39 protein-coding genes, 2 rRNA genes and 2 pseudogenes (2 of these 43 only partly in view) are annotated in these 57,671 nt (G+C 69.1%); 27 read left to right on the top strand and 16 right to left on the bottom strand.

The window, feature by feature from the left end; all coding sequences use genetic code 11:
* The 4 genes and pseudogenes from NKJ47_RS01705 to NKJ47_RS20750 form a co-directional block, all read left to right on the top strand.
* Positions 1-409, top strand: the 3' portion of a protein-coding gene (locus tag NKJ47_RS01705) for a class I SAM-dependent methyltransferase (protein ID WP_254459851.1). The gene continues 386 nt to the left of window position 1, outside the view; 409 of the gene's 795 nt are visible here — the last part of the coding sequence; its start codon lies beyond the left edge, outside the window; its stop codon occupies positions 407-409.
* Positions 410-434: 25 nt separating this feature from the next.
* Positions 435-1,745 (top strand): ABC transporter permease, encoded by a 1,311-nt coding sequence (locus NKJ47_RS01700; protein WP_254459850.1) that lies wholly within the window; start codon positions 435-437, stop codon positions 1,743-1,745.
* A complete protein-coding gene (locus NKJ47_RS01695) occupies positions 1,742-2,989 on the top strand; it encodes an ABC transporter permease (protein WP_254459849.1) in 1,248 nt (415 codons plus the stop codon). Before NKJ47_RS01700 ends, NKJ47_RS01695 begins: the two co-directional genes overlap by 4 nt.
* A gap of 226 nt (positions 2,990-3,215) precedes the next feature.
* Positions 3,216-4,214, top strand: a pseudogene (locus NKJ47_RS20750) (M3 family metallopeptidase); the annotation flags it as partial.
* Positions 4,215-5,100: 886 nt separating this feature from the next.
* Here NKJ47_RS20750 and NKJ47_RS01685 read toward each other — a convergent pair.
* Both NKJ47_RS01685 and NKJ47_RS01680 read right to left on the bottom strand, forming a co-directional pair.
* The gene (locus tag NKJ47_RS01685; protein WP_254461301.1) at positions 5,101-6,015 is read right to left on the bottom strand and encodes an AEC family transporter; all 915 of its coding nucleotides are present in this window, start codon (positions 6,013-6,015) and stop codon (positions 5,101-5,103) included.
* A gap of 323 nt (positions 6,016-6,338) precedes the next feature.
* Positions 6,339-6,950: a tetratricopeptide repeat protein gene (locus tag NKJ47_RS01680; RefSeq protein ID WP_254461300.1), complete on the bottom strand. Its 612-nt coding sequence runs from the start codon at positions 6,948-6,950 to the stop codon at positions 6,339-6,341.
* Between the two features lie 192 nt (positions 6,951-7,142).
* Here NKJ47_RS01680 and NKJ47_RS01675 point away from each other — a divergent pair, with 192 nt between their 5' ends.
* Positions 7,143-10,865, top strand: a complete 3,723-nt coding sequence (locus NKJ47_RS01675) for an indolepyruvate ferredoxin oxidoreductase family protein (protein ID WP_254459848.1) — start codon at positions 7,143-7,145, stop codon at positions 10,863-10,865.
* Between the two features lie 410 nt (positions 10,866-11,275).
* On the opposite strand, the gene NKJ47_RS01670 is transcribed toward NKJ47_RS01675, so the two are convergent.
* From NKJ47_RS01670 to NKJ47_RS01650, 5 genes are all read right to left on the bottom strand, one after another.
* Positions 11,276-12,058 carry a hypothetical protein gene (locus NKJ47_RS01670; RefSeq protein WP_254459847.1) on the bottom strand — a complete coding sequence of 261 codons (783 nt, stop codon included), beginning with the start codon at positions 12,056-12,058 and terminating at the stop codon, positions 11,276-11,278.
* A 507-nt stretch (positions 12,059-12,565) separates the two neighbouring features.
* Entirely contained in the window at positions 12,566-13,168 is a 603-nt protein-coding gene (locus NKJ47_RS01665) for a DUF938 domain-containing protein (RefSeq protein WP_254459846.1), read from the bottom strand.
* A gap of 70 nt (positions 13,169-13,238) precedes the next feature.
* A complete protein-coding gene (locus tag NKJ47_RS01660; RefSeq protein WP_254459845.1) occupies positions 13,239-14,066 on the bottom strand; it encodes an NYN domain-containing protein in 828 nt (275 codons plus the stop codon).
* A gap of 101 nt (positions 14,067-14,167) precedes the next feature.
* Complete coding sequence (locus NKJ47_RS01655) at positions 14,168-14,983, bottom strand: EcsC family protein (RefSeq protein WP_254459844.1); 816 nt, start codon at positions 14,981-14,983, stop codon at positions 14,168-14,170.
* 110 nt (positions 14,984-15,093) lie between these two features.
* The gene (locus tag NKJ47_RS01650) at positions 15,094-16,494 is read right to left on the bottom strand and encodes an MFS transporter (RefSeq protein ID WP_254459843.1); all 1,401 of its coding nucleotides are present in this window, start codon (positions 16,492-16,494) and stop codon (positions 15,094-15,096) included.
* 517 nt (positions 16,495-17,011) lie between these two features.
* On the opposite strand from NKJ47_RS01650, the gene NKJ47_RS01645 reads away from it, so the two are divergent.
* The 6 genes from NKJ47_RS01645 to NKJ47_RS01620 all read left to right on the top strand — a co-directional run bounded on the left by NKJ47_RS01645 (position 17,012) and on the right by NKJ47_RS01620 (position 22,528).
* Positions 17,012-18,835 carry a family 43 glycosylhydrolase gene (locus NKJ47_RS01645; protein WP_254459842.1) on the top strand — a complete coding sequence of 608 codons (1,824 nt, stop codon included), beginning with the start codon at positions 17,012-17,014 and terminating at the stop codon, positions 18,833-18,835.
* 97 nt (positions 18,836-18,932) lie between these two features.
* Positions 18,933-19,490 carry a lysozyme inhibitor LprI family protein gene (locus NKJ47_RS01640; RefSeq protein ID WP_254459841.1) on the top strand — a complete coding sequence of 186 codons (558 nt, stop codon included), beginning with the start codon at positions 18,933-18,935 and terminating at the stop codon, positions 19,488-19,490.
* Positions 19,491-19,738: 248 nt separating this feature from the next.
* Positions 19,739-20,356, top strand: a complete 618-nt coding sequence (locus tag NKJ47_RS01635) for a lysozyme inhibitor LprI family protein (protein ID WP_254459840.1) — start codon at positions 19,739-19,741, stop codon at positions 20,354-20,356.
* 30 nt (positions 20,357-20,386) lie between these two features.
* Positions 20,387-20,779 carry an XAC2610-related protein gene (locus NKJ47_RS01630; RefSeq protein WP_254459839.1) on the top strand — a complete coding sequence of 131 codons (393 nt, stop codon included), beginning with the start codon at positions 20,387-20,389 and terminating at the stop codon, positions 20,777-20,779.
* A 52-nt stretch (positions 20,780-20,831) separates the two neighbouring features.
* Entirely contained in the window at positions 20,832-21,365 is a 534-nt protein-coding gene (locus tag NKJ47_RS01625) for a hypothetical protein (protein ID WP_254459838.1), read from the top strand.
* Positions 21,308-22,528: a peptidoglycan-binding domain-containing protein gene (locus NKJ47_RS01620; RefSeq protein WP_254459837.1), complete on the top strand. Its 1,221-nt coding sequence runs from the start codon at positions 21,308-21,310 to the stop codon at positions 22,526-22,528. Before NKJ47_RS01625 ends, NKJ47_RS01620 begins: the two co-directional genes overlap by 58 nt.
* Before the next feature lie 306 nt (positions 22,529-22,834).
* On the opposite strand, the gene NKJ47_RS01615 is transcribed toward NKJ47_RS01620, so the two are convergent.
* Together NKJ47_RS01615 and trhA are read right to left on the bottom strand one after the other, a co-directional pair.
* Entirely contained in the window at positions 22,835-23,347 is a 513-nt protein-coding gene (locus NKJ47_RS01615) for a hypothetical protein (RefSeq protein ID WP_254459836.1), read from the bottom strand.
* A 64-nt stretch (positions 23,348-23,411) separates the two neighbouring features.
* Positions 23,412-24,074 carry a PAQR family membrane homeostasis protein TrhA gene (gene trhA / locus NKJ47_RS01610; protein ID WP_254459835.1) on the bottom strand — a complete coding sequence of 221 codons (663 nt, stop codon included), beginning with the start codon at positions 24,072-24,074 and terminating at the stop codon, positions 23,412-23,414.
* A 277-nt stretch (positions 24,075-24,351) separates the two neighbouring features.
* Here trhA and NKJ47_RS01605 point away from each other — a divergent pair, with 277 nt between their 5' ends.
* From NKJ47_RS01605 to NKJ47_RS01590, 4 genes are all read left to right on the top strand, one after another.
* Complete coding sequence (locus NKJ47_RS01605) at positions 24,352-24,687, top strand: hypothetical protein (protein WP_254459834.1); 336 nt, start codon at positions 24,352-24,354, stop codon at positions 24,685-24,687.
* A gap of 2 nt (positions 24,688-24,689) precedes the next feature.
* On the top strand, positions 24,690-25,550 hold the full coding sequence (locus tag NKJ47_RS01600; protein WP_254459833.1) for a DUF6973 domain-containing protein: 861 nt from the start codon (positions 24,690-24,692) through the stop codon (positions 25,548-25,550).
* Between the two features lie 205 nt (positions 25,551-25,755).
* Entirely contained in the window at positions 25,756-28,269 is a 2,514-nt protein-coding gene (locus NKJ47_RS01595) for a DEAD/DEAH box helicase (RefSeq protein ID WP_254459832.1), read from the top strand.
* Positions 28,266-29,372, top strand: a complete 1,107-nt coding sequence (locus NKJ47_RS01590) for a ribonuclease H-like domain-containing protein (RefSeq protein WP_254459831.1) — start codon at positions 28,266-28,268, stop codon at positions 29,370-29,372. Before NKJ47_RS01595 ends, NKJ47_RS01590 begins: the two co-directional genes overlap by 4 nt.
* Positions 29,373-30,204: 832 nt before the next feature.
* Here the strand turns inward: NKJ47_RS01590 and NKJ47_RS20795 are convergent.
* Together NKJ47_RS20795 and NKJ47_RS01580 are read right to left on the bottom strand one after the other, a co-directional pair.
* A pseudogene (locus NKJ47_RS20795) lies at positions 30,205-31,491 on the bottom strand (M56 family metallopeptidase); the annotation flags it as partial.
* 3 nt (positions 31,492-31,494) lie between these two features.
* Positions 31,495-31,881, bottom strand: coding sequence for a BlaI/MecI/CopY family transcriptional regulator (locus NKJ47_RS01580; RefSeq protein WP_254459829.1), 387 nt, complete (start codon positions 31,879-31,881; stop codon positions 31,495-31,497).
* Between the two features lie 624 nt (positions 31,882-32,505).
* On the opposite strand from NKJ47_RS01580, the gene NKJ47_RS01575 reads away from it, so the two are divergent.
* The 3 genes from NKJ47_RS01575 to ligD all read left to right on the top strand — a co-directional run bounded on the left by NKJ47_RS01575 (position 32,506) and on the right by ligD (position 37,891).
* Entirely contained in the window at positions 32,506-34,884 is a 2,379-nt protein-coding gene (locus tag NKJ47_RS01575) for a TonB-dependent receptor (protein WP_254459828.1), read from the top strand.
* A 192-nt stretch (positions 34,885-35,076) separates the two neighbouring features.
* Complete coding sequence (locus NKJ47_RS01570) at positions 35,077-35,253, top strand: DUF3606 domain-containing protein (protein WP_160964736.1); 177 nt, start codon at positions 35,077-35,079, stop codon at positions 35,251-35,253.
* Between the two features lie 7 nt (positions 35,254-35,260).
* Positions 35,261-37,891: a DNA ligase D gene (ligD, locus tag NKJ47_RS01565; RefSeq protein ID WP_254459827.1), complete on the top strand. Its 2,631-nt coding sequence runs from the start codon at positions 35,261-35,263 to the stop codon at positions 37,889-37,891.
* A gap of 73 nt (positions 37,892-37,964) precedes the next feature.
* Here the strand turns inward: ligD and NKJ47_RS01560 are convergent, their stop codons facing one another.
* Both NKJ47_RS01560 and NKJ47_RS01555 read right to left on the bottom strand, forming a co-directional pair.
* On the bottom strand, positions 37,965-38,996 hold the full coding sequence (locus NKJ47_RS01560; protein WP_254459826.1) for an SDR family oxidoreductase: 1,032 nt from the start codon (positions 38,994-38,996) through the stop codon (positions 37,965-37,967).
* Between the two features lie 84 nt (positions 38,997-39,080).
* Entirely contained in the window at positions 39,081-39,314 is a 234-nt protein-coding gene (locus tag NKJ47_RS01555) for a hypothetical protein (RefSeq protein WP_254459825.1), read from the bottom strand.
* A 139-nt stretch (positions 39,315-39,453) separates the two neighbouring features.
* Between NKJ47_RS01555 and NKJ47_RS01550 the strand changes: the two genes are divergently transcribed.
* Positions 39,454-39,810: a hypothetical protein gene (locus tag NKJ47_RS01550; protein ID WP_254459824.1), complete on the top strand. Its 357-nt coding sequence runs from the start codon at positions 39,454-39,456 to the stop codon at positions 39,808-39,810.
* A gap of 27 nt (positions 39,811-39,837) precedes the next feature.
* Here NKJ47_RS01550 and NKJ47_RS01545 read toward each other — a convergent pair whose 3' ends face one another.
* On the bottom strand, positions 39,838-41,061 hold the full coding sequence (locus tag NKJ47_RS01545) for a DNA topoisomerase IB (protein ID WP_254459823.1): 1,224 nt from the start codon (positions 41,059-41,061) through the stop codon (positions 39,838-39,840).
* A 531-nt stretch (positions 41,062-41,592) separates the two neighbouring features.
* Here NKJ47_RS01545 and NKJ47_RS01540 point away from each other — a divergent pair.
* The 8 genes from NKJ47_RS01540 to NKJ47_RS01505 all read left to right on the top strand — a co-directional run bounded on the left by NKJ47_RS01540 (position 41,593) and on the right by NKJ47_RS01505 (position 54,547).
* On the top strand, positions 41,593-41,988 hold the full coding sequence (locus NKJ47_RS01540; protein WP_254459822.1) for an I78 family peptidase inhibitor: 396 nt from the start codon (positions 41,593-41,595) through the stop codon (positions 41,986-41,988).
* A 192-nt stretch (positions 41,989-42,180) separates the two neighbouring features.
* Positions 42,181-46,638 (top strand): glutamate synthase large subunit, encoded by a 4,458-nt coding sequence (gene gltB / locus NKJ47_RS01535; RefSeq protein WP_254459821.1) that lies wholly within the window; start codon positions 42,181-42,183, stop codon positions 46,636-46,638.
* Between the two features lie 124 nt (positions 46,639-46,762).
* Complete coding sequence (locus NKJ47_RS01530; protein WP_254459820.1) at positions 46,763-48,253, top strand: FAD-dependent oxidoreductase; 1,491 nt, start codon at positions 46,763-46,765, stop codon at positions 48,251-48,253.
* Positions 48,254-48,578: 325 nt separating this feature from the next.
* Positions 48,579-49,634, top strand: coding sequence for a glycoside hydrolase family 5 protein (locus NKJ47_RS01525; RefSeq protein ID WP_254459819.1), 1,056 nt, complete (start codon positions 48,579-48,581; stop codon positions 49,632-49,634).
* Between the two features lie 274 nt (positions 49,635-49,908).
* Complete coding sequence (locus NKJ47_RS01520) at positions 49,909-50,961, top strand: glycoside hydrolase family 5 protein (protein WP_254459818.1); 1,053 nt, start codon at positions 49,909-49,911, stop codon at positions 50,959-50,961.
* A gap of 189 nt (positions 50,962-51,150) precedes the next feature.
* Positions 51,151-52,206, top strand: a complete 1,056-nt coding sequence (locus NKJ47_RS01515; protein WP_254459817.1) for a glycoside hydrolase family 5 protein — start codon at positions 51,151-51,153, stop codon at positions 52,204-52,206.
* 107 nt (positions 52,207-52,313) lie between these two features.
* Positions 52,314-53,189 (top strand): methylglyoxal synthase, encoded by an 876-nt coding sequence (locus NKJ47_RS01510; protein WP_254459816.1) that lies wholly within the window; start codon positions 52,314-52,316, stop codon positions 53,187-53,189.
* On the top strand, positions 53,120-54,547 hold the full coding sequence (locus NKJ47_RS01505) for an alginate lyase family protein (protein ID WP_254459815.1): 1,428 nt from the start codon (positions 53,120-53,122) through the stop codon (positions 54,545-54,547). Before NKJ47_RS01510 ends, NKJ47_RS01505 begins: the two co-directional genes overlap by 70 nt.
* A 441-nt stretch (positions 54,548-54,988) precedes the next feature.
* Here NKJ47_RS01505 and rrf read toward each other — a convergent pair.
* Positions 54,989-55,103 (bottom strand): 5S ribosomal RNA (rrf, locus tag NKJ47_RS01500).
* A 155-nt stretch (positions 55,104-55,258) separates the two neighbouring features.
* Positions 55,259-57,671 (bottom strand): 23S ribosomal RNA (locus NKJ47_RS01495) (it continues 467 nt past the right edge of the window).

The raw sequence follows: 57,671 nt of genomic DNA, 5'->3' as shown, positions 1-57,671 counted from the left end.
GGACATCCAGTTTCAGGAGGTCGCTCGAGACAAGGCCTTTCTGCAAGGCGTCGACCTGTTGTTCTCGGATTTCAATCATGCGCCCGAGAGCATCCAGAAACTGCTCGGGGCATTCCTGCCATCGATGGCTCCTACCTCATCCATCTTCATCGATAGCGCGTCGACCCACCGCCTGAGCTATCTCGCCCTGGAGCGCATCGTTGCGGACCTGAATCGAAACAAGCTGCCTGTCGGCCTCACCGAGCACCTCAGCGACGAACAGTTCTCGACACTGGCGCGGCGTGTGCAAGGGTCGCACTTCCGCCTGATGCACTTGGTGGAGACGCATAGCCGGGCCCAGAATAGCACCGCATGGCTACGCATTGAACCAGTCGACATCGTCCCCACCAATGCGACATTCTTCCACTGAAGGGACAGTCAGAGACGAGTTCGGCATGTATCTGTACTACCTGCGACTGGCGCGGCGCAATGTCCTGAAAACCAGAGGCATGAGTGCAGCGCTTGTCCTGGCGCTGGCCCTGGGGGTCGGCGCAAGTATGGCGATGATCACGGTTGTCCGGGTCATGACCTGGGACCCTCTTCCCGGACGCAACGAACACCTCTTTCACCCCTATCTCGACCCCTTGCCTGTTTCCTATCAGACAAAGCCGTCGCTGGACCCGCGGATCGCGCTGACCTGGACAGATGCGCAGGAACTGTTGCGCCGAGGCCCGGCGAAGGCACAAGTTGCGCTCGCATCGGGGCATCTGCTGGTCAATCCCCAGCAAGGGGTAGCGGCGCCCTTCTTCGTCGACGGACAGTACGCGACCCCGAATCTCTTCTCGATGTTCGGCTTGACGGTCCTGGAAGGACGCACCTGGACGGAAGAGGAAGAGCAGGAACGGGCCCGCGTCGTGGTGATCAGCGAGTCACTCAGAGACAGGATGGCAGTTGCAGGCACGCTGATCGGACGCCAGATCCTGCTCGGCGGGCAAGCCTTTCGCGTGATCGGCACCGTGGCCAACTGGACACCGCGTCCGCGATTCCATACGGACCTTCAGCGCGACGCCTTCAAAGGCCAGGACGACTTCTTCATTCCGCTGCGTACGGCAATCGACCTGCGCTTGAAGATCGGCAACGACATGTTCTCCTGGGCGTCTACCGCCAGTGCCAACAAGATGGAGGATTCACGAACTGCATGGCTGCAATTCTGGATCCAGGCGCAGACCCCACAGGAACGGGACGACTATCTTCGGTTCCTCGAAAACTACGTCCAGGAACAGATTCGTTCGGGCCGTTTTGAACGCCATCATCACCCCCGTTTGCAACGACTTCATGACTTCCTGGTCGAGCGCAAGATCATTCCGGACGAGATCAAGCTGCAGCTCGGCCTGTCGATTGCCTTCCTGTTCGTCTGCCTTATCAACATCTGCGCCTTGCTGTTTTCGCGCTTCATCAGAAGAACGCATGAAGTCGCTGTGCGGCGTGCGCTTGGCGCCAGGCGCAGGGACATCGTCATCCAGCTCTATACCGAGGCCTTGGTCATCGGTGCTTTCGGCGGCCTGATCGGCCTGTTGATCGCCAATGCCGGGCTCTACCTGATCCGGCTGCAACCGGAGGACTACGCAAATCTCGCGGTGATGGACTGGCCCATGGTGGCCTTGACCATGCTGCTTGCCTGTGCGGCGAGTCTGGTTGCGGCCACCTTGCCAGCGCTGCGTGCCGCCTCTACCCGAATCGTCATGCAGGTCAAGGCAGCAGAATGAGTGCCTCTCAACTACCGATTATCCTCCGCAGCTTGCTCAGACATCGCCTGCTGGTCGCCATCGTGCTGCTTCAGGTCGTGATCACCACCGCGGCAGTGACGAACATCGTATTCCTACTGACGCGCCGTGTGCAGACGCTGACTTACCAGACCGGCCTGGAGGAAAGCGGCTTGGCGGTGATTGAAACCGACTTCGTCGGCGATGCGGCCACGCACGTCAGCGCATCGGTGCGCGCAGATCTTGAGGCGCTCCGGCAGATCCCCGGAGTGAGCGCAGTGGCCGCGACCGACTCGCTGCCCCTTAGCCAGAACAACTGGACGGTCGGAGTCACCAACAAGGTCCCGGATCAGAACAATCTCGCAGGCCTCATCGAGGCGGAACCCACCATCTACGGGGTATCCCACAATGCGCTCGGCGTACTTGGACTGCGTCTTGTCGGCGGCTCGGATTTCTCCCCGGGAGCCTATGTCCCGATGGCGGCCGACAATGATTACGCCGGTCTCTACGCGGCCGGCGAGGCCATCATCTCCGACGCGCTGGCAAAGAAGTTGTTTCCCTCCGAAAGTGCTGTGGGCAAGACATTCTACGTCGACGGCAAGCATGCACTGCATGTCGTCGGCGTCGTTCAACACCTCTCGAGACCGCTGCTCCGTACAGATGCCGACAACGACCTGAGCATGCTGCTCCCATTGGTGCCCGATGGCCATCGCGTGATCTACGCCATCCGGGCCGATCCGACCAGACTTCAGGCTGTGCTCAGCTCCGGATTGCGTTCACTTCAGGCACTGGAGGCAAATCGACTGATTCCCCGCGCCATGCGCTTCACTGACCTGCGCTCGGACTATTTCCGGCGCGACAGGACCATGGCGATCATCTTTCTCAGTGCCGGCGCCTCGCTGTTGCTGGTCACTGGTATCGGCATCCATGGCATTGCCAGTTTTTGGGTAAGGCAGCGTTATCTGCATATCGGCATTCGCAGAGCGCTTGGAGCTTCTTACAAGGACATCGTCAGATACTTCCTGCTCGAGAACCTGTTGCTGACCGGCTCTGGCGCCATGCTGGGCACGATTCTGGCGGTTCTGGTGAACGTGCAGGTCTCGCGACTCTATGCCGTACCCAGAATCGATCCCTTGTTCCTGCTGGTGGGCTTTCCGTTGATCTGCGCCTTGGGTCAGGCGGCGGCGTGGCTTCCGGCGAGTCGTGCGGCCAAAAGCGCCCCCATCGTGACCTTGAGAAGCGCCTAGGGCCTGTCATCAATCCCGGAAGGCCGCGTTAGCACTGCAAGGCCCCCAGGTTTGCGTCGCGTGTCGCGGGCCTGGCCTCCAGGTCAAGCCATGCGGCGCGAAGATGGCGGCCTTGCAGCGTCAACCCGAAGGGCCGCTCTTGCGCGTGCCCAGGACTGCGTCCTTGCTCGGGCACGCGCAAGGACGGCGCGACCTGCCCGGGATTTGGTGACAAGCCCTAGGTAAGATGGCATGCCGTGCATTCGGTGGAAGGCAGATGATCGACAAGATATCGCTATGGATTTCCCGGTACTGGCTGCTCGCGCTGTGCTCGTATATCTCGCCCGCTCACTCCGCCGCCAATGCGCCGTTGCCGCAGTCCCCCGGCTCTCGCTCCGCCGACGCGTCCAGATTCTTTGCCTCCTCTGCGGAGGAACTTGCCTCGCGCAGGGCGCTTGAGGGGCGCCTTACGCAGCTTCAGCACCGGACTGAACTGGCGTCGGCGACGCAAGAGGCATTTTCCGAATTCGAGCGCATTTTTGGCGACTGCCTGAAGCACTACGCCTATCACGAACTGATCCATGCGCGCGACACCGACGACGCAGCGGCGGGACAAGCACTGGATCAGACGGAGGCACTCTGTTCGCAGGCAGCCGGCGACGCCAAACGCGAGCTGCTGCGCGCGTCCGCGACAGCGCCCTGGACGCAACCGTATGCCTATCTGCGCATGAAAGCCGAGCGTGACCAAGTGCACAGGCTTTCTCAGGACAACGATGCTCTTGCGCAAGCGTCGGAGAACGCGCTGGATCGTTTACAGGGTCTCTATGGCTTGACGCTTCGCTCCACCGATTTTTCCAGCATCCGCTCCGGCGATCGGTCGCTCAACGCGTTCTTCGACTACAAAACACTGATGGCCTCTCCCGAGGCCTCGACCCGACAGGCAGCCTGGGAGAGTTATTGGTCCGGCCTTCAGTCCAGGAAACAGATCTTGGCGGAGATTCTGCTGGGAATCGTCGATCTCAAGAACGGCACAGCCGTTGCCAGGGGATACGGGAATGCCGCCGATGCTGCGTATTCGACCATGGGACTCACGTCGGCGGACGTGAAGACCACTGTTCTGGCCATGCAGCAGCATTCTCCATCTCTAAAGGCATACCAAGCGTTGCTGGGTGCGGCGACCACGGCCGGCAAGCCGGAAGCCTTGCATCCCTGGGATGTGAACGCCCCGCAAGGCGACGCACACCACACACTCTCGCTCTCCCAACTGCAACAGGTGGCGCGTCGCGCGACTAATCGATTGGGCGAACGTCATGCGGCAGAGATCTCGGCGATTCTGGACCCGGATGGTCGGCGCATGGATGTCTCCACGCAGCGTGGAGCCCGGGCGATGGACGCCTTCTCCATCACCGCTCCTGGAACCCGATCCATTCTGTTCGTCGGATATCGCCGACCAGATCTGGAAAGCGATGTCGAAATCGTGCACGAAGCCGCCCATGCAGTGCATGGGCAGTTCATGAACGCGCACAGCGCATCTCCCTTGAACCGCAACGGCCCGGCTTGGCTGATGGAGGCGTTTGCGATCCTCGATGAGCTGCTGTTCCGCGACCAGCTTGCCCGGGATGCGAAGGATCCAAGGATGCAGGAGTATTACCGCAAAAGCCTGGTAAACGATCTGGCGTTGCAACTGTTCACATCCGCCGAAGAGGCGCAGCTCGAAGACGCGATCTATCGTGGTGTTCTGGACCACAGCATCGGCTCCGCGTCCGACCTCGATGCGCTTACCGCATCCATCCTGTCCGACTACGAACTTTGGCCACACCAGCATCCAGAGCTTGCCGGGGCGTGGGAAAGCAAGCGGCTCTTCTATCAGGACCCGCTCTATCTGGCGAACTATCTCTATGCCGGCCTGATCGCGGTCAAGCTCTACACGCTGAGCCAGGAGGATAGCGCCGACTTCCGGCTCCGCTACTCGGAAGCGCTGGGGCGCGGTTTCGAAGCAGACCCCGTGCGCATCGCCGAGCAACTGCTCGGCGAGAAGCTGGATTGGGCGAAGCTGGTCGACGACGACGTGCGGGTCTTCGATACCCAAGTGCGCCAGTGGCGGACGTTGCGCGACCGCATCGAACGTCCCGCTACCGCAACGCCCCCAACAACCACGCCCAGGCCGGCAAGGTCACTAGCGACAGCAGAATCCCGTAACCGACCAGGGCCGCAGCCAGGCGCGGGGCGAGGCGATGCGAGATCGCCAGCAACGCGGCGGTGATCATGGTCGGCATCGCCGATTCCAGCACATTGGCCTGCAGCGCCAGCCCACGCAGGCCCAGCGCCCACGACAGCGGCCAGGCCAGGGCGGGCAGCAGCAGCAGTTTCAGCACCAGGCCGGCGGCGAGCGGCGCCAGTTCCTCGCGCGGCAGCCGCAACTGGAGCGAGAAGCCGACCGCCAGCATCACCAGCGGCAGCATCGCGTCGGACAGGTGCTGCAGGCCGGAGGCGATCCAGGCCGGCGGCTGCGCCGGCATCAGCGTCAGCGCGAACGCCAGCGCCCAGAGCGGCGGGAAACGCGCCATCCGCAACAGGGTCTGCCGCGGCGACGGCGGCGCCTCGCCGCTGTAGCGCGCCAGCACGTACAGGCCGAAACTGGACAGCAGCACGAAGGTGCCGAACTGGTCGTAGACCACCGCGTACGGCAGGGCCGCTTCGCCGAGCAGCGCGCGCACCATCGGGTAGCCGATGAAGCTGGAATTGGCCAGCGCCACGCACAGCAGCAGCACCGCCTGCTGCTCGCGGCGCAGCCGCAGCGGCCCGCGCAGGGCCAGCATCGCCAGCACGCTCACGCCGGTCAGCAGCCACGGCGTCAGCATCAATCCGAGCAGCTCCCAATTGAACTGCAGGCGCGGCACGTAGATCAGCACCGAGGCCGGCAGGCACAGGTACAGCACCACGCCGTTGAGCACGTCGGTGGTGTTGGCCGGCAACACGCGCAGGCGCGCGAACAGCTTGCCGAGCGCCAGCATGGCCAGAATCAGGGCAAACGCATCGAAGGCCATCGGGGGCAACGCAACTCGACCGGAATCGGGGCGTATCATCGCATGCGCTGCGTGGACGCGATGGAGGCGCGGCCGCGTCCACGTGCCGGCGCATGGCACAGCAAGATGGCGATCGCGCTCCGCAACGCGGCGGACGCGGCGGTCCACCAGCGCCGCGGTGGCCAAGCCTGCGAGGGCAGCATCACGCGCGGTGCGATGCGTTGGGACGCCCACGTGCGTTGTGCGTCGAACGGCAGGGAACGCGACGGCGCCCTCCATGCGCGCCGTCGACGCTCGCCTCGAGGCGCGCTCCGTCCCGCCTCAGATGGCGCGTTGCGCGCCCGTCAGGGCCAGGCCGGCGGCGCTGCCTTCCAGGCGGCCTGCACCTCGGCCAGGGTGGCGCGTTCGTCGTCGCGCCAGGCCGGCAGCAACGCGGCGAAATCCGCGCCCGCGCCCCACTTGTCGGGCCAGGTCCGCACCGCCGCGGCGTACCACTTCACCGCCTCGTCCTTGCGCTGCAAGCGCCACAACACCAGCGCCAGGGTCGGCGGGATCCAATCCGGCGCCGCCGGACGGCCGTTGACCAGGGCGCTCCACTGCGCCAGCGCGCGCGCCGGGTCGCCGGCACGCAGCAGGTCCCAGCCATAGTTCCACTGCACCTGGCGCCGCTGCACGCCGGCCGGCAGCCCATGCAGCGCGGCCTGGTACAACTGCTCGCCCAGTTCCTGGCGACCGCCGGCCATGGCGATGCCGGCCAGCTGCGCGCGCGCCTCGTTGGCGTTGGGGTCGCGCTGCACGGTACTGGCCAGACGATCCACCAGCGCCTCGCCGCTGCCGGCGATGGCGGTGACCGGACGGGTGGTGCCGCGGTCCTCGTCGAAATAGAACTCTTTCGGTGCCGGCAATGCCTGCGCCCGCACGCTGGCCGCGGTGGCCAGACCGATGCAGGCCAGCATCGCGGCCACTGCGTATGTGTATGCCTTCACTGCTGCAATCCCCTGGAGGTGATCCCCTCACCCAGGGCCAATCCTACCCCGCCCCACGCCGGCATGGACGAGAACGGGCGCAAAAATCGCCGCTGATACAATCAGGGCGATCGCGCGCGGCGAATGCTGCGCGCCCGCCAGCCTTCCATTTCCGGGCAAGCCATGAACCGCATCGCCGATCCGCGTCCATCGTCCTCCCCCGCCGCAGCGGCTGCCGACGGCGTGGATACCGGCTACACGCTGGAAGACAAGTACACCCGTACCGACGGCCGCATCTACCTGTCCGGCGTGCAGGCGCTGGTGCGGCTGCCGCTGATGCAGCAGCTGCGCGACCGCGCCGCCGGGCTGAACACCGGCGGCTTCGTCAGCGGCTACCGTGGCAGCCCGCTGGGCGGGTTCGACCTGGAACTGTGGCGCGCGCGCAAGCACCTGGACGCGGCCAACGTGGTGTTCAAGCCCGGGCTCAACGAGGACCTGGGCGCGACCATGGTCTGGGGCACGCAGCAGACCAACCTGTTCCCCGGCGCGCGCGTGGATGGCGTGTACGCCATGTGGTACGGCAAGGGCCCGGGCGTGGACCGTTGCGGCGACGTGTTCAAGCACGGCAACGCCGCCGGTACCTCGCGCCACGGCGGCGTGCTGGCGCTGGCCGCCGACGACCATGCCTGCCGCAGCTCGACCCTGCCGCACGGCTCGGAGGACGAGTTCGTCAGCGCGATGATGCCGGTGCTCAATCCAGCCGGGGTGCAGGACATCCTCGACATGGGCCTGCTCGGCTGGGCGATGAGCCGCTACACCGGGCGCTGGATCGGCTTCAAGACCATCGCCGAGACGGTCGAATCCTCGGCCTCGGTGCAGGTGGACCCGTTCGCGCGGCAGATCGTGTTGCCGGAGGATTTCGAACTGCCGCCGGGCGGCCTCAACATCCGCTGGCCGGATCCGCCGCTGGACCAGGAAATGCGCCTGCACCGTTACGCGGTGCGCGCCGCACAGGCCTTCGCCCGCGCCAACGGCATCGACCGCACGGTGATGGACGCGCCGCAGGCGCGGCTGGGCATCGTCACCACCGGCAAGAGCTACCTGGACGTGCTGCAGGCGCTGGAATACCTGGGCCTGGACGCGGACGCCTGCGCGCGCATCGGCATCCGCGTGTACAAGGTCGGCATGACCTGGCCGCTGGAGCCGCTGGGCATCGCCGCGTTCGCGCGCGGGTTGCAGGACATCGTCGTGGTGGAGGAGAAGAAGGCCTTCATCGAGCGGCAGATGAAGGAGCAGTTCTACAACTGGCCGGCCAGCGCCGGCCCGCGCCCGAGCATCGTCGGCAAGTACGACGAGGCCGGCGAATGGATCCTGCCGTCCACCGGCGAACTGACCCCGGCCACCATCGCCGGGGTGATCGGCAAGCGCATCCTGCGCCTGCCGCAGTCGGCCGCGCTCGACACCGCGTCGATCGAACAGCGCTTGCGCTGGATGGACGCCAAGGAAGCGGAGATGGCGCTGCCGCGCGCCAACTTCCCGCGCGTGCCGCACTACTGCTCCGGCTGTCCGCACAACACCTCCACGGTGGTGCCGGAGGGGTCGCGGGCGATGGCCGGCATCGGCTGCCACTACATGGTGACGTGGATGGACCGCGCCACCGACACCTTCACCCACATGGGCGGCGAAGGCGTCACCTGGGCCGGGCAGGCGCCGTTCACCGACACCCCGCACGTGTTCCAGAACCTGGGCGACGGCACCTACTTCCACAGCGGCTCGCTGGCGATCCGCCAGTCGATCGCCGCCGGGGTCAACATCACCTACAAGATCCTCTACAACGACGCGGTGGCGATGACCGGCGGGCAGCCGGTGGACGGCACCCTCAGCGTGCCCGACATCGCCCAGCAGATGCGCGCCGAAGGCGTGCACACCATCGCCCTGGTCAGCGACGACATCGGCAAGTGGACGCGGCGCCGCGAGCTGTTCCCCAGCGACGTGGAGTTCCACGACCGCAGCGAGCTGGACGCGGTGCAGCGGCGCCTGCGCGAGGTCAAGGGCACCAGCGTGCTGATCTACGACCAGACCTGCGCCACCGAGAAGCGGCGCCGACGCAAGCGCGGCAAGCTGGTCGATCCGCCCAAGCGCGTGCTGGTCAACTCGCTGGTCTGCGAAGGCTGCGGCGATTGCGGCGAGAAGAGCTTCTGCGTGTCGGTGCTACCGAAGGAGACCGAATACGGGCGCAAGCGCCAGATCGACCAGTCCAGCTGCAACAAGGACTACTCCTGCGTGTCCGGGTTCTGTCCCAGCTTCGTCACCGTGCATGGCGGGCAACCGCGCAAGGGCCGCAAGGCCGACGCCGCGGCGCTGCTGGCGCAACTGCCGGCACCGACCTTCCGCGGCGACCTGAGCCAGCCCTGGAACATCCTCATCACCGGCGTCGGCGGCACCGGCGTGGTCACCATCGGCGCACTGCTGGGCATGGCCGGGCACCTGGAGGGCAAGGGCGCCAGCGTGCTCGACCAGACCGGCCTGGCGCAGAAGGGCGGCGCGGTCACCACGCACATCCGCCTGGCGCGGCAGCCGGAGGACCTGCACGCGGTGCGCATCGCCGCCGGCGAGGCCGACCTGGTGCTGGGCTGCGACATGGTGGTGGTCAACGACTACTGGGCGCTGTCGAAAGTGCGTGGCGACCGCTCGCAGGTGGTGCTGAACAGCTACGAGGCGATGCCCGGCACCTTCACCACGCATCCGGACATGCAGTTCCCGGCGGCCGAGATCGTCGCCGGCGTGCGCCTGGCGTTGGGCGGGCGCGATCCGCTGCTGCTCGATGCCACGCAACTGGCCACCGCCCTGCTCGGCGACGCCATCGCCAGCAACCTGTTCATGCTCGGCTACGCCTGGCAGCAGGGCCTGGTGCCGCTGTCGCATGCGGCGCTGATGCGCGCGATCGAGCTCAACGGCGCGGCGGTGGCGATGAACCAGCAGGCCTTCGCCTGGGGCCGCCTGGCGGCGCTGGACCTGCCGGCGGTGCAGCGCGCGGCCGGCCTGCCCGACCCGGCCGCGGCCGAGCGCGACGGCCAGGCGCCGGGCCTGCAGCAACTGCCGCCGGGCGAGTGGGAAGGCCACGAGGCCGGCGCCAGCGCCGCGCCGCGCAATCCGTCCAACCCGCGTCCGCCGCGCGAGCTGCCGGCGGCCGCCGACAGCGGCGAGGCCGGGCACGCGCCGCTGGACGACAGCCGCCTGTCGCGCTCGTTGCACGAGTTGATCGCGCGCCGCCATGCCTTCCTGGTCGATTACCAGGACGCCGCCTACGCCGCGCGCTACACCGCGCTGGTGGAACGCGTGCGTGCCGCCGAGCAGCGCGTCGCCCCGGCCTCGACCGCGCTGACCGAAGCGGTGGCGCGCTACGCGTTCAAGCTGATGGCCTACAAGGACGAGTACGAAGTGGCGCGGCTGTACACCAGCGGTGCGTTCGCGCAGCAGGTGCAGGCGCAGTTCGAAGGCGACTACCGCCTGCGCTTCCACCTGGCGCCGCCGCTGCTGGCGAAGAAGGACGCGCAGGGACGGCTGCGCAAGCGCGAATACGGCCCGTGGATGTTCACTGCGTTCAAGTGGCTGGCCAAGCTGCGCCGGCTGCGCGGCGGCGCCTTCGACGTGTTCGGCTACAGCGCCGAGCGGCGCGGCGAACGGCAGTTGATCGTGGACTACGTCGCCACCGTGGACGAACTGCTGCAGCGGCTGCAGGCGGACAACCTGGCGCTGGCGGTGCAGATCGCCAGCATCCCGGAACACATCCGCGGCTATGGCCACGTCAAGGAAGCGCACCTGCACGACGCCAAGCAGCGCGAAGCGCGGCTGCTGGCGACCTGGCGCAATCCGAAGGCGCTGCATATCGTGCAGGCGGCCTGAGGCAGCCCGTCACGTCGGCATCGCCGTGGGGGGCGGTGCCGGTTCGTGGCGATGACGCAGGCCGCGGGATGCTTGGTGTGCGGCGTAGAAGCCTCGCGGCTGAAGCCGCTCCTGCAACACCATCATCCGCTTTGCGTAGGAGCGGCTTCAGCCGCGACCTCGGATGTCGTCATCGCGCCGGACTGCCGAATGACTTCCGGGGAACATCTTTGGACCACTGCCCGTGTGGCAAGGTCGCGTGGTCCTGATTCTCAGGTACCGGAAACACCGCGCGTCGGGACTGAAGTCCCTCCCACAGAAAACATTCCCACATACGACGCAGCGGCCGCGCGCATGCGGCCGCTGCGTCGAAGGAAGCCGCGATTCAATCGGGCGCCGCTGGCGGCATCCCGACCGAACGCGCGGCGACATCAGACCCGCGGATCGGGCGGATTGCCGCGGCCGGGGCGATCGTAGCGATCCGAATCGAAGGCTTCGCGCACGGCGGCCTTGGCCTGCGCCCAGCTCAGCCGCGAGCGGTCCTTGACGCGTTCCCAGCCGCTTTCCAGATCCGAGTCCAGGCGGTCGTCCCAGACGCGGTCGCGGTAGCGGCTGCGCGCCTGCACGCCGTAGCGGTAGGCCGGGCGGTAGTCGTCGTAGCTGCTGTCGGTCCCGCGGTAGTCCACGCTGTCGAAGCGCTCGGCGTAGTAGCGGTCGCTGTCCTCGTAGGTGCGGTAAGTGGCATCGGCACGCTCCCAGGAATCGCGTGCGGCCAGCCGTGCCTCGTCCCATTCCAGGCGCGAGTCGCCGCGGCGCTTGCCCCAATCGTGCGACAGTTCGCGCTCGTGTTCGTCCCAGCTGCGCGAGGGATCCTGCTCGCGCGCCTGCAGGCCCAGGCCGTAGGCCGCGGCGTAGTCGCGGTCGTAGTCGTAATCGGCCTTGGCGTAGTCGCGGTTGCGGTACTCCTCGCGCCAGTACGCGTCCTCGCCGGTGGGGTCGATGCGCTCGGCCACGCCCTTGCCCGCCGCCGCGCCGGCGACCACGCCGACCGCCGCGCCGATCAAGGTGCCGAGCGGCCCGAACACGGTGCCGGCCAGCGCGCCGGCGGCCACGCCGCCGGCGGTGCCGCCGATGCCGACCCCGACCGGATGCGAGCCCGGCGTGCCGGAGATCGGGTCGCGATTGAGATCGCGGGCTTTGTCGTTGTTGTCCATGAGAACGCTCCGTCGCGAATGAAGGAAGCACCGGCCGCAGGCACGTCTGGCGGCGGCGGGTGTCGGCGCACAGTGGCAAGCGCGCGGTGAATCCGCCGTGGCATCGCGGTGAATTCGCCATGAGGGAGGCGGTGCGCCATCGTCACCTGGACGCAACACGTGGACGTCAGGGCGGTGGCATGGCATTGCCCGGCCTCGACGCAGCGGGATCTCCGCGGCTTTGCCAGCGAGCGGCGATCAGGCACAACATCGCGACGACATTGCTGAGCTGACGCCCTCAGATTGGGCGTTCCAACACGTTGCTGTGCAGCATGGCAGTAAGCAGCCATCCGTACCGCCGCAGCCGGCATTGCGCGTGATCCACGACGCATCGCGGGCCACCACGCGGTGCAAGACAAACCGCGTCCGCACACCGCGGTGGATGTGTGGCGACATGCGTACGCGGCGATGACGACGCCAGGCGTTCGCACACGCCCTGGCCGGATACGCGGCCGCGGCCGGCCGCGCCTACCCGCGGCGCCAGACCAGGCAGCGATTATTGGCCGGCATCGCCACATCCTCCTGCAACACCAGGTCCTGCGCCCGCGCCAGCGCGTCCACCGCCTCGGCATCGCGGATGCCGCTGGCCGGATCGCGCGCCTTCAGCCACGCGTCGAAGTCGCGGTTGCTGTCGCTGGTGAAGGCGCCGCCGTAGTTGAACGGCCCGTACGCCACCAGCATGCCGTCGGCGCTGTCGGCCAGCAGCCGGCCGACGCCGGCGAAGAACGCCTGCACCGCATCCCAGCCCATGATGTGCAGGGTATTGGCGGTGAACACCGCATCGTAGCCGGCGCGCGGCCACGGCCCCTCGCGCACGTCCAGCGCCAGCGCCGGCGGCGTGTTCGGCAGTCCCGCGGCCGCCAGCCACTGCGCGATGCCGGGCAGATGCTCGGCGCGCTCGCTGCATTGCCAGGTCAGCTGCGGCAGCGCCGCGGCGAAATGCACCGCGTGCTGGCCGGTGCCGCTGCCGATCTCCAGCACCCGGCGGCGGTCGGCGAAGTGCCGCTGCAGCACCTGCAGGATCGGATCGCGATTGCGGTCGCAGGAAGGGGCGTAGGGTCGATCGCTCATCGTGTCGTGCACCCGTGCGCGCCGAAGCAGACCAGGGCGCCACGGCACGGCGCAAGCGGCGGCGGCGGGTTCATCCGCGCGAGCGCACGAAGATGCGCTTGCCGCCGCCCTCGTTGCCGCGCTCCTCCAGTTCGAAGTGCGCCGACAGCCGGCGCAGCAGGTCGCTGAGCTTCTTGTGCCCGTACAGGCGCGGATCGAAATCCGGACGCACCTTGTTCAGATAGCTGCCGACGCTGCCGAGTCCGGCCCAGCCCTGGTCGTCGGAGGCTTCCTCGATGGCCTGGCGCAGCAGGGTCAGCGGCGCCGCCGCCTTGGTCTCGGTCGGTACCGGCGCCGGCTCCGGTTTCGCCGGTGTCGCGGCCGGCTTCTTGCGGCCCTTGGCCGCCGGCTTGGCGGCCGCGGCGGCAGGCTTGGCCGGCTCGGCGGCGCTGGCCTCGCTGCGCAGCACTTCGGTGTAGATGAACTTGTCGCAGGCCTGCACGAACGCGTCCGGCGTCTTGCGCTCGCCGAAGCCGTACACGGTCGGCCCTTCCTCGCGCAGGCGCTGCGCCAGGCGGGTGAAGTCGCTGTCGCTGGAGACCAGGCAGAACCCATCGAAGCGGCCGGTGTAGAGCAGGTCCATCGCGTCGATGATCAGCGAACTGTCGGTGGCGTTCTTGCCGCTGGTATAGGCGAACTGCTGTACCGGGCTGATCGAGTGCTTCAGCAGCGCCTGCTTCCACTGGGTCATGCGCGTGCTGGTGAAATCGCCGTAGATGCGCTTGACGCTGGCCACGCCGTACTTGGCGACCTCGGCGAGCAGGCCTGCGATCACCGACGGCTGCGCGTTGTCGGCGTCGATCAGCACCGCCAGCCGCGGCTGGTCGTCGTCGCTGTCGGAACGGTGGCGGGTTTTCATGGCGTGCACCTGCGGCAAAGAGATTGAAAGAAGCGTAGTAACACCCGCCACTGTGCCAGCGCGCGCACGCCGCGGCCAGCACGATATGGCACCGGCGCGGCTCAGCGCCCCGCGGGCAAGGCCTCGTAGGCCTGGCGCACCGCCGCCTCGCCGTAGCGGCGCTCCAGCCGGCGCACGATGAAGTGGCCGCGCGCCATCGCCTGGAAGTGCGAGATGAACACCGTGTTGAGCAGCGCGCCGCTGGCCGCGCCGACCAGCGGCACCGCCTGCGCCGCCAGCTTCTCGCTGACCGTGACCGAGAACTTGGCGGCGATGCGCGACAGCAGCGACACCAGCACCGGCGCACCCTTGCTGCCCAGGCCGTGCGCGGCGATGTACTGCGCCGCGGCGCTGAGCTGCTGCGCCATCGCCGCGCGTACCGCGAAGTAGCCCGATTCGCTGCCGTCGTCGCGATGGCTGCGGCCGCCGTGCGCCAGCACCTCCAGGCAGGCCAGGGCGGTGGCCGGGTCGTCCAGGCGCTCGCCCTCGGCGCGGGCGATATCGGCGATGGAGCGCAGCATCAGCGTGGTGGTCACAGGCAACTCCACCACCAGCCCGGGCAGGCCGAAGAAGCCGCCGGCGGCGCCGGTCGCCGCCACCGCGGCACCGTGCAGGCGCGGGCGCGCGCGCTCCGGCGCCTGCGCACGCAGGGTCAGCAGCGCCGAGCGCAGCGCCACCCGCAGCGCGCGCTGGCTGACCGCATCGATGCGCGAGGACAACGGCTTGGGGATGCGCTTGCTGATCAGCGCCTCGATCGGCGCGCCCACCGCATTGGCGATCTTCGCGGCCAGGCCCGGGTGTTCCAGCAGCGCGCGCGCCTGGGCCAGGTCGCGGTGGTCGGCGGCGTCCATCACGGGAACGGGCAGTAGCGAGGTCATGGCCGAAGCTCGTGGCGAGGGAGGCGACAGCATGCACCGGGCGGCAGCGGCATGGTGTCGAGGGCCGATGACCGGTGCGGGACGTTCAGGAACCGGCCGTGCCTGCGCGCCTAGATCCGCTCCAGCGCGCGCTGGTGGGTGCGCGGCCCGAACCGGCCCACCACCACGGCGGCCAGCACCAGGCTGGCGGCGATGAAGCCCAGCACGCCGCGGTGGCCGCTGCGCTCCAGCAGCACGCCGATCAGCAGGCTGCTGGCGGCGGTGGACAGACGGCTGAAGGAATAGCAGAAGCCCACCGCGCGGGCGCGCAGCGCGGTAGGGAACAGTTCGGCCTGGTAGCCGTGGTAGGCGAAGCTCATCCAGGCATTGCAGAAGGTCACCGCCGCACCGCAGGCGATCAGCAGCAGCGGCTGCTGCTGCCAGGCGAACAGCAGGCCGAACAGCACCGCGCCCAGGGCCGACGCCACCACCTGCCACTTGTTTTCCCAGCGCTGCGCCACCCTCAGCAGCAGCAGCGGCGCCAGCGGGTAGGCCAGCGAGATGGCGAAGGCGTAGCCAAGCCCATGCACGCTGTCGGCGCCCTGCCGCGCCAGCAGCGCCGGCAACCAGTTGCCGAAGCCGAAGAAGCCGATCGCCTGGAAGATGTGGAAGGCCACCAGCATCGCCATGCGCCGCCGGTACGGCGCCTGCCACAGCAGGGACAGTCTCGGCGTCGCCACGGCCGGCGCCGACGTCGGCTCCGGCTCCGGCGCCGGCAGCGGCCGCCCAAGGTCCGCGGCGCAGCGCGCCTCCAGCCGCTGCAGCACCGCGTCGGCGTCGGCATGCCGGCCCTGCGTGGCCAGCCAGCGCGGCGACTCCGGCAAGCGGCTGCGCAGCCACCATACCGCCAGCGCGAAGCCGCCGCTGAGCAACGCCACCCAGCGCCAGCCGCTCACGCCCAGCGGCGCGTGCGGCACCAGCGCCCAGGCGCTCAGCGCCACCGCCGGCACCGCCAGGAACTGCACGCAGAACGCCAGCGCGAACGCCGCGCCGCGCATCTGCCGCGGCACCATTTCCGACAGGTAGGTGTCGATGGTGACCAGTTCGATCCCCAGGCCGATGCCGACCACGCCGCGCCACAGGATCACCCCCAGCGCGCTGTGCTGCAGGCCCATCGCCACGGTGGCCACGCTGTACCAGAGCAGCGCGAAGGAGAACACCGCGCGGCGCCCGAAGCGATCGACCAGCGGGCTGAGCAGGCTCGCCCCGAGAAACAGGCCCAGGAACGTCGCCGAGGCGAACGCCGCCTGGTCGGCGATGCCGAACACCCCGGCCGCGCCCTCGGCGAAGATCCCGTCGCGCAGCAGGCCGGGGCTGAGGTAGGCGGTCTGGAACAGGTCGTACAGTTCGAAGAAGCCGCCCAGCGCCAGCAGCGCGACCAGGCGCCACAGGGTCCGGGTCGGCGGCAGGCGTTCCAGGCGCGCCGCGACCAGGGCGACGGGATCGGAAGCGGCAACGGCGGCATCGCGCATGCGGACAGGTCCTGGGGGAAGGAAACGCGCCGCGGCATGCTGCACGATCCGCCGGCGCGCGCGCCACCGCCACGGGCGAAAACTGCCGACCGTGCCGCGTTGGCGTTCAGCCGGATGCAGGGTTCGTCGCCGCAGGCCGATGCGGGCAGCGCGTCGGCGCAGCAACCGGCTGTCCTGTTCGCGCCCGGGCACGAACACGCGCTGGCGAAACGCACAGGTCCGCGGATCGGTGCGCTGCAGGTCGCCGTCGCGGCACAGGCGACGCACGGGCGCCGCGCATCACCTGCTTCCGCGACACTCAAGCCGGAGGCCGCCTGCCCTGGTAGGAGCGGCTTCAGCGGCGACGGGCGTTCCCGGGAATGCCCATCGCGGCTGAAGCCGCTCCTACGGGACGCGTCCCCGCAGTGATGCAAGGTGCCCGCCAAGCACTCCGTGCGCGCCTTCCAGGCGGACGCATCGCAGCGGGTGCGGGCGTTTGCTACGGTAGCCGCGCCGCCATCGGGGGAAGGCCATCGACATGTTCAGGACACTCGCAACGCTGGCGCTGCTGGCGTCCGCCGGGCTGGCCGCAGCGCAGGCGCCGGGCACGCGCAGCTACGCCAACCCGATCGACCTGGATTACCGCTACAACTTCGAGCAACTCAACGAAGGCATCTCCTATCGCACCGGCGCCGACCCGGTGTTCGTGCGCTTCGGCGATGCCTACTACCTGTTCCAGACCCTGGCCGACGGCTACTGGCGCTCCAGCAACCTGCTCGACTGGCAGTTCGTGACGCCCAGCCGCTGGCCGTTCGAGAGCATCGTCGCGCCGGCGGTGGTCGCCGACGGCGACCGGTTGGTGATCATGCAATCGGCCTTCGAACCGCGCCCGCTGCTGCAGACCCGCGACCCGGCCAGCGGCAAACTCGACTTCCTGACCCGGCTGCTGCCCAAGCTGCCGCGCGCCCAGCCGATCGGCACCGAAATGAAGGGCCGGCCGCTCAGCGACGTGCCGCCCGGCCCCTGGGACCCGGACCTGTTCATCGACGACGACGGCCAGTGGTACCTGTACTGGGGGTCGTCGGACCGCTACCCGCTGTACGGCATCGCCATGGACCGCAGCGCGCAAGGGGTCGCCTTCCGCGGCATGCCGACGCCGCTGCTCGCGCTGGACCCGGCGCGGCACGGCTGGGAGCGCTTCGGCCCCGACCACCGCGGCGCCCGCTTCCCCGACGGCAGCCCGATCGGCAGTTACCTGGAAGGCGCGTGGATGACCAAGACCGGCGGCCGCTACTACCTGCAGTACGGCGCACCGGGCAGCGAGTACAACGTCTACGCCAACGGCGTGTACGTCGGCGAGCATCCGCTCGGCCCCTTCACCTACGCCGCCTACAACCCGGTGGCATACAAGCCTGGCGGCTTCATGCAGGGCGCCGGCCACGGCTCCACCTTCCAGGACATGCACGGCAACTGGTGGAACAGCGGCACCGCCTGGATCGGCGCCAACTGGACCTTCGAACGGCGCATCGTGCTGTTCCCCGCCGCGTTCTCCGCCGACGGGCAGATGCGCGTGTCCACCCGCTTCGGCGATTTCCCGCACTGGATGCCGGAAGGCCCGGTGGCCGACCCGGAGGCGCTGTTCACCGGCTGGATGCTGTTGTCCTACCGCAAACCGGCCAGCGCCTCGTCGACGCTGGACGGCTTCGCCGCCGACCACGCCACCGACGAGGACCCACGCAGCTACTGGGTGGCTGCGCGCAACGCACCGGGCGAGACCCTCACCGTCGACCTGGGCGGAGAGCGCAGCGTGCGCGCGGTGCAGGTCAACTTCGCCGACTACCGCGCCGGCCGCTACGGCGATGCGCCGGACATCTACACCGCGTTCCGGCTGCAGCACTCACGCGACGGCCGCCATTGGCTGCCACTGGCCGAGGTCGGCGACGGCGCCGACCGCCGCGACCGGCCCAACGCCTACCTGCAACTGTCCGCGCCGGTGCGCACCCGCTACCTCCGCTACGTGCACGGCCACGTCGGCGCCGCCCATCTGGCGATCAGCGACCTGCGCGTGTTCGGCAACGCCGACGGCGCCCCGCCGCCGGCACCCACCGGCGTCGCCGCGCGCCGCGATGCAGACCGCCGCAATGCCCATGTGCAGTGGCAGGCGGTGCCCGGCGCCGTCGGCTACAACGTGCGCTGGGGCCTGCGCGCCGACCGCCTCACCCTCACCTACCAGGTGTTCGCCGACCGCGGCACCGACCTGGAGATCCGCGCGCTGAACGTTGACCAGGACTACGTGTTCGCCGTCGAAGCCTTCGACGAACGCGGTGTCTCCCCGCTGAGCGCCCCCATCGCCGTGCCATGAAGCCATCACCGCCCTTCCCGTATGCTTGGCGCCACCTCGACCGCGCGCCGCGATGCGGCGTGCGGGAGGATCGGCTGCCGATCGAAGGAGAAGGACGATGCACCAGCACCAGGGACCCCAGGGCCAGCGCCAGCTGCGCGCATGGCTGATCGCCGCGGTGATCGCCGGCGTGTGCGGCAGCGCCGCCGCGCAGCAGATCGACCCGCGCGATGCGCAACTGCAGCAACAGCAGCGCCTGCTGCAGCAGCAGGCCGAACAGATCCAGCGGATGCGGCAGCAACAGCAGCAGATGCCGCCGCCCGGCGCCGGACCCGGCGCCCCGCGCGATGGTCTGTCCGCCACCTACCACGATTGCCGCAAGCAGGCGCAGGGCCTGGACGAGGCCCGCCGCTGCATCCAGCGCGAGCAACGCGTGCAGCAGGAACGCCTGGACCGCGCCTACGACAGGCTGCGCTACCGCCTCAGCGGCAGCGACCGCTCCCGGCTGATGGATGCGCAGTACACCTGGCAGCAGTCCAACGCCCAGGCCGCGGACCTGGACAAGGCACTCGGCGCCCGCGGCCAGGAGGCGGCCCTGCAAAGCGCCGAAGCCAGCCTGCGCCGGATCAGCTCCCGCGCCGACGAACTGGAAGGCTATACGCGCGGCGGGCGTTGAGGACAGCTACGGTTTAGGCAAACTACCGGACGATGCGCGACAAGCGCACTGCGCTGGCGATTGTCCGGGCAGCGAGGCCACTGTTAGGTTTTTTCCAACGCGTTGCACGGAGGCAGGACATGCCAGGCATGGAAAAGCGGGACCCGATTCGCAAGCGGAGCGCGCTGACACAACTGCCGCACGGATGCCCTCCATCCGCGCTTCCATGGTCCGCTGCACGCCGGTTGGCCACACGGTGCTTCGGCGCCTTGTCCGCTGTCGCGCTGGGTGCCGCAGCCTCAGCAGTGCCGCCCCTGCCATCGGGTGCGGATTTGCTGGCGTTGCAGCGCGACACGCTGCGCCCGAGCTATTCTCAGTGCCTCGCCAAGGCGACGCAGCAGGACGCGCGGGAACGCTGCGTCGACGAGGAGTTCGTCTATCAGGACAGCGAGTTGAACCGGGTCTACCGCGCCCGCATGGCGGCCCTTCCTTCCGGAAAAGAACGCGCGGCGTTACAAGGCGCACAGCGCCAATGGATCGCGCAGATCTACCAGAACCGTTGCAAGCTGCCGGAGCAGGCAAGCCCGGCGATGCGCCTGGATGCGAAGCAATGCAGATTGGCCACGACGATCAGCCGACTGCGCCAACTGAACGATCCGCGGTTCGTCGCGACGGCCAGCGCCGCCAAGCCAATGGCGCCGTTGCGGGATGCGACCTCGGTGGCGAAGGCGTTCACCGCCGTGGGGCTGCCGGATGCTGCGGGACAGGTCGCCTTCTCGCTGGGGGATCTAAGCCTACAGATCGAAGACGCACATTGTCGCGACACTGGCGGGCTGCTACTGCGCTGCGCGCCCGCGATGGTCGTGGTGCAGCGCCCGGAGGGCTAGCAGTCCATTCCCGTCCCGTCGCTGGTCTTTTTGAACAAGACAGCGGATCGGCAGGATTATGTCGCCGCCTACCGCGGCCCCATCGCTCAACAGGATGAACAGAGCGAGGGCCTGCGCTATACCGCGATCGTGTCGGACATCAATGGTGATGGCAACGACGATCTGCTGTTGTGGACCGACTTTTCCGGCCCCCTCGGCGCGCCCGCCTACACCTATTATTTGTTCGACCCAAAGACTCGGCGCTTTGTGAAAAGTGAGAAGCTCGCGCAGGCCACGCGCGGCCTCACACTCTCCTGGATCAGCGGCACAACCCTGCACCTGTGGTCCGAACAAGGACAGTGCAAGCGCACCATGGTCGCGATTGCATTGCGTGGAACCACACCGACACGGCAGTCCAGCAAGGCCATCGATTCCTGCAAATAGCCAGGCCAGTGCGGCGTTACGACAGCAAGGTGCAAAGAGACAAGGACATCCCATGAGCGACGGATACGGCAAGCAAAACGCGGGATTCGGACTGACACGCGAACAATCGGTCGACCCGATCGTCCGCAGCTGCCTGGATCACGGTGTCACCGACACCCGGCAGATCGCGTATGTGCTGGCGACAGCTCAGCACGAATCCAGAGACTTCCAGGCACCTGAAGAGGACTGGGGGCGAAAGCAGGCAGTGACGCTTTCCTATCACGGTGGCGAAGCCTATTACGGCCGGGGCTATGCGCATCTCACCCATGTCGAGTTGTACGAAAAGCTTGGCGAGAAGGCCGGGCTAGGCCGCGAACTCGTGCAATCGCCAGGCCGGGCCGCGGAACCTGCCATTGCGACGAAGATCCTCGTCGCCGGCATGCGCGATGGCGACTTCGTGCCGGGACAGACCCTGGCCGCCCATCTCAACGCCGACACGCAGGACTATGCCGGCGCACGCGCGATCTCAATCCCCGGGATGCGGCAAGCGTGCAAACCATCGCAGGTTATGCGCGCACTTGGGAGGCATCAGTACCGGCATTGGTAGAGCGCGTCCAACGCCAAGACGTGACGCCCGTGCAAGCGCCGGTCGCATCCAATGCGCCAGCATCTGTCGGCAAGGGCGATGCGAATCAAACTGTGTTCGAAGCGCAGCAGTATCTCGCCGCGTTGGGTATGACCGATGGCAAAGGCAAGGCCATCTCCCCCGATGGTGATTCTGGCGCTGGAACCGAGCATGCGGTCAAGCAGTACGAACGCAGCAAAGGCGTGACGGAGCCGACTGGCCGCGTCGATACCACCATGCTGGCTCAGCTACGCGCCGATACCCTACAGGCACAGCCGCAATTCAAGCGTCAGACGATGACGGACCTGTACGGTCCATTGAAGGACGGCGAACTCCGGCGCGGCGAAAAAGGTGAACCCGTGTATGAGCTGCGCCGGCAATTGCAGGGACTGGGCTATATCCAGAATGCGCCTCCGAACTGGAATGGCGACCGCCTTTACGATGAGCACATGGAAGCGGGCGTTCTGGCGTTCCAGCAGGCCAATGATCTGCAGGAGACCGGACGCGCCGATGCGGAAACGCGGCGACAGTTGAATGTGGCCGCGGTGAACCAGCATTTACCACCGACCACCGAATTCGACCGTCCGGAAAACTGGCCTCCACAGCCACCACCGTACACCAGGCCCGAGTACCAGACCCGCCAACAAGCACCAGCGCAACCCACTCAACCTGTACCCGCGACGCAGGCGCCATCACCAGATCGTCGGCAAGGCCAGGCGCCGACGTCAACAGCGCCTGGGGTCATCCACAGTTCGCTGTATCGGGATTGCTCCAACGGCGTCGACGCGCTGGACCGGCAACTGGGCCGCGCGTCCGACACGGCGAGTGCATGCATGAAGGCCAGCCTGACCGAACTGGCAGCGCGCAACGGCCTGACCCGGGTCGATCATGTGCTGCTGAGCGAACGGGGACGCCAGGCCGAACCGGGGCAGTACGTCTTTGTTGTCGAAGGCGATCCACGCAATCCCGCCAGCCTGCGCGCGCACATGCCGACCGATCAGGCGATCAAGACGCCAATGGACGTGTCCTTCGGCGCGCTGGCGCAATCGGAGCAACAACGCCAGGCCAACCTGCAGGCCGAGGTCGCCAGGGAGCAACCGCGCGAAGCGCAAACACGCGAAGCCAATAGCAGAAGCATGGGATAAGACCGCCCCGCTCCGGCTCTGCCCCAGTGTGCTCAAGAACTCGTCGGAGTTCCCGGCGCAAGCCGACGATAGCGCTTTCCGAGACCGGCACAGCAGCGCGCCAGTGCCCACCAACGATGGTCGGCGTCTCGGCCATCGCCGTCGCGTCGCGCCGGTGTATCGGCGCTGACTCCGTGAAGCGACTCCCGATGCGCGGCTTCACCGTACGGCTGCCGCCCAACTAGCACGTTCACGGCGCAAGGTTGTCGCACCGCCGTTTTCGCCATCAAGCCTGGCCATGAGTCTGTCCGCTCCACGCGGCGCCTCTCACTGCCCCGCCGCGCAGCCCCCGCCCTGTTCCGCGCACACCTTCATGGCGCGTTGCAGTTCGGCCTCGGTCAGCTGCGGCGGCGGACGCGCAATGGCGGCCTGGACCTGGTCGGGGCCGCCGGTCAGCGCGTGCAGGCCCTTGGCGGCCTTGCCGGCCAGGTAGTAGACGCCGAGCGCGATGTAGCCGCCGCTCTGGCTGACCTGCTCCACCGAGGGCGGCGGCCGCCAGTCCTTGTCGAAGCGGTTGGGCGGTGGGGTCACCGGATTCTTGAACCGGTACAGGTCCAGCGGCTCGCCCTCGTCCGGCGGCAGCGCGCGCACTTCGCCGAGCGTCTGGATGTCGTCTTTGGCAGCGTCGGTGGTCGGCGGCGTGGCGACCGATGCCGCGGGCGGCGCAGCGGCATCGGTCGCAGGCGCGGCCTGTTGCGCCTGCGCCTGTACGCACGCCGCCAGCAACGCGACGGCCAGCACCGCGCGCAGGCGCCGGCCGATCGGATCCGCTGTGTCCATGCTGTCCATGGCGCCCGAGCTTACGGACGCGGCGCGGCCATCTCTAGCGCGCCCGCGCCGCCGTTCACGTCGGCGACAGCGGCCGCAGGCACAGCCAGATCGCGCACCAGTGCGCCAGTGCGCCGCCGAGCACGTGCGCATGCCAGATCGCGCGGTTGTAGAGCATCGACTTGCGCACGTAGAAGGCCACGCCCACCGTGTAGATCGCCCCGCCAGCGGCGATCAACCACAGCACCGGGGTGTCCAGCCCGGCCACGATCGGCTTGACCGCGACCATCCCGGCCCAGCCCAGCAACAGGTAGATCGCCACCCAGAAGCCCTTGGCGATGCCGGGCAGGAACAGCTTGGCGAACACCCCGAACAACGCCACGCCCCATACCGCCAGGGTCATCGACCAGACCCAGGCGCCGGACAGCGCCAGCACGAAGAACGGCGTGTAGGAGCCGGCGATCATCACGAAGATGCCCGCATGGTCGAGCTTGCGCAGCACCGGCTGGCGTTGCGGCGGGGCGAAGTTGTACGCCGCCGAGCAGGCGAACATGGTCAGCAGGCCCAGCGCGTAGATGCTGGTGGCCACGATCAGCGCGTCGTTGGCATGGGCGCGCCAGACCAGCAGCGCGCCGCCGACCACGGCCAGCAGCAGGCCGGCGGCGTGCACGAGCAGGTCGGCGCGGCGGGCGGCGGCGCGGCGGTAGTGCGGGACTGGCGGGGAAGTCGATGCGGGCAAGGCGATCTTCGGCACTTCGGGAAGGGCATGCCGTGGTGCTGGGGGACGCACAGGATACGCGTCCGGCCCCGTGCGCTGCAGCGCCGGCGCTTATCGGTCCCTGCACGCAGGTACGGCTGTACCGTCACCGTCGCGCATGGGCGCGATGCTTGAAGCCTTCACAGGGCCGGGTTTACATTCTGCCCGACCGATGGAAGGAGCCACGCCGATGACCGCGCCGCGACGGCTGTTGTCCCTCCTGCATCCTCTTCCGTTCGCCTTGCTTGCAGGATGTGCCATGACCGAGCCCCCTGTGTCCGAAGCCCAGTTCGCCCAGCGCGTCGAGACGCTGCTCGGTGGACGCGACGCGACGATCGTGGAAGCCGCCAAGCTGACCGATTTCCCCTGGACGTCGTTGTGCTTCGAGCGCCACGACACCCTGCAATTGAGGTTCAAGGACGATGCGCACGAACGCGTGCTGTCGTTGCCCTATACGCAGTTCTTCGTCGACGAGGCGCATGTGCCGCAGTCGCTGGAGGACGCATGCGTCACGCCCGATCAACGCATTCTCATCCGCAAGAAGTATCCCGATTACACAGGCCCGATCGAGTTCCTGAAGCCAGCGGAGCGCTGAGCATGGTCGACATCACCGATCCCAGGGGCGCCAAGCGCGAGATCGAGCAGGAAGCGTATCGGCACTATGAGCAGCTCAGCGGCGTCCATCTGGCGCGCCGCGCCGATGGCAGCATCCAGCCGCAGGGCCACAACGACGCGCTGGATGCGTTCCGTCATGCCTATACCAGCGGACGCGTCACCCAGATCGCCTTCGGCCAGCAATGGATCGCGCGCAAGTTCGGCAACGATGCCGAGATCGGCCCGGCCCATCGGAACGATCCCTACGAACACCGCATGGATCTGTGGAACAACGAGGCCGGCCGACGCATCGGCGACCGCACTGCCGGCGCCGACGCACTGGCTCGGGAGACCTACGCCGCGCTGCAGCGCGGCGACCTCGTGAAAGGACTGGACGATTCGCGGCTGAAGCAGCTCTATCCTGAAGATCCGCGTCTGACGTTGGCCGCGGGAGACCCGCAACGCGACCTCGTCGATCAGGCGGCCGTCGACCGGATCAATCGCGAGGTGGCCAAGCTGCAGGATCGGGCCCTGGACCGGTTTCCGCCGCACCATCCGGATCGCGCCTACTTCGATGCCTTGCGCGATCGCCTGCCTGGAAGCATCTCCGATGCGAAGGTGGCGCAGGCGCTCGTCGCCGCCAAGACCGCCGGTATCGCGCGGGTCGACCAGCTCGGGGCGGTGACGCTGCAAGAGGATCAGATCTTGATTGCAGGCCGGACGCCTGGATTTCGCGCGCAGGTGGACGCCCAGACCCAGGCACCGCCGATCCGCGACAGCGCGTCTCAGGCCGAACAGCAGCACGCCGTGCAGACCTACGAGCAAGCGCAGCATCCGACCCAGGGACAGGCGCGCGGCTACTAGCGGCCAACGCGCGCAGCGCGACCGCGCTGGCGCTACGTCGCAGCCAAGCGGCCCGCCCCTTGCCAATCCCCGGTCGCCCGGCAAACCGTCGCCGCGCAAGCACCCCGCCTGAATCCGCTCAGCCTGTGCGCCTCGCCTCGGCGGTCGCCGTCTCATACCCTGAGACGCGATTTCGCTTCCCTGTTCCGCTTTGAGAGCCGTGCCGATGCCCGCCCACGCCCTAGCCCCGCGCACCGAGGACGCCGAGCGCGCCCTGTCCACCACCGACGGGATGCCCTCGCGCGACGGCGCCCTGCTCAGCGCGCGGCTGGAGCGCCGCTACCACGACCGCATCACCGGCAGCTTCACCATTCCCGGCCAGGCCGGCCGCTACGCGCCGATCCCGGACGACGTGCCGCCGGCCCTGGCCGCCGCACTGCGCGAACGCGGCATCGCGCAGCTGTACAGCCACCAGGCCGAGGCCTGGGACGCCGCGCAGCGCGGCGAGCACGTGGCCATCGTCACCCCCACCGCCTCGGGCAAGTCGCTGTGCTACACGCTGCCGGTGGTGGCCGCGGCGATGACCGCGCAGGCCAAGGCGCTGTACCTGTTCCCGACCAAGGCGCTGGCGCAGGACCAGGTGGCCGAGCTGCTGGACCTCAACCGCGCCGGCGACCTGGGGGTGAAGGCCTTCACCTTCGACGGCGACACCCCGGGCGATGCGCGCCAGGCGATCCGCCTGCACGGCGACATCGTGGTCAGCAACCCGGACATGCTGCACCAGGCGATCCTGCCGCATCACACCAAGTGGGCGCAGTTCTTCGAGAACCTGCGCTACGTGGTGATCGACGAGATCCATACCTACCGCGGCGTGTTCGGCAGCCATGTCGCCAACGTGCTGCGCCGGCTCAAGCGCATCTGCGCGTTCTACGGGGCCACGCCGCAGTTCATCCTGTGCTCGGCCACCATCGGCAATCCGCGCGCGCACGCCGAGGCGCTGATCGAGCAGCGCGTGCACGCGATCACCGACTCCGGCGCGCCCAGCGGCGACAAGCACGTGCTGCTGTGGAATCCGCCGGTGGTCAACGCCGACCTGGGCCTGCGCGCTTCGGCGCGCTCGCAGAGCAACCGCATCGCCCGCATCGCGATCAAGTCCGGGCTCAAGACCCTGGTGTTCGCGCAGACCCGGCTGATGGTGGAGGTGCTGACCAAGTACCTGAAGGACATCTTCGACCACGACCCGCGCAAGCCGCCGCGCATCCGCGCCTACCGCGGCGGCTACCTGCCCAGCGAGCGCCGCGAAGCCGAGCGGGCGATGCGCGCCGGCAGTATCGACGGCATCGTCTCCACCTCGGCGCTGGAGCTGGGCGTGGACATCGGCGCGCTGGACGTGGTGGTGCTCAACGGCTATCCCGGCAGCGTCGCCGCCACCTGGCAGCGCTTCGGCCGCGCCGGGCGCCGCCAGCAGCCGGCGCTGGGCGTGCTGGTGGCCAGCTCGCAACCGCTGGACCAGTACGTGGTGCGGCACCCGGACTTCTTCGCCGACGCCTCGCCCGAACACGCCCGCATCGCCCCGGACCAGCCGCTGATCCTGTTCGACCACATCCGCTGCGCCGCGTTCGAACTGACCTTCGTCGCCGGCGAGGCGTTCGGTCCGGTGGACCCGGCGGTGTTCCTGGAGGCGCTGGCCGAGAGCGAGGTGGTGCACCAGGAAGGCGACCGCTGGGAGTGGATCGCCGACAGCTACCCGGCCAACGCGGTGAGCCTGCGCTCGGTGGCCGACGGCAACTTCGTGGTGGTGGACAAGACCGACGGCAAGCAGCAGATCATCGCCGAGGTGGACTATTCCGCCGCCGCGCTGACCCTGTACGAAGGCGCCATCCACATGGTGCAGAGCACGCCGTACCAGGTGGAAAAGCTGGACTGGGAAGGGCGCAAGGCCTACGTCACCCGCACCCACGTGGACTACTACACCGACAGCATCGACTTCACCAAGCTCAAGGTGCTGGACCGCTTCGACGGCGGCGCGGCCGGCCGCGGCGACGCGCACCACGGCGAGGTGCACGTGGTGCGGCGCGTGGCCGGCTACAAGAAGATCCGCTACTACACCCACGAGAACATCGGTTACGGCCCGGTCAACCTGCCCGACCAGGAGCTGCACACCACCGCGGTGTGGTGGCAGTTGCCGCAGGCCACCCTGCTCAAGGCGTTCGGCAGCAAGCAGGACGCGCTGGACGGCTTCCTTGGCGCGGCCTACGCGCTGCACGTGGTCGCCACGGTGGCGGTGATGGCCGACGCGCGCGACCTGCAGCAGGCGGTGGGCGACGGCGATGGCGCCTGGTTCGCGGTGGCCGACGCCAAGGGCCGCGGCCAGCTGCGCGGCGGCGACAGCGGCGAGCCGGCCAGCGTCGAACTGCAGCAGTTCGTGCCCACCGTGTACCTGTACGACAACTTCCCCGGCGGCGTCGGCCTGAGCGAGCCGTTGTGGCGGCGCCAGGCCGAACTGGTGCAGCGCGCGCGCGAACTGGTGCAGGGCTGCGACTGCGTGGCCGGCTGCCCGGCCTGCGTCGGCCCGGTGCTGGCCGCGCAGGAAGCCAGCGCGACCACGCCCAGGGCGCTGGCGCTGCGCGTGCTGCAGTTGTTGCTGGACGACCAGGACGATGCGGCGCTGGACGCGCACGGCGCGACCACCATCGCCACCGATGCCGATGCCGACGCGCTGCCGGAGTGGAGCGCATGAGCATCAGCCTGGAGCGCCTGCGCGCGCTGCGCCGGCAGGCCGGCGACGCCAGCGCCGAGCGCAGGCCGGCGTCCTCCGGCAGCGCCAGCGCGGCCGACGCGCCTCGCGCCTCGCGCACGGACGCGGTCGCGGTCGCGGCGGCGCCCACGCAGGCACCGCGGCAGGCAGCGGCACAACCGCGCGCCGTCGCAGCGCCTGCCGCCGCGACGGCGGCGGCAGGCAGTCGCGCCACTCCCGCGCGCGGCGGCACCGACACCGCCGTGGCGCCGCCCATCGCCATCGCCCCATTCGACCGCGGTGGGACCGATGTGTCTGCGCTGCGGCGCCTGCTCGGCCTGCGCGAGCGTGCCGTCGCGCCCGCGGCGGCGGCCGCACGCAAGCCGGCGGCGGCGCCGGACCGGCATCTGCCCGGCGTGGAGATCGCCCCCGGCCTGCACCTGATCGAGGCGTTCCTGCCGCAGCCGGTTCCGGCCGGCGCGCTGTCGCTGGCCTTCGCCCGCCGCGAGGACGCGGTGGCGCCGACCGACCTGCTGTTCTTCGACACCGAGACCACCGGCCTGGCCGGCGGCACCGGCACTCGCGCCTTCATGATCGGCGCGGCCGACTGGACCGTGCATCCGGCCGATGGCCCGGGCCTGCGCATCCGCCAGTTGCTGATGGCCACGATGGGCGCGGAGAAGGCGATGCTGGAGGCGTTCCGCGCCTGGCTGCGGCCAGGCACGGTGCTGTCCAGCTACAACGGCCGCTGCTACGACGCGCCGTTGCTGAAGACCCGCTACCGGCTGGCGCGCTGCGCCGATCCGCTGTCGGCGCTGGACCACGTGGACCTGCTGCATCCCACCCGCCGCCGCTACCGCGGCACCTGGGAGAACTGCAAGCTCGCCACCATCGAGCGGCAGTTGCTGCGCGTGGTGCGCGAGGACGACCTGCCCGGTGCCGAAGCGCCGGCGGCGTGGCTGGGCTACCTGCGCGGCGGCAGCGCGCGCAACCTGCGCCGCGTCGCCGCGCACAACCACCAGGACGTGGTCACGCTGGCGCTGCTGCTGCAGCGCCTGGTCGCCGCCGAGGCCGAAGAGCGTGCGCTGGCGGCTGCTTCGGCGTAGTCGCTGCACGTAGCCGGCGGAATCACTCCAGCCGTTGCGCGCTGCCGGCGGCGATGGCGGCGTCGAACAGGCGGTCGACCTCGCGATCGACCTGCATGCTCAATTCGCCCTGCCGCGAGCCCAGCTCGCCCTGCTGCCGGCCCAGCGCAGCCTGCTGTTCGCCGAGGACGCGCATCTTCGCCGACAGCGCGTCCTGCCGCCGCGCCAGTTCGGCCTGGGCGCGCTCCTGCGCCTTGGCGTCGATGGCGTCCATGTCGATGCGCTTCAGCGCCAGCGCCGCGGTCTCCTGCGCCAGCTTGCCCTGTTCGCGACCCAGCTCTCCCTGCTCGCGGCCCAGTGCCCCCTGGCGCTTGCCGAGTTCGCCCTGCTGGACGCCCAGTTTGCCCATCGGCTCGAACAGCGCGTCGAAACGGGCCAGCAGCGCAGGATCGCGCACCACGTAGTTGCGCTCGCCGCGGCTGAACCACAAGCCGTCGCTGCCGACCTCAGCCTTCGCGGTCGCCAGATCGCTGTTGCTGCCGCGCATCGTCGTGCTGTTGCCCTTGATCCGGACGTACGATCGTTCGATCTGGCCGTTGCGGGTCTTCTGCATCGACCGGGTGCTGATCCCCGAAGCGATCACCGGCGGCACGGCCGGGACCGCAGGCGCCGGCGGCGCAAGCGGCGCGGGCGGCGGCAATGGCGCCAGCGGTGGCGGCGCACGCCGCGACGTCGCGGAGGTGGCCGACGACGCCGTGGTGGCCGTACGCGGCGGCAGGGGCGTCCCGGGCACGTTGGCGGCGCGGGCGGCGGCGCCGTTGTCCCCGGCGCCGTTATCCACTGCCGTGTCGTTGTCTGCGTCGGCGGCATCGGCGGCGTCGGCCGCCTGCTCCGCTGCCTCGGCGGCCGCATCGGCAGCGGTCTCGGCGGCTGTCTCGGCGGCTTCGGCTGCCGCATCGGCGGCGGCTTCGGCCTGGGCTTCGCCCGGCGCCAGTGCGCGGGCGGAACCCGGCTTGGCAGTGGGCGCAACGGGATGGCCGGGCTGTGCCACCAGGCGTAGCGGTGCCACGCCGAGCACGGTCACCGCGGTCAGGATCAGGGCCGCGCCCAGGCGCGGAAAAGCGGACGTGGTCTGCAGCATCTGCAATCTCCGTTTGAGGCTCAGGAAGGTCGGCGAAGCGCTGGCCAGGCCAGCGCTGGGCCGCGGTGCCACGCCCAGCTGCACCAGCAGCCGCGCGTAGTCGTGACGGCAATGGCGGTGACCTGCGACCACCGCCGCATCGCAGGCCGCCTCGCGGGCCAGGGCGTACTCGCGCCCGGCCAGGTGCACCAGCGGATGGAAGAAGAACAGGTGCTGCGCCAGCGCCGGCAGCAGCCCCCACCACAGGTCGCGGCGCTGCAGGTGCACCAGTTCGTGGGTCAGCGCCATGTCCAGATCGTCGGCGCGCAGGCTGGCCATGCGCCGCGCCGGCAGCAGCAGCACCGGCCGCCACGGCCCGATCAGCTGCGGCGAATCGGTGTGCGCACACAGCCGCAGCTGCGGCGGCCGGCGCAGGCCGTGGGCCTCGGCCGCCAGGCGCAGCGCGCCGAGCAGGGCGGCGTCGGTGCACGGCGCCGCCGCGCGGGCACGCTGGCGGCTGCGGCGGTAGGCCAGGACGCTGTGCGCACTGCAGACCAGCACCCCGGCAAGCCACAGCGCCACCAGCGCCTGCGCCCAGGGCAAGGCCGCGGCGGAGGCCGGGGCCGACGGCACGGCGATCGGAGACATGGCGGTGGCGACCGTGGCGTTGACGTTGACCTGCATGGCGGCCCGGGTTGCCCCGGTCGCGGTCGCAGTCGGCATCGTGTCGCGTGAGGCCGGCGTTGGCAGCGTGGCGACCATCGCCACCGGTGCGGCGACCGTCGCCGACGCCGGCGTGGCGGGCAGCACCGGCAAGTGCACCGCACCGGCCCACAGCAGGCCGAGCACGCCCTGCGCCGCGACCAGCCACCACAGCCGGCAGCGCGTGGCCGCCGGCAGGGTCGGCAGCCAGCGGCACAGCGCCCAGATCAGCGCGACCAGCACCACCGTCTGCACGCTGGTCGCCAGCAGCCGCGACAGCAGGCCTTCGAACACGTCCGTCCCCAACAGGCTGTGCATGGCTCAGTCCTCCCGCCGTTGCGATTGCAGTTTGGCCACCAGGGCCTCCAGTTCGGCCAGTTCCGCGTCGCTGACCTCGGCGCGCTGCGACATCCACGCCACGAACGGCGATACCGAGCCCTGCAGGGTCTTCTCGACAAAGCTGCCGACCGCGCTGCGCACCACGTCGTCCTGGCCGCTGGTGGCGGCGTAGCGGTACACCCCCTGCACCTGGCGGCGGCGCAGATAGGCCTTGGCGCGCAGGCGCTCCATCATCGTCAGCACCGTCGAGCGCGCCAGCCCGCGCGCCTCGCCGAACCCGGCGGCGACCTCGCCGACGCTGGCATCGCCCTGTTCGGCGATGTACTGCAGCAGGGCCAGTTCCTGATCCCCGATCGATTTGCGGCGCATCCGTCCACTCCGATGACTACACGTGTCGGCAAAACTACCCGTGACGACAGGTGTCGTCAATAGGTCGCAGGTCATGGGGCCGGCGGTCGGCGCCAGGCCTGACGCTGGCGTCCGTCCGCGCGGCCGGCAGCGCCCATCGCATGCCGGCGGATGCCGGTTCCGGCCGGGGCATTCGGTCGTCCATGCCGCGCGCACGCGTGCGGCGCGAAGTCCGCACCCATCGCCACCATGCACGCAGTCGCGGTAGACGCGCGCTGCGATCCGACGCTGTTCGTGCAGCCACACGCACGCCCTATACCCAGGTATCGCCGCACATGCGCGTGGCAGGCAGGGCTGTACCAACGCGCAATGGTGCAAGCGCACATGCGATGCAAGAATTTCCTGCATCGCTTCACGCCGCTGTCGTCACCTCGGGAAGCGCGCTGTCGCGCGGATGTGCCGTTCGCCTCCGCCGATCCGGAGCGGGCCGCCGCCGCGCGCCATCGCCGTGATCCGCGCCGCACCGCGGCGCCCTGCCATCGCAAACACACAGCCAGCCGGACGCCGCCGCGCAGCGGCGGTCCTGCGCTGGGCGCGTGTCTGCGCCACCTCACCCACTCCACGCCGGATCCGACCATGACCGCGATGTCCTCCCGCCTCCACGCCGCCCTGCCGCCGTCCGCACCGCATCGTTCCCCGCGGGCGTGCACGCCGTCGTTGTTGTCCGCAACGCTGGGCGCCTGCCTCGCCGCCGCCTCTGCGCACGCCGCGGAGGCGGCCGCCAGCGTCGACGCCGACGGCGCGCCGACCACGCTGTCCGCGCTGGACGTAGTGGCCTCGCCGCATGCGGCCGCGGTGGCGCCCACCCAGGTGGTCGGCCCGAACCGCTATGTCATCAATGCCGGCGACATGGACGCCGACATCGTCGGCAGCAACGGCCTGGCGCGGCTGAAGACCGTGCCCGGCGCCAGCTATACCGCCACCGATGGCCTGGGCCTGGACGTCTCGGCCACCAGCCTGTTCGTGCGCGGCTTTCGCATGAACGAAATGGGCATCACCTTCGAAGGCGTGCCGTTGAACGACAGCGGTTTCCTGTCCTTGACCGGGACCAGCGTGGTCAACGTCGGCGTGCCCGATGCGATCGGCAGCATCACCGTCAGCCCGGGCGCGGCACCGGTGAGCGTGTTCTCCAGCAGCGCCAACGGCGGGGCGCTGGAGTATCGCCTGGGCGATCCCAAGGACATGCCCGGCCTGCGCCTGAAGCAAGGGCTGGGCAGCGACGCGACCCGGGTCACCACGGTCTCCGCGCAGAGCGGGCAGCTCGGCGCCGATGGCCCGAAGGTGCAGGTCGACCTGCAGCGGCTGGGCGCCGACAAGTACCAGGGCGGCGGCACCCAGCGCTTCCTGCGCGGCGACCTGAAGGCGACGCAGGACGTGGCCTGGGGCACGTTCACGCTGTTCCTGTCCGCCAGCCATGCGGCGATGTGGGGCTACAACAACCTGTCCTTCGACATGCTCGGCAAGCTCGGCTGGCGCGCCGACATCTTCTATCCCGACTACGCCAGGGCCTATGCCGTCGCCCTGCCGCAGAACGCCGGCGCCTCCTGCGGCGCCTATACATGCGGCACGCTGGCCGGGCTGTTGCCGTACGACACCGGCCAGGTCACCGACGACCGCATCGCCTCGCTCGCGCACGATTTCCGTGTCTCCGACGCGCTCAGCGGACGCGTGCAGGTCTACGGCGCACGCAGCCGCACCCACGCCACGCTGAGCGATCCGACCACGCCCTCGCCCAACGGTGCGCCGTTCTCCGAGCAGGTGCAGGCGCCGCACCTGCAACGCACCGGCGGCCTGCTCACCCTGACCTACCTGCACGGCCGGCACACGCTCAGCGCCGGCCTCTGGCAGGAGCAAAGCAACGCCGACGCGGCGACCGCGTGGTACGCCGAGCCGCTGCTGGGGCAGGGCCGGCCGCTGCGCACCACCGGGCCGTGGGACACGTACGGCCCGGCGTTCAAGACCGACAACGTCTCGCACTGGACGACCCGCGCGCGCCAGGCCTACGTGCACGACGACATCGCGCTGAGCGACACCCTGGTGCTGGGCCTGGGCGCCAAGGCGGTGGATTTCCGCACCAGCGGCGGCGGTGTCGGCGATGCGCCGGACCGGCCGGCGGCCGGCATGCTGCGCGCCAAGAGCACGTTCCTGCCGCACCTGTCGCTGTTCTGGAGCCCGACCGCGCAGACCGATGGCTTCATCGACCTGGGCAGCGCGATGAACGGCTACCGCGTCGCCCAGCGCGGCAACATCGGCTACACCGCCTCGGCCTGGACCGTTCCCGACCAGGTCACCTTCGATCGCCTGGCCGGCCACCTGCAGCCGGAGCAGGACTGGAACCTCACCCTCGGCGGCACCCATCGCTTCGACCGCGCCACCGTCACCGCGGACGTGTTCTACGGCGACATCCGCCATCGCCTGCTGTCGGCCGCCGTCGGCACCCAGTTCGCGCAGGTCAATACCGTGCAGGTGATGCCGAAGATGCACACGTTCGGCGCCGACCTCGGCGTGACCGTCGACCTGACGCCGCACCTGCAGTTCTACCAGGGCGTGGCGCTGGCGCGCTCGGTCTACGACCGCGCCATCGTCGTCGATGGCAGCGTCTATCCGATCCAGGGCAAGGCGCAGCCGGGCTATCCGCAAGTGTCGCTGGTCAGCGACCTGTCGGCGCATCTGCGCCACTGGCGGCTCGGCGCCACCAGCACCGAATACCTGCATCAGCCCTTCACCTACGAGAACGACCTGCGCGTGCCGGCGTTCTGGCAGGTCAACGCGTACACGGCCTACACGCTGGGCCAGGACAGCCCGCTGCCGGGCCTGGAACTGCGCCTGGACGTGAGCAACCTGCTCGACCGCCACAACATCGGCACCGCCAACATCGCCGGCTCGGCGTTCGCCGGCGACTACCAGACGCTGCAACGCAGCGCGCCGCGGCAAGTGCTGTTCAGCACGTCGCTGGCGTTCTGAGCATCAGCACAGGTGCGCCCGCCGGCGGGCGCGCTTGCATGCGGCCCACACGGCGTTCACGTCGGTGCCACGCTGGCGCGACTAGAAGTTTGCGCAACGGTCCGCCGACGCATGCCGCGTCCGTCGGCTTCGCCGCCGCGCTGCGGCGCGCCCTCCACGACCGCAGCGGCTTCTGGACGACAGGACATCGGTATGAGCGACGACACCCGCAACACCGGTTCGCCGGACCGCGACCGCATCAACCTCCACGAAGACTACGAAGTGCGTTACTGGACGCAGGCGCTGGGCGTGTCCGCCGAGGAACTGCGCGCCGCGGTGCAGGCGGTGGGCAGCAGCGCCGCGGCGGTCCGCGCGCACCTGCGCAAGTAGCCCCGGCATGAGCCTGGCCGACTACCGCCGCAAGCGCCGCTTCGACAAGACCCGCGAGCCGGAGCCCGGCAAGCCGGCGCCGGCGGGGCAGCGGCCGATCTTCGTCGTGCAGCTGCACCATGCCAGCCGCCGCCATTACGACTTCCGCCTGCAAGTCGGCGATGCGCTGAAGAGCTGGGCGGTGCCGAAGGGGCCGAGCTACGACCCCAAGGTCAAGCGCATGGCGGTGGAGGTGGAAGACCATCCGCTGGACTACGCCACGTTCGAGGGCGAGATCCCGCAGGGCGAGTACGGCGGCGGCCATGTCGCCCAGTTCGATCGCGGCGTATGGAGCAGCGCGGACGACCCGGAAGCGCAACTGGCCAAGGGCCATCTGCGCTTCGAACTGTTCGGCGACAAGCTCAAGGGCGGCTGGCACCTGGTGCGCTCGGGCAAGCCGGCGCGGCAACCGCAGTGGCTGCTGTTCAAGGACGACGATGCCTTCGCCGGCGACCTGGAGGCGGACGACCTGCTGACCGGCGTCACCGCGGCACCGGCGCAGGACGTCAAGCGCGCCGGCGCCGGCAAACCGAACAAGCGCAAGGCCACGGTCGTCGCCGCACCGGCGCGCAAGGGCCGCCGGCCGAACTGGGCCCGGCTGGCCCAGGCGCTGCCGGGCGCGGTGCCGGCCGCGGCACCGGACGGGCCGTTCGCCCCGCAGCTGGCCCGGCTCGGCGACGCACCGCCGCGAGGCGCGCAGTGGATCCACGAGATCAAGTGGGACGGCTACCGGATCCTGGTCACCGTCGCCGACGGCGCGGTGCGGCTGTGGTCGCGCAACGCGATCGAGTGGACCGACAAGATTCCCGAGATCCGCGACGCCATCGCCGCGCTCGGCCTGCGCGCGGCGGCGCTGGACGGCGAACTGATCGCCGGCAAGGGGACAAAAGAGGACTTCAACCTGCTGCAGGCGGTGTTGTCCGGCGAGCGCCAGGGCACGCTGGCGCTGGCCTTGTTCGACCTGCTGCACCTGGACGGCATCGACATCGCCGCCGCACCGCTGGCCGAGCGCAAGGCGCTGCTGCAGCGGCTGCTGCAGGGCGCCGATGCGCACCTGGCCTTCAGCTCGCACATCGACGGCGATGGCGACGCCGCGTTCCAGCTCGCCGGCGCGCAGCACTTCGAGGGCATCGTCTCCAAGCGCGCCGACCGCGGTTACCACGGCGGCCGCAGCGACGACTGGCGCAAGACCAAGCAACTGCGCTCGGACGAATTCGCGGTGGTCGGCTACACCGCGCCCAAGGGCAGCCGCAGCGGCTTCGGTGCGCTGCTGCTGGCGCGGCCCGATCCCGAGCACGGCTGGCTGTACGCCGGACGGGTCGGCTCCGGCTTCTCCGATGCGCTGCTGCGCGAACTGAGCGCGCTGATCGGCAAGGCCGGCAGCGCCACACCCAGCGTGCACGTGCCGACCACCGAGACCGACCTGCGCAGCGCGCGCTGGTTCGCGCCGCGCTTCGTGGTGGAAGTGTTCTACCGCGGCATCGGCGGGCAGCAGTTGCTGCGCCAGGCCTCGCTGAAGGCGGTGCGCCCGGACAAGGACATCGCCGACCTCGGCAGCGTGGGCGACGCGCCGGCACCACGCGCAGCGGCGGCGAGGGCGACGCCGCCGGCCAGCAAAGCCAGGACGGACAAAACGGCCAAGGCGACCAAAGCGGCAAAGGAGGTCGACGCGAAGGCCGCCGGCGCCAAACGTGGCAAGCGCGGCGTGGCGGCTGCCGGCAGCGCGCGCACGCCGCCGGCGCTGTCCAGCCCGGGCCGGGTCGTGTTCCCCGACATCGGCGCGACCAAGCGCGAGGTCTGGGACTACTACAGCGCGGTGATGGACCACCTGCTGCCGGAAATCGCCGGCCGCCCGCTGTCGATCATCCGCTGTCCGGGCGGTGCCGAGCGCCCGTGCTTCTTCCAGAAGCACCACACCGCCGGATTGGAGCTGGTGTCGTCGGTGCGCTTGAAGGAGGAGAGCGGCACCCAGGCCGAGTATCTGGTGGTCGAGGACGCCGCCGGGCTGCTGGAGCTGGTGCAGTTCAACGCACTGGAGTTCCACCCGTGGGGCGCGCATGCCGCGCACCCGGAGCGTGCCGACCGCGTGGTGTTCGACCTGGACCCGGGGCCGGACGTGCCCTTCGCCGAGGTCAAGCGCGCGGCCACCGACATCCGCAAGCTGCTCGCGCAACTGGACCTGGAGTCGTTCCTGCGCGTGTCCGGCGGCAAGGGCCTGCATGTGGTGGTGCCGCTGGCGCCGGGCTGCGACTGGGACCTCACCAAGCGCTTCGCGCACGGCTTCGCCGACGCGCTGGCGCAGTCGCAACCGGAACGCTTCCTCGCCACCGCCAGCAAGCGCCTGCGCAACCAGCGCATCTTCGTCGACTACCTGCGCAACGGCCGCGGCGCCACCGCGGTGGCCTCGTACTCGCTACGCGCGCGCGCAGGCGCACCGGTGGCGATGCCGCTGGCCTGGAACGACCTGCCCAAGCTGCACCGCGCCGACGCCTTCAAGCTGCGCGACGTGCCGGCCAAATTGAAGCGGCGACGCAAGGATCCCTGGGCCGGCATCGACGCGCTGAAGCAGAACCTGTCGCGCTGGGCCAAAGCGGAGTAAGTGAAGCCCCTCTCCCCCCGGGAGAGGGGTTGGGGTGAGGGTCCGGGCGCCAGAACACCCTACCGACAGCCCCTCACCCCGTCGGCCCTCCCATCACCGGCAGGATCGCGCCATTGATGTAGCTGGCGGTAATGGGCGATGCCAGGAACACGTACGCCGGCGACAATTCCTCCGGCTGCGCCGGGCGCCCCATCGGGTTCTGCTTGCCGAACTCGGCGACCTGCTCGGCGGGCTTGTCGGCGGGATTGAGCGGCGTCCATACCGGCCCCGGCGCGACCGCGTTGACGCGGATGCCGCGCGGCTGCAACTGGCTGGCCAGGGCCATGGTGAAGGCGTGGATCGCGCCCTTGGTCGCCGAATAATCCAGCAGCGACTTGCTGCCGAACAATCCGGTCTCCGAACCGCTGTTGACGATCGCCGAACCGCGCTTGAGATGCGGCAGCGCCGCGCGCGCCATATGGAAATAGCCAGCGATGTTGGTCTGCAGGGTCTCCTGCAGATGCTCCTCGCGCAGGTCCTCCAACGCATCGCAATGTAGCTGGAAGGCGGCGTTGTTGACCAGCACGTCGAGCCCGCCGAAGGCGCGCACGGTCTGCGCCACCGCGTCTTCGCAGAACGCCGGGTCCTTCACGTCGCCGGCGATGGTGATGCAGCGGCGGCCTTCGTGCTCCACGTGCTGGCGGGTGACCTGCGCATCCGCGTGTTCGTCCAGGTACAGCACTGCCACATCCGCACCCTCGCGCGCGAACAGCACCGCCACCGCGCGGCCGATGCCCGAGTCGGCGCCGGTCACGATCGCGCTCATGCCGCGCAGCTTGCCGCTGCCCACGTACTCCGGCGCCTCGAAGCGCGGCGGCAGCGTCAGGTCGTGTTCGTTGCCCGGCTTGGCCAGGTGCTGCTTGGGCATGCGCTGCGGCTGCTTGCGCGGTCCGGCCTGGCCGGCATCGCCGCGCTTCGCGCGCTTGGGCGTGGGCTTGGCGTCGCCCGCATCGACCGCGCGCTGCAGCGCGCGCTGCCGCTGCGCGGTCTTGGCGCTGGACGACGGGGTGGCGCTGCGCTTGGTCGGGGCGGACGGGGTGGCGGCGGGACGCTTGCGGGAGGCCATCGGCAGTACTCCGGTGTCGGGAGGAGGACGCGGAGGACGCAGCCCTCCTCGAAGGAAGCAAGAAGGTAGAAAGCAGAAGCGGACTCAGGCGCGGTCGGCCAGGCCGCTGACGCCGGCATGCTGGGCGCAGTGCGCGCAGCAGAACATGCGCGCGCCGGCCTGCACGCCATGGCCGACGATGCGGCAATCGCAGTGGCTGCAGTGCGGGGCGAAGGCGTGGATCGCGCACTCGAAGGAATCGAAGGTGCCGCTGCGCCCGCCCTGGGTCAGGGTGAAGGCCTGGTCGTAGTCGTTTCCGCAGACATCGCAGGTGGCCATGATCGGCTCCGGTTGCTGGGGGAATCCCGAGTCTGGCCCCGCCCGCGGCCACGATCGGTGAAACCACCGGCGGGGTCTCTTCATGCGGCGCAAACATGCGCCGCGACAGGCTCGCGCCATCGATCGAAGGAGACGCCCCATGATCCGCCACCCGCTCGCCCGCCTCGCCCCGTTCGCCGCCGTGCTGCTGCTCGGCGCCTGCAGCACCACCCAGGTCGCGCAGGTGCAGCCGATCGACGGCGTCATCTCCGGCCAATGCCATATCGACAAGGTGCGCGGCGCGGTCGGCCTGGCCGCCTCGCGCATGACGGTCGAACGCGCGCGCGTCGACAGCGACAGCCTCAAGGTGCAGGTGGTCAAGAGCAGCGTCGCCGACAACGGCGCCACCTCCAGCGGCGTGGACAGCGCCAACCGCGGCGCGCGCGAAACCGGCGGCGACCGCCTGACCATCGAGATCGGCCCGACCAACAACATCACCACCGTGTATTGCGGCTGATCCGCGCCGCGCGCGGCGTCGCGGTGCTCAGGCGCGCTTGCGCACCGCAGGCGCGGCCTTGCGCTTGGCGCGGGTACCGCTGCCCTGCACGCTCGCCGCCTTGCGCGGGGCACGTGCGGCCTTGCGCAGGGGCGGCGCCTTGGTCGCGGTGCGGCCGGCGGCCTTGGCCGCCTTGCGCGCCGCCGTGCGTGCCCGCCCCAGATACTTCAGCGTGATCAGATCCCACTGCCGCTCGCCGCGCACGCCTTCGCACAGGCCGTGCAGGCGCCCGCAGCGCCAGCCGTCGAACACGCACGGGTCGATGTAGGCCTTGCGGCACACCGCCGGGGTATTGCCCAGCGCCTCGGCCACTTCGCGGATCACCGCGTTCTGCGCCTGCGCCAGCGCGCGCTCGCCGCCGCTGTCCGGCAACGGCAGGGCGGCCAGCCGCTGCAGGGCGGCGCGGGTGCCGCCCCAGGTGCGGAAGTCCTTGGCGGTGAAGCTCTCGCCCATCGCCTCGCGCAGGTAGTCGTTGACCTCGCCCGAGTCCACCGGCTGCAACTGGCCGTCGTCGTCGCGGTACTGGAACAACGCCTGCCCGGGCAGTTGCTGGCAGCCGCGGATCAGCTTGACCAGGTGCACGTCGTCGACCTCGATGTCGTGCTCCTGGCCGCCCTTGCCGCGGAACTGCAGCCGCGCGCGGCCGCCCTTGACGAAGGCCAGGTGGCGGTTGCGCAGCGTGGTCAGGCCGTAGGAGCGGTTGCTGCGCGCGTATTCGGCGTTGCCCACGCGCACCAGGGTCTCGGCCATCAGCGCCACCACCATCGCCAGCACCTTGTCGCGCGGGTAGCCGGGCAGCGCCAGGTCGCGGCGCAGGCGCCGGCGCAGCCGCGGCAGCGCCTGGCCGAAGGCGACGATGCGCTCGAACTTGCCGTCGCCGCGCACCTGCGCCCAGTCGGGGTGGTAGCGGTACTGCTTGCGCCGGCGCGCGTCGCGGCCGGTGGCCTGCAGGTGGCCGTTGTCGCGCGCGCAGATCCACACCTCGGTGTAGGCCGGCGGGATCGCCAGCTGGCGGATGCGCTGCAGGGTGGCGGCGTCGCGCACCGCGCTGCCGTCGGGCATGCGGTAGCCGAAGCCCTTGCCGGCACGGCGCCGGGCGATGCCCGGTTCCTGGTCGCTGACGTAGACCAGGCCCGCGCTGCTGGCGGCCTGGCGGGACTGCCGGGCACGCGCCGCATCGGCCGCGGCGGTGGAACGGGACGCGTTGGACATCGGACCTCCGGAAGCCGGAACCGCGGCCCGCGCCGCCGGTTCCACGAGCCCGGATTGTCGGCAGCGCAGCGGCTACGGCGCGTGATGCCGGGGACGCCGCGCCGCTTAACGTGTGACGAATGCGCCGTGTCCCATGCTGCCACGGTGGAACGTGCGTCGCGCCGGCAGACACCGCAACGGCCGCCGGCGCGTCGGCGGCGCCGTTCGCCGCCGATGGCCGCGGCCGGTCTCAAAGCGCGACGCACGTTCTAGCGCGGGTGATGCCCGTGCAGGCGAGATGCGTTGGCAGTGCGCGGTGCGGAACTGGCGGGAGGCGCGGGGCAAGGCAGACCGCGCGGCGCCGGCGCCGCGCCGCGGGCGGCCAACCCGCCGGGAAGCGTCCTGTGCCGCGGGAGACCGCGGGGCACGCCGTGTTGCAGGCGGCCCGCCGGGCCACGGTCTCGACGCGCCACCGGACGCTTCGCGCTCGTCTCAACGGCATCACACGCTCTATGCTGGCCCCCATCTTCCCTCCATCCATCAGGAGCCCCGATGAGTACACCCCTTTCCTCCCGTGCGTCCACGCGTGCCGGCCTGCTCGGCACGGCCTGCCTGGCGCTGGCCCTGGCCGCCTGCGGCGCGCCGCCGCCGGACGAGCAGGAACAGGTGACCGCCAAGGCGCAGGCCGCCGCGCAGCAGGCCGCCGCGCCGGATCCGGCCAACGCCCCGGACGCCCCGCCGGTGGGCAGTTGCGACGCCTCGCAGGCACAGGGCCTGGTCGGGCAGACCTTCGAGCCGGCGCTGCTGGACCAGGCGCGCAGCGACACCGGCGCCAAGACCGCCCGCGTGCTCAAGCCGAACCAGGTGGTGACCATGGAGTTCAACGGCGAACGGCTCAACATCGAGGTCGACGAGAAGAACCAGATCACCGGCGTGCGCTGCGGCTAGGCCGCCGCCCGGGCCCCCGGCGCGGCGGCGGCGACAGCGCCGCCGCCGGCGCCGAAGTTGCAGGTGTAACGGTGTGTTGCGGCACCGCACCAACTATGTTTTAGTCGGGATTCCGGTGACCTCAAGAAGCGCTCCAGGATAGAGCGGGGGCGAGTGTCGCCGCGTTCCTTCGGATCGCTTTCAGAGGCAGACATGGCCCCCCGCAACCGCCACGGGCTCTACGACCCCCAAGACGAGCGCGATGCCTGTGGTTTCGGCATGGTCGCGCAACTCGACGACCAACCTTCGCGGGCGCTGGTGGATACCGCCATTGCCGCCCTGTCGCGCATGACCCATCGCGGCGGCGTCGCCGCCGACGGCCTCACCGGCGACGGCTGCGGCCTGCTGATCCGCAAGCCCGAGCCGTTCCTGCGCGCGCTGGCGCGCGAGGCCGGCCTGAATGTCGGCGCGCGCTTCGCCGCCGGCCAGGTGTTCCTGCCGCGCGACGATGCCGATGCCGCCGCGCGCTGCCGCCAGGTGCTGGAAGAGGAGCTGCGGCGCGTCGGCACCCAGCCGTGCGGCTGGCGCCTCACCCCCACCGACGACAGCGTCTGCGGGCAACTGGCCAAGGACACCCTGCCGCGCATCGAACAGGTGTTCGTCGACGCCGGCGCCGAGCAGGGCGAGGACGCCTTCGCCCTGGCCCTGTTCCTGGCGCGCCGCCGCGCCGAGCAGCGCCTGCGCGACGTCGCCGATTTCTACGTCACCACGCTCTCGCCCAACGGCATCAGCTACAAGGGCATGGTGCTGCCGGACAAGCTCAGCACGTTCTACCCGGACCTGCAGCGCAACGACCTGGCCTCCAGCGCCATCGTGTTCCACCAGCGCTTCTCCACCAACACGCTGCCGCGCTGGCCGCTGGCGCACCCGTTCCGGCTGCTCGCGCACAACGGCGAGATCAACACCATCGAGGGCAACCGGCACTGGGCGCAGGCGCGCAGCAAGGTGTGGAAGACCCCGCGCTTCGACATCGCCGAGTTCGATCCGGTGATCTCCATGCACGGCTCCGATTCGCAGAGCCTGGACAACATGCTCGAGCTGCTGGTCGCCGGCGGCATGGACCTGCTGCAGGCGCTGCGCATCCTGGTGCCGCCGGCCACGCAATCGCTGGAGTTCAAGGACGCCGACCTGGCCGCGTTCTACGAGTTCTACGGGCTCAACACCGAGCCGTGGGACGGCCCGGCCGGCATCGTCGCCTGCGACGGCCGCTACGCCGCGTGCATGCTCGACCGCAACGGCCTGCGCCCGGCGCGCTGGATGCTGACCTCCGACCGGCATTTCCTGGTCGCTTCCGAAGCCGGCGTGTGGGAACTGCCGGCCGAGCGCGTCACCCGCAAGGGCAAGCTCGGCCCCGGCGAGATGATGGCCATCGACCTCAAGCGCGGCGACCTGCTCGACTCCGACGCCATCGACCGCATCAACCGCGGCCGCGCCCCGTACAAGCAGTGGCTGCAGCAGGGCGTGACCTACCTGCAGACCGAACTGATCGACCCCTCGCTGGTCGAGGAGCCGTTCGACGAGCGCACCCTGCGCAGCTACCACAAGCTGTTCCAGCTCAGCACCGAGGAAGTGGAGCAGGTGCTGCGGCCGCTGGCCGAGACCGAGCAGGAAGCCACCGGCTCGATGGGCGACGACACCCCGATGGCGGTGCTCAGCCGGCACACCCGGCCGCTGTACGACTACTTCCGCCAGGCCTTCGCGCAGGTCACCAACCCGCCGATCGACCCGCTGCGGGAAGACTGCGTGATGTCGCTGACCACCCAGCTCGGCAAGGAGACCAACATCTTCCATGCCGGCCCGGAGACGGTGAACCACGTCATCCTCAACTCGCCGGTGCTCAGCCAGCGCAAGCTGCGGCAGTTGCTGAAGATGCCGCAGTACCAGACCCGCAACGCGCAGATCGACCTGTCCTACAGCGTCGAGGAAGGCCTGGAGGCCGGCCTGAAGCGCATCTGCGCCGAGGCCGAACAGGCCGCGCGCGACGGCAAGGTCATGCTGCTGCTGACCGACCGCTACCCGGTGCCGGAGCGGCCGATGGCGCATGCGCTGCTGGCCACCGGCGCGGTGCACCACCACCTCTCGCGGGTCGGCCTGCGCTGCGACGTCAACCTGATCATCGAGACCGGCACCGCCCGCGATCCGCACCACATGGCCTGCCTGCTCGGCTTCGGCGCCACCGCGGTGTATCCGTACCTGGCCTACCAGACCCTGTTCGACCTGGGCCGGCGCGGCATCCTCATGCTCAAGAGCGGCGGCGAGCAGACCCAGATCGGCCGCAAGTACCGCAAGGGCATCTACAAGGGCCTGTCCAAGATCATCTCCAAGATGGGCATCTGCACCATCGCCAGCTACCGCGGCGCGCAGTTGTTCGAGATCGTCGGGCTGGATCCGGACGTGGTCGCGCTGTGCTTCCCCGACACCGCCGCGCGCATCGGCGGCGTCGGCCTGGCGCGGCTGGACACCGAGGCCCGGCAGCTGACCGCGCGCGCCTGGAACGACCTGCTCAAGCCGGAAGTGGGCGGCCTGCTCAAGTACGTGCACGGCGGCGAGTACCACATGTACAACCCGGACGTGGTGCTGACCCTGCAGCGCGCCACGCGCAGCGGCCTGCAAGCCGACTGGGACGCCTACGCGGCCGCGGTGCACGGGCGGCCGCCCTCCGCCCTGCGCGACCTGCTGCAGCTTAAGCGCGCCGCCACGCCGACGCCGCTGGACGAGGTCGCCCCGGCCGAGGACCTGCTGCGCCGCTTCGACACCGCCGCGATCAGCCTCGGCGCGCTGTCGCCGGAGGCGCACGAGGCGCTGGCGATCGCGATGAACCGCCTCGGCGGGCGCAGCAATTCCGGCGAAGGCGGCGAAGACCCGGCGCGCTACGGCACCGAGAAGCGCTCCAAGATCAAGCAGGTGGCCTCCGGCCGCTTCGGCGTCACCCCCGAGTACCTGGTCAACGCCGAGGTGCTGCAGATCAAGGTCGCGCAGGGCGCCAAGCCCGGCGAAGGCGGCCAGTTGCCGGGGCACAAGGTCAACGAACTGATCGCGCGGCTGCGCTACGCCAAGCCAGGCATCGGCCTGATCTCGCCGCCGCCGCACCACGACATCTATTCGATCGAAGACCTGGCGCAGCTGATCTACGACCTCAAGCAGGTCAATCCGGGCGCACTGGTGTCGGTGAAGCTGGTCAGCCACGCCGGCGTGGGCACCATCGCCGCCGGCGTGGTCAAGGCCGGCGCCGACCTGATCACCGTGTCCGGCCACGACGGCGGCACCGGCGCCAGCCCGGTCAGCTCGATCCGCTACGCCGGCGTGCCGTGGGAACTGGGCGTGGCCGAGTCGCACCAGGCGCTGGTCGCCAACGACCTGCGCGCGCGCACCATCCTGCAGACCGACGGCGGCCTGAAGACCGGACTGGACGTGGTCAAGGCGGCGATCCTGGGCGCGGACAGCTTCGGCTTCGGCACCGGGCCGATGATCGTGCTCGGCTGCAAGTACCTGCGCATCTGCCACCTCAACAACTGCGCCACCGGCGTGGCCACCCAGGACGAGCGCCTGCGCGCCAACCACTTCGTCGGCCTGCCCGAGCGCGTGGAGAACTTCTTCCGCCTGCTGGCCGAGGAAGTGCGGCAGTGGCTGTCGTACCTGGGCGTGCGCTCGCTGGACGAGATCGTCGGCCGCACCGAACTGCTGCAGCAGCTGGACGTGTCGCCGCGCGAAGGCGTGCGCGTGGATCTGTCGCGGCTGCTCAAGGACGTGCGCCACGACGGCGGCCACTGCGCCGCGCAGCGCCTGTACGAATCCCCCGACAGCCTGGCCACGCAGATGGACGGCCTGCTCGCCGACGCCATCGCGCACAAGCGCGGCGGCGACCATCGCTTCCTGATCCACAACACCGACCGTTCGATCGGCGCGCGCCTGTCCGGCGCCATCGCCCGCGTGCACGGCAACCACGGCATGGACGATGCGCCGCTGACCCTGCGCTTCCGCGGCTCGGCCGGGCAGAGCTTCGGCGCGTTCAACGCCGGCGGCCTGCACCTGGAACTGGAAGGCGAAGCCAACGACTACGTGGGCAAGGGCATGGCCGGCGGCCGCCTGGTGGTGCGCCCGCCGCGCGGCGCGCGCTTCGAGGCGCGCAGCACCGCGATCATCGGCAACACCTGCCTGTACGGCGCCACCGGCGGCGAGCTGTTCGCCGCCGGCCGTGCCGGCGAGCGCTTCGCGGTGCGCAACTCCGGCGCGCTGGCGGTGATCGAAGGCGCCGGCGACCACTGCTGCGAGTACATGACCGACGGTATCGTGCTGGTGCTGGGCAAGGTCGGGCTGAACTTCGGCGCCGGCTTCACCGGCGGCCTGGCCTACGTGCTCGACGTGGACCGCGATTTCGTCGACCGCTACAACCACGAACTGATCGACATCCACCGCATCTCCGCCGAGGGCTTCGAGAGCCACCGCCAGCACCTGCACAAGCTGATCAGCCGCCACCGCGAACTGACCGGCAGCATCTGGGCGCAGCAGATCCTCGACGAGTTCCGCGACTATGTCGGCAAGTTCTGGCTGGTCAAGCCGAAGGCGGCGAGCATCGAGTCGTTGACCGAGTCGCTGCGGCGCGCCGCCTGATGGCGGCGCCGGGAATCGGGAATGGAGCATCGGGAATGGTAAAGGCCCGGTTCTCCCCGTTTCCTACCGCGCACGCAGATTCGCTTTTGCCATTCCCCATTCCCCATTCCCGGTTCCCCACACCATGAGCCGCAAGCACGCCTTCCAGTTCCTCGACCTGCCCCGGCAGATGCCGCAACGCATTCCGGTGGAACTGCGCACCTCCGGCGACTGGAACGAGCTGTACGGCAAGTTCGACAAGGCCGACGCGCAGTACCAGGCCGGGCGCTGCCTGGATTGCGGCAACCCGTACTGCAGCTGGAAGTGCCCGGTGCACAACGCCATCCCGCAGTGGCTGCAGCTGGTGCAGGAGAACCGCATCGAAGAGGCCGCGGCGCTGTGCCACAGCACCAACCCGCTGCCGGAAGTGTGCGGCCGGGTGTGCCCGCAGGACCGCCTGTGCGAAGGCAGCTGCACGCTGGAGGAATTCGGCGCGGTCACCATCGGCGCGGTCGAGAAGTACATCGTCGATACCGCGCTCAACAACGGCTGGCGCCCGGACCTGAGCCAGGTCGAGCCTACCGGCAAGCGCGTGGCGGTGATCGGCGCCGGCCCGGCCGGGCTCAGCTGCGCCGACCGCCTGGCACGCGCCGGCATCCAGGCGGTGGTGTACGACCGCTACGAGCAGATCGGCGGCCTGCTGCAGTTCGGCATCCCCAGCTTCAAGCTGGACAAGAGCGTGATCGGCAAGCGCCGCGAAGTGCTCGAAGGCATGGGCGTGCAGTTCCGCCTGGGCGTGGAGATCGGCCGCGACGTGAGCCTGGAGCAGCTGCTCGGCGAGTACGACGCGGTGTTCCTGGGCACCGGCGCCTACCGCTACACCAACGGCGGCCTGCCCGGGCAGGACCTGCCCGGCGTGCTGCCGGCGCTGCCGTTCCTGGTGCAGAACAGCCGCATCGTCGGCGGCAACGATCCCTGGGGCCGGCCGATCGCCGGCTGGGAAGACAAGATCGCGCTGCCCGACCTCAGCGGCAAGCGCGTGGTGGTGCTGGGCGGCGGCGACACCGGCATGGACTGCGTGCGCAGCGCGATCCGCCTGGGCGCGGCCAAGGTCACCTGCGCCTACCGCCGCGACGAGGCCAACATGCCCGGCTCGGCGCGCGAGGTGGCCAACGCGCGCGAGGAAGGCGTGCGTTTCCTGTTCAATCGCCAGCCGCTGGCGGTGGAAGCCGATGCCGCCGGCAACCTGGCCGGCGTGCGCGTGGTGCAGACCCGCCTCGGCGAGCCGGACGCGCGCGGGCGCCAGGCCGCGGTGCCGGTGGAAGGCAGCGAATCGCTGCTGGACGCGGACGTGGTCATCATCGCCTTCGGCTTCTCGCCGAGCGTGCCCGAGTGGCTGGCCGCGCAGGGCGTGGAAGGCAGCGCCAACGGCCGCATCCTCGCCGGCGGCAGCGAACCCGATGGCAGCGGCCGCCTGCCGTACCAAACCACCAACCCGAAGCTGTTCGCCGGCGGCGACGCGGTGCGCGGCGCCGACCTGGTGGTGACCGCGGTGGCCGAAGGCCGCGATGCCGCGGCCAGCATCGCCGCCTGGATCGGCAACCGCCTGCCGGTGACCACCCAGGCCGCCGCCTGAGCGCCCGCGCGCGGCGCCATCGGCCGCGCGCGAGCACGTCTCTACCTGGCCAGCGACGTCCACAGCGCCCGCCTGGGCGATACCGCGCGGCGCTTCCCGCATCGCGCGGCCCGGGACTGCCGTCACGCCGATGCCGTCGGTTGCACCACAGGCCTCGCGTGGAGGCGGGCACAGGCCGCGCGCAGCGGCCGAGCCAGGTGAATGGCGAGCTAACATCGGTACGTTCATGCTGGCGGTCGCAAGGGCGATCCTTGCACGCTTGTGCCTGCCCTCCCGTGCTGCCCCGACCGGGATGGCGCCTCCCCTCCCCCAAGGAAGCTCCCCCATGTCGCTTTCCTCGTCGTGTTCCCCGCGTTGGCGTTCCCTGCCGCTGGCGCTGCTGCTCGCCGTCGCCTGCAACGCCGCCGCCGAAGGCCGCAGCGTGCTCAAGTACGCCGGCGTCAACCTCGCCGGCGCCGAGTTCAACTCCGCCAAGAAACCCGGCGTGCTGTACAAGGACTACACCTACCCGACCGCCAGCGACTACGCCTACTTCGCCAGCAAGGGCATGAACACCGTCCGCCTGCCGTTCCTGTGGGAACGCCTGCAGCCCACCGCCAAGGGCGAGTTCGATCCGGCGCAACTGGCGCTGTTGAAGAAGGCGGTGGAGCAGGCCAAGGCCAACCACCTCTACCTGATCCTGGATCCGCACAACTACGCCAAGTACAACGGCGCGCTGGTCGGCAGCGAGGGCGCCCCGGACGCGGTGTTCGCCGATTTCTGGCGGCGCCTGGCCGACGCATTCAAGGGCGACGACCACGTCATCTTCGGGCTGATGAACGAACCCAATGCGGTGTCCTCCACCCAATGGGCCAGCGCCGCACAGGCGGCGATCGACGCCATTCGCAAGGCCGGCGCCGACAACCTGATCCTGGTCCCCGGCACGCTGTGGAGCGGCGCGCATAGCTGGCTCAAAACCATCAACGGCGCGTCCAACGCGGTGGCGCTGCAACCGCTCAAGGATCCGCGCAACCGCATCGCGTTCGAGGCGCATCAGTACCTGGACGACGACAGCAGCGGCACCAAGCGCGAATGCGTCGGCACCAGCGCCGGGCCCGACCGGCTGGCCGGCTTCGTCAACTGGCTGCGCGAGAACAAGAAGGTCGGCTTCATCGGCGAGTTCGCCACCCCCGACACGCCACTGTGCAACCAGGCGCTGGAGAACATGCTCAGCTACATGCAGAAGAACGACGACGTCCTCCTCGGCTGGACCTGGTGGGCCGCCGGCGCGTGGTGGAAGCCCGACTATCCGTTCAACGTGCAGCCCGGCAAGGATGGCAGCGAGAAGCCGCAGATGGCGATCCTGTCCAAGTACGCCCGCGAGATCACCGGCAAGAAGTGAGCCGCCGTTGCCGGCGCCGCGTGCCGGCAACGCCCTGCGCATCCCCGCACCTCGGCGTGCAGCGTCGGCCACGCGCACGCCCGGCATCGTGCGCGCAGCGCTAGATCCAGTACCGGTTCGCGCTGCCAATCGCGGCACAGATCCATGCATGCGCGGCTGCGATGCATCGCCTCGCCATCGGCAATGCACTACGGTGTACGCACACCGTTGTCATCAGCCCGGCCGGCCGTCCTCGATCGACCGGGTCCCCCCCTGATGCCGAAGGAGGCCCCCCATGATCGTGCGCAGCTTGCGTCGGCGGTCGTGGCACGCCTGGCGTGCCGTCCTGCTGCTCTGCCTGTCCGTTCCGCTGCCGTCGTTGCAGGCGCAGGAGGCGCTGCGCTTTGCCGGCGTCAACCTGTCCGGCGCCGAGATCACGCCGTCGAAGATCCCCGGCACCGTCGGCGTCGACTACACCTATCCGCGCAGCAGCGACTACACGTATTTCGCCGGCAAGGGCATGAACCTGCTGCGCCTGCCGGTGCGCTGGGAACGCCTGCAACCGCAGCCGCGCGGCCCACTCGACGCCGCGCAACTGGCGCTGATCGACGACGCCGTGCGCCAGGCCAAGGCGCAGGGCATGTATTTGATCGTGGACATCCACAACTACGCGCGGTACGACGGCCGCCTGATCGGCAGCAGCGACCTGCCGGTCGCCGCCTTCGTCGACCTGTGGCAGCGCCTGGCGCATGCCTACGGCAGCGACAATGCGGTGGTGTTCGGGCTGATGAACGAGCCGCACGGGATCACCCCGGCCGCGTGGGCCGCCGCCGCACAGGCCACCGTCGATGCGATCCGCGACACCGGCGCCAGCAACCTGATCCTGGTGCCGGGCGCGCTGTGGACCGGCGCGCATAGCTGGTACACGCCGGTGGACGGCACCTCCAACGCCAGCGCGTTGGCGTCGCTGCACGATCCGCTGCAGCGCGTGGCGATCGAAGTGCACCAATACCTCGATGCCGATTCCAGCGGCACCAGCCCGGTCTGCGTCAGCGACGACATCGGCGCCGAGCGCCTGCGTGCGTTCACCGGATGGTTGCAGGAGACCGGCCACCTCGGCTTCCTCGGCGAATTCGCCGGCGCCGACAATCCGGTCTGCCGGCGCGCACTGGACGGCATGCTCGCCGACATCGCGCAGCATCCGACGCTGTGGCTGGGCTGGAGCTATTGGGCCGGTGGCGCCTGGTGGCGCGAAGACTATCCGTTCAACGTGCAGCCCGACGCCGACGGCCGCGACCGGCCGCAGATGGCGATCCTCGCCCCCTGGGCGCAGCGCATCACGCGCTGAGTGCAGTGGCGTAGGCGCGCGCCACGTCGCATCGCAGCGGCACCGTGCCGTCGCAGTGTCGAACTGCGACGCACGGCACTGCCTGTTCGCGATGACTGCACGCGCTCTGGCATGGCGGTTGCAGCGTTGCGCATGGCCGCGCACGCCGCATCGCGGCGCCGGCCGCTCTTTCCCCACGAAGGATCCGCCATGCCACGCAAGACCCGTACTTCCCGTTTCTCGCAGCGCTGGCGCCGCGCCGCGCTGTGCCTGACGCTGGCGGCCTGCATGCCGCTGGCACAGGCCCAGCAGACGCTGCGCTACGCCGGCATCAACCTGGCCGGCGCGGAGTTCAACTCGGCGAAGAAGCCGGGCGTGCTGTTCAAGGACTATGTGTATCCCACCGACGCCGACTATGCGTATACCGCCGCGCAGGGCATGAACATCGTGCGCCTGCCGTTCCTGTGGGAGCGGCTGCAGCCGCTGGCCAACGGCCCGCTGGACACCGCGCAACTCGACGCGTTGCGTACCGCGGTCGAGCGCGCCAAGCGCTACGACCTGCAGCTGATCCTGGACGTACACAATTACGCCAAGTACGACGGCGTGCGCATTGGCGGCGACGCGGTGCCGGCGGCGGCGCTGGCCGATCTGTGGCGACGCCTGGCGCTGGTCTTCGGCAACGACCCGACCGTGGTGTTCGGGCTGATGAACGAACCAAACGGGCTTGCCTCCGGTGACTGGGCCGGCATCGCCCAACAGGCCATCGATGCGATCCGCGGCACCGGCGCCGACAACCTGATCCTGGTCCCCGGCACCGCCTTCAGCGGTGCGCACAGCTGGAACAGCACCTGGTACGGCGTGTCCAACGCGCAGGCCTTGCTCGCGGTGCGCGACCCAGCCGGCAACCTGGCGTTCGAGGTACACCAGTACCTGGATCCCGACTCCTCCGGCACCAGCCCCACCTGTGTCGGCACCGGCATCGGTGCCGAACGCCTGCAGGCGTTCACCCAGTGGCTGCGCGCCAACGGCTATCGCGGCTTCCTCGGCGAGTTCGGCGGCAGCAGCGACCCCACCTGCCTGGCCGCGCTCGACACCATGCTCGGCTACGTCCACGACAACGGCGACGTGTGGCTGGGCTGGACCGCCTGGGCCGGCGGCGCGTGGTGGCGCAGCGACTATGCGTTCAACCTGCAGCCGGACAAGAACGGCGCCGATAAGCCGCAGATGGACGTGCTGGCGGTACGCGCGCAGCAAGTCACGCAGTGACCGCAGCAAGGCCAGGGTCCGCCCCGGCGGTGTGGCGATCGCGCGGCGATTGAGTCGGTACCGCGATCGGGCGCAGACTGTCGCACCTCTTCCGCACGGATCGACGCATGCGCCTGGGCCTGGCCGCCAACCGACTGCACCACCAGGGCAAGGATGCCGCGCTGTTCCGCTGGCTGCGCGCCAGCGAAGCCGGCATCCGCGAACTGCAGCTCGGCCTGCACGCGATCGGCCGCACCCACGAGGCGATCGTCCGCGCCGGGTTGCTGGCCGGCTATGCCGGCCTCAAGCGCTATCCGTTCGGCCGCGAGGGCGGCCTGATGAAGCTGGTGGCCGAAGTGGTCGGCCTGGAGGGCGCCGAGCGGACCCTCGACGGCGCCATCTACCTGATCGACCCGGTCGACCCGTCCTCGATCTTTCCCGAGGCGATCGCGCTCAAGCGCCAGTGCGTGATCCACGGCAAGCCGTTCATTTCCACCGTGGCCAGTGCCCGCGACTGGGTGGAGATGGAGCGCATCCATGCCGCGCTGCCACCGGACCGCGGCGCCGACGATCTGTACGCGCTGCAGCGGCAGACCCTGGCGCTAATCGCGCACGACGCGATGAAGCCGCAGATGCTGGCCTTTGCGAGCGAACACTTCGAACTGCTGTCGCGCTTCGCCGAGCGCGTGGCCACCGGCACCACCGGTCAGCGGCTCAACGAACTGGCCTGGAGCCGTGGCTGGCCGCAAGGCCAGGAGTGGGTGCACCGCTACCAGAGCGGCCCGATGGGCGGCGACGCACAGATCGCCGATCGCGTGCTGGAACGGCGCTGCCACCGCGCGATCTTCTTCGAGGATCCGCACGTGGCGCGCCAGCACGAGGCCGACATCCAGCTGCTGGAGCGCGCGGTGACCACGGTCACCGACAGCGCCGTGTGCATCACCTCGCCGGTGATCGCCGCGCGCTGGGCGCAGGCCGCCGCACGCCGGCCCGCGTCGGCCTGAGGCCTCCGGACCGACGCGGTCGCCTCGCGCGCGGACCGTCGACAGGACACGCCGCGACCACCGGTTGCGCCCGGGGACAGAGCGCGTACAAGGCCAGCCTGCGGCCGAGCGCGACACTGCCGCTGACGTCCACCGCTGTGGCCCGTGACGCGCGCGCATCCCGGCCAGAACGCAATGGCTTGGGCCATCCGCCGTTCACCGCAAGGTGCCTACAGTCGCTGCGACATCGCTCGCCGCCCCTGGCTCCGGAGATCGCCATGCCTCGTCCATCGCACGCCGTTCTCGGCATGATGCTTGCCGGATTCGCACTGGCGCACAGCGCGCCCGCCGCCGCGGTGCAGCGGCTGTGGCCGACCACCGAGCAGTGGCAACGGCTGCACGCCGCGGCCGCCACCGATCCGGCCTGGCGCGAGATCGAAGCGGCGCAGGCCCGGCTGGCCGATGCGGCGCGCACACAGGGCGCGCACCCGCTCGACAACCTGAGCACCGGCGGACGCCTGCGCGGCGATCCGGTGAAGGCCGCGACCGAGGCCAGCCTGGGCGACATGGCGCGCATCCAGGCGCTGGCGCTCCGCTACGCCCTCGATGGCACGCGCGCCGACGCGCTGGCCGCCGGCGACCAGCTCGCGCAATGGGCCGCGCGCAATGTGCCCAACGGCAACCCGATCGACGAGACCGGGCTGGAACCGGCGATCTTCGCTTACCGCATCGTTCGCCCAACGCTGCCCGACGCACAGCGCCGTGGCATCGATGCGTGGATGCGACGCATCGCCGACGCCGAGATCGGCTCGCGCGATCTCAAGCGCAAGACCGCCACCAACAATTGGCACAGCCACCGCCTGAAGACCGTCGGCATGATCGGCGCCGCACTCGACGACACCCGATTGTTGGACTACGCCCGCACTGGCTTTCGCCAGCAGATCGCCGACAACCTGCTGCCCGACGGCCGCAGCATCGATTTCGTCGAACGCGATGCGCTGTCCTATCACGTCTACGACCTGCGCCCGCTGGTGACGCTGGCGCTGCTGTTCTCCGAGCGCGGCGAGGATCTCTATCACTGGCGCGCGCCGAATGGCGCATCGCTGGCGCGCAGCGTCGACTGGCTGCTGCCGTATCTGCGCGGCGAGCGCAGCCACGCCGAGTTCGTGGGCAGCCAGGTCCCCTTCGACAAGGCGCGCTCGGACAACGGCGAAGCCGGCCACGTCATCGGCACGCCGTACGCGGCCGAGGGCGCACTGCCCCTCCTGGTGCTTGCCGCGGCCTACGATCCGGCCTGCGCCCGCCTGGCCCAGCAACTCGATCACGGCACGGCGTCCTTGCGCCTGACGATCAGCACATTGCCGGATTCGCTGCGCTAGCGCCGTCGTCCCCACGGGCATTGGAACGCCAGCATCCAGCGGCGGCTTCACGGAGGGACTGCAACGCGACTACAGCGGCACGCGCCATTGCGTATCTCCAATGCAGTGGTGTCGGGGCATCGCAGATCGGTCTGGGGCGCGATGCCTCGGTCCGTTTCCTGATCTGACCATGCAAGCACGCCGCGCGGCGGAGCGGCGCATGTCCTGTCCGCACCGCAATGACGCCTTCAGGCCACCTCGAGTCACCTGCTCCCCTTGGGCGGGGGTGCCCAGATGACCTGCAGGAGCGGCTTCAGCCGCGACGGGCTTTAGCGGTGAGGGCAGGCGCCACGGCCAATGGTCCCATTTCGGCATTGACGATGCGGCCACGCGCGGCAGTGCGCTTTTCCCAGGCGCAATAAAAAATCCCCGTCCTTGTGGGACGGGGATTTGGGGTAAAGCCCCTGGCGATGACCTACTCTCGCATGGCTTGAGCCACACTACCATCGGCGCAGCTGCGTTTCACTTCCGAGTTCGGGATGGGATCGGGTGGTTCCACAGCGCTAATTTCACCAGGGAGACGGTTGGAGTGTCGCCGCGTGCGGTACTCGGTCGATGGACCGAGGACGGCATGGGCGCCAGCCTCTCATAGGGTGTGATGTAGCGAGCGAGTGAGAGCGATCGACGTGTGTCGCGCTAAGGGATGCTTATGAGGAAGCATCTTGAGGTTATATGGTCAAGCCGCACGGATCATTAGTATCAGTTAGCTCAATGCATTGCTGCACTTACACACCTGACCTATCAACCACGTAGTCTACATGGTTCCTTAAGGGGACTTGTGTCCCGGGAGATCTCATCTTGAGGCGCGCTTCCCGCTTAGATGCTTTCAGCGGTTATCGCTTCCGAACATAGCTACCCGGCAATGCCACTGGCGTGACAACCGGAACACCAGAGGTTCGTCCACTCCGGTCCTCTCGTACTAGGAGCAGCCCCTCTCAAATCTCCAACGCCCATGGCAGATAGGGACCGAACTGTCTCACGACGTTCTGAACCCAGCTCGCGTACCACTTTAAATGGCGAACAGCCATACCCTTGGGACCGACTACAGCCCCAGGATGTGATGAGCCGACATCGAGGTGCCAAACACCGCCGTCGATATGAACTCTTGGGCGGTATCAGCCTGTTATCCCCGGAGTACCTTTTATCCGTTGAGCGATGGCCCTTCCATACAGAACCACCGGATCACTAAGACCTACTTTCGTACCTGCTTGATCCGTCGATCTTGCAGTCAAGCACGCTTATGCCTTTGCACACAGTGCGCGATGTCCGACCGCGCTGAGCGTACCTTCGTGCTCCTCCGTTACTCTTTAGGAGGAGACCGCCCCAGTCAAACTACCCACCATACACGGTCCCCGATCCGGATAACGGACCTAGGTTAGAACGTCAAGCACGACAGGGTGGTATTTCAAGGATGGCTCCACCACAGCTAGCGCCATGGTTTCATAGCCTCCCACCTATCCTACACAGACGAACTCAACGTTCAGTGTAAAGCTATAGTAAAGGTTCACGGGGTCTTTCCGTCTTGCCACGGGAACGCTGCATCTTCACAGCGATTTCAATTTCACTGAGTCTCGGGTGGAGACAGCGCCGCTGTCGTTACGCCATTCGTGCAGGTCGGAACTTACCCGACAAGGAATTTCGCTACCTTAGGACCGTTATAGTTACGGCCGCCGTTTACTGGGGCTTCGATCAAGAGCTTCGCCTTGCGGCTGACCCCATCAATTAACCTTCCAGCACCGGGCAGGCGTCACACCCTATACGTCCACTTTCGTGTTTGCAGAGTGCTGTGTTTTTGATAAACAGTCGCAGCGGCCTGGTTTCTGCGACCCTCTTCAGCTATAGCTCGCACGAGCCACCAAAAAGGGTGCACCTTCTCCCGAAGTTACGGTGCCATGTTGCCTAGTTCCTTCACCCGAGTTCTCTCAAGCGCCTGAGAATTCTCATCCTACCCACCTGTGTCGGTTTACGGTACGGTCTGCGTAAGCTGAAGCTTAGGAGCTTTTCCTGGAAGCGTGGTATCAGTGACTTCGTCTAAAAGACTCGTCTCGGTGCTCGGTCTTAAAGGATCCCGGATTTGCCAAAGATCCAAACCTACCGCCTTTCCCCGGGACAACCAACGCCCGGTACACCTAACCTTCTCCGTCCCTCCATCGCACTTACGCGAGGTGCAGGAATATTAACCTGCTTCCCATCGACTACGGCTTTCGCCCTCGCCTTAGGGGCCGACTCACCCTGCGCCGATTAACGTTGCGCAAGGAAACCTTGGGCTTTCGGCGTGCGGGTTTTTCACCCGCATTGTCGTTACTCATGTCAGCATTCGCACTTCCGATACCTCCAGCAGACTTCTCAATCCACCTTCGCAGGCTTACGGAACGCTCCTCTACCGCGCATCGCTTATCGCGATGCACCCCAAGCTTCGGTTCACTGCTTAGCCCCGTTAAATCTTCCGCGCAGACCGACTCGACCAGTGAGCTATTACGCTTTCTTTAAAGGGTGGCTGCTTCTAAGCCAACCTCCTGGCTGTCTATGCCTTTCCACATCGTTTTCCACTTAGCAGTGAATTTGGGACCTTAGCTGTGGGTCTGGGTTGTTTCCCTTTTCACGACGGACGTTAGCACCCGCCGTGTGTCTCCCATACAGTCCGTCTCGGTATTCGGAGTTTGCAATGGTTTGGTAAGTCGCGATGACCCCCTAGCCATAACAGTGCTCTACCCCCGAGAGGATACATATGAGGCGCTACCTAAATAGCTTTCGAGGAGAACCAGCTATCTCCGGGTTCGATTAGCTTTTCACTCCTAATCACACCTCATCCCCTACCTTTGCAACGGGAGTGGGTTCGGGCCTCCAGTCAGTGTTACCTGACCTTCACCCTGGGCATGACTAGATCACCCGGTTTCGGGTCTACTGCCCGCGACTATGCGCCCTTATCAGACTCGGTTTCCCTTCGCCTCCCCTATACGGTTAAGCTTGCCACGAACAGTAAGTCGCTGACCCATTATACAAAAGGTACGCAGTCACTCTTACGAGCTCCTACTGCTTGTACGCACACGGTTTCAGGATCTATTTCACTCCCCTCTCCGGGGTT

It is taken from the genome of Xanthomonas sacchari (genome assembly GCF_024266585.1).
GTDB classification, from domain to species: domain Bacteria; phylum Pseudomonadota; class Gammaproteobacteria; order Xanthomonadales; family Xanthomonadaceae; genus Xanthomonas_A; species Xanthomonas_A sacchari_C.
This window is presented reverse-complemented; position numbering and strand designations above follow the sequence as displayed.

What these genes read in the sequence shown, in the direction of transcription:
- NKJ47_RS01590 (WP_254459831.1), top strand. Translation starts at nt 28,266, where the DNA reads ATGAGCATCAGCCTGGAGCGCCTGCGCGCGCTGCGCCGGCAGGCCGGC.
- NKJ47_RS01555 (WP_254459825.1), bottom strand. Translation starts at nt 39,314, where the DNA reads ATGGCCACCTGCGATGTCTGCGGAAACGACTACGACCAGGCCTTCACC.
- NKJ47_RS01605 (WP_254459834.1), top strand. Translation starts at nt 24,352, where the DNA reads ATGACCGAGCCCCCTGTGTCCGAAGCCCAGTTCGCCCAGCGCGTCGAG.
- NKJ47_RS01660 (WP_254459845.1), bottom strand. Translation starts at nt 14,066, where the DNA reads ATGAAAACCCGCCACCGTTCCGACAGCGACGACGACCAGCCGCGGCTG.
- NKJ47_RS01575 (WP_254459828.1), top strand. Translation starts at nt 32,506, where the DNA reads ATGTCCTCCCGCCTCCACGCCGCCCTGCCGCCGTCCGCACCGCATCGT.
- NKJ47_RS01595 (WP_254459832.1), top strand. Translation starts at nt 25,756, where the DNA reads ATGCCCGCCCACGCCCTAGCCCCGCGCACCGAGGACGCCGAGCGCGCC.
- NKJ47_RS01680 (WP_254461300.1), bottom strand. Translation starts at nt 6,950, where the DNA reads ATGCTGGCCTGCATCGGTCTGGCCACCGCGGCCAGCGTGCGGGCGCAG.
- NKJ47_RS01670 (WP_254459847.1), bottom strand. Translation starts at nt 12,058, where the DNA reads ATGGACAACAACGACAAAGCCCGCGATCTCAATCGCGACCCGATCTCC.
- NKJ47_RS01530 (WP_254459820.1), top strand. Translation starts at nt 46,763, where the DNA reads ATGAGCCGCAAGCACGCCTTCCAGTTCCTCGACCTGCCCCGGCAGATG.
- NKJ47_RS01520 (WP_254459818.1), top strand. Translation starts at nt 49,909, where the DNA reads ATGATCGTGCGCAGCTTGCGTCGGCGGTCGTGGCACGCCTGGCGTGCC.
- NKJ47_RS01550 (WP_254459824.1), top strand. Translation starts at nt 39,454, where the DNA reads ATGATCCGCCACCCGCTCGCCCGCCTCGCCCCGTTCGCCGCCGTGCTG.
- NKJ47_RS01645 (WP_254459842.1), top strand. Translation starts at nt 17,012, where the DNA reads ATGTTCAGGACACTCGCAACGCTGGCGCTGCTGGCGTCCGCCGGGCTG.
- NKJ47_RS01700 (WP_254459850.1), top strand. Translation starts at nt 435, where the DNA reads ATGTATCTGTACTACCTGCGACTGGCGCGGCGCAATGTCCTGAAAACC.
- NKJ47_RS01655 (WP_254459844.1), bottom strand. Translation starts at nt 14,983, where the DNA reads ATGACCTCGCTACTGCCCGTTCCCGTGATGGACGCCGCCGACCACCGC.
- NKJ47_RS01665 (WP_254459846.1), bottom strand. Translation starts at nt 13,168, where the DNA reads ATGAGCGATCGACCCTACGCCCCTTCCTGCGACCGCAATCGCGATCCG.
- ligD (WP_254459827.1), top strand. Translation starts at nt 35,261, where the DNA reads ATGAGCCTGGCCGACTACCGCCGCAAGCGCCGCTTCGACAAGACCCGC.
- NKJ47_RS01625 (WP_254459838.1), top strand. Translation starts at nt 20,832, where the DNA reads ATGAGCGACGGATACGGCAAGCAAAACGCGGGATTCGGACTGACACGC.
- NKJ47_RS01540 (WP_254459822.1), top strand. Translation starts at nt 41,593, where the DNA reads ATGAGTACACCCCTTTCCTCCCGTGCGTCCACGCGTGCCGGCCTGCTC.
- NKJ47_RS01545 (WP_254459823.1), bottom strand. Translation starts at nt 41,061, where the DNA reads ATGTCCAACGCGTCCCGTTCCACCGCCGCGGCCGATGCGGCGCGTGCC.
- gltB (WP_254459821.1), top strand. Translation starts at nt 42,181, where the DNA reads ATGGCCCCCCGCAACCGCCACGGGCTCTACGACCCCCAAGACGAGCGC.
- NKJ47_RS01580 (WP_254459829.1), bottom strand. Translation starts at nt 31,881, where the DNA reads ATGCGCCGCAAATCGATCGGGGATCAGGAACTGGCCCTGCTGCAGTAC.
- NKJ47_RS01525 (WP_254459819.1), top strand. Translation starts at nt 48,579, where the DNA reads ATGTCGCTTTCCTCGTCGTGTTCCCCGCGTTGGCGTTCCCTGCCGCTG.
- NKJ47_RS01560 (WP_254459826.1), bottom strand. Translation starts at nt 38,996, where the DNA reads ATGGCCTCCCGCAAGCGTCCCGCCGCCACCCCGTCCGCCCCGACCAAG.
- NKJ47_RS01515 (WP_254459817.1), top strand. Translation starts at nt 51,151, where the DNA reads ATGCCACGCAAGACCCGTACTTCCCGTTTCTCGCAGCGCTGGCGCCGC.
- NKJ47_RS01685 (WP_254461301.1), bottom strand. Translation starts at nt 6,015, where the DNA reads ATGGCCTTCGATGCGTTTGCCCTGATTCTGGCCATGCTGGCGCTCGGC.
- NKJ47_RS01650 (WP_254459843.1), bottom strand. Translation starts at nt 16,494, where the DNA reads ATGCGCGATGCCGCCGTTGCCGCTTCCGATCCCGTCGCCCTGGTCGCG.
- NKJ47_RS01615 (WP_254459836.1), bottom strand. Translation starts at nt 23,347, where the DNA reads ATGGACACAGCGGATCCGATCGGCCGGCGCCTGCGCGCGGTGCTGGCC.
- NKJ47_RS01695 (WP_254459849.1), top strand. Translation starts at nt 1,742, where the DNA reads ATGAGTGCCTCTCAACTACCGATTATCCTCCGCAGCTTGCTCAGACAT.
- NKJ47_RS01600 (WP_254459833.1), top strand. Translation starts at nt 24,690, where the DNA reads ATGGTCGACATCACCGATCCCAGGGGCGCCAAGCGCGAGATCGAGCAG.
- NKJ47_RS01675 (WP_254459848.1), top strand. Translation starts at nt 7,143, where the DNA reads ATGAACCGCATCGCCGATCCGCGTCCATCGTCCTCCCCCGCCGCAGCG.
- NKJ47_RS01570 (WP_160964736.1), top strand. Translation starts at nt 35,077, where the DNA reads ATGAGCGACGACACCCGCAACACCGGTTCGCCGGACCGCGACCGCATC.
- NKJ47_RS01640 (WP_254459841.1), top strand. Translation starts at nt 18,933, where the DNA reads ATGCACCAGCACCAGGGACCCCAGGGCCAGCGCCAGCTGCGCGCATGG.
- NKJ47_RS01510 (WP_254459816.1), top strand. Translation starts at nt 52,314, where the DNA reads ATGCGCCTGGGCCTGGCCGCCAACCGACTGCACCACCAGGGCAAGGAT.